This is a genomic window from Lentzea alba, assembly GCF_047445655.1.
GTDB lineage: Bacteria > Actinomycetota > Actinomycetes > Mycobacteriales > Pseudonocardiaceae > Lentzea > Lentzea alba_A.
In genome coordinates this window covers 111,400-167,778 of the sequence record NZ_JAJAEG010000014.1, presented here as the reverse complement: position 1 = coordinate 167,778, position 56,379 = coordinate 111,400, and the positions used below count along the sequence as shown (strand labels likewise).

Here is a 56,379-nt window from a genome sequence, read left to right as displayed (position 1 = left end):
GTGCCATGGGGATCGAGGCCGAGGAGGTGTTGCCGGATTCGACGATGTCTCGAGCGACCTTCAGGTCCTCGCGCGCACCATTGTTGCGCAGGCGCTTGGCGATCGCTTCGATGATGCGGAGATTGGCCTGGTGCGGGGCGAACACGTCCACTTCGGACAGTTCGACGCCCGCGAGCTCGGCGGCGCGGATCGCGATGGGTGCGATCTGGGTCGTCGCCCAGCGGAAGACCGTCTGGCCTTCCTGGTGGATGAACGAGTCGCGGTCGGTGATGGAGATGACCTCGGCCATGTCACCGGCCGAGCCCCACGCGACGGGGCCGATCTGGTTGGAGTCGCTGGCGCCGATCACGACGGCGCCCGCGCCGTCCGCGAAGATGATCGCGGTCGAGCGGTCGTCCTGGTCGGTCCAGTCGGTGAGCTTCTCCGCGCCGATGACGAGGATGTTCTTCACCGTGCCGCCGCGCACGATGTCCGAGGCGGTGGCCACGGCGTAGCAGAAGCCCGCGCAGGCGGCGTTGAGGTCGAACGCCGCGGCGGCCTTGATGCCGATCTTGTCGGCGACCTGGGCGGCGGCGTTCGGGATGGTCGACGGCATGGTGCACGTCGCCACGATCACGCCGCCGATGTCGGCAGGGGTGAGGCCCGCGTCCTCGATCGCCCTGGTGCCCGCCGTGACCGACATGTCCACGACGCCTTCGTCCTTGCTGGCGAAGCGCCGGTTCACGATGCCGACGCGATCGCGGATCCACTCGTCGGACGTGTCCATGCGAGCGGCGAAGTCGTGGTTGCTCACCACGGTCTCGGGCTGGTAGCTGCCGAGGCCGAGGATGCGGCTACCCGCAGCAGCCTGCGGGGCCTGGAAGGTCGTCACTTAGTAGCTCCAACGGTGTCGAAGAGCTCCGCGACCTTCTCGAGCTGGTCGGGCGTCTTCAGGGCGAGGGTTGCGGTGCCCTTCATCGCACGCTTGGCGAGACCCGTCAGCACGCCGGCGGGCGGCAGCTCGACCGAGCCCGCGATGCCCTTCTCGACGAGGGTGGCCTGGCAGAGGTCCCAGCGAACGGGGCTCGTGACCTGGGAGACCAGGCGCCGCAGCACCTCGGTGCCCTCGGTGACGACCTGACCGTCCTTGTTGGACACCAGCGGCAGCAACGGGTCGTGCGTGGTGACTTGAGCGGCACGCGCGCGCACTGCGTCTTCCGCAGGCGCCATGTACTTGGTGTGGAACGCGCCCGCGACGGCCAGCTTGCGGATCTTCGCCGGGCCGGGCGGGTTCTCCACGAGCGCGTCGAGCGCGGAGTGCGGACCGGCCGCGACGATCTGGCCGGCGCCGTTGCGGTTGGCGGGCACGAGACCGAGCTCCTCGAGGCGCGCGAGCACCTCCGGCTCGTCGCCACCGAGCACCGCGGCCATGCCGGTCGGCTCCAGGGCGCACGCCTCGGCCATCGCGGCACCGCGCACGGCGGCCAGCGCGACGGCGTCGTCGGCGCTGATGACGCCCGCGACCGCGGCGGCGGCGAGCTCGCCGACCGAGTGACCGCCGACGATCACGGCGGACGGCAGTTCGACGCGCTTGCGCAGCTCACCGAACGCGAGCACGGCGAGAGCCACGACCAGCGGCTGGGTGATCGCGGTGTCGACGATCTCCTCGGCCTCCGCGGTGGTGCCGAGACGCACCAGGTCGAGGCCCGTGATCTCCGACCACGTGCGGACCTGCTTCTCCGCCCCCTCCAGTTCGAGCCAGGGGGTGAGCATGCCGGGCGTCTGGGACCCTTGTCCGGGCGCGAGGAGTGCGATCACGTCGATTACTAAAGCTGGTGAACCCACCGGTACCCCATGCTGTAAAGAACGAAGTACTGCGATCGTATTTGTAGAGACCCTACAAAAGTGTCAGCCTGGTGAACGCTGCTCGACGTAAGCCCAGCTCAGGGTGTGGGCAGGTCGTTTGGCTCTCACCCTAACGGATGTGTGCGAAGTCGGTCACAGGCCGACGGCTACCACAGGCCCCGGGAGCGGGCAAGGCGTCCTACAGACAAAGCGACGCGAAGCACAAGCGCGTCTCGAGCGTCATGTGCATTTCTTCCCGTCATTTCCTGAACGCGCCGAAGGCGATATCTGACCGTGTTCGGGTGCACGAACAGTCTTTTCGCGCACGTCTCCAGCACGCCGCCGACCTCCAGGAACGCGTCCACGGTCTCCAGCAGCGCCCCTCCGGCGTCCTCCAACGGCCGCGCAACCCTGTCAACGAGCTGCCACTCCGCCTCCGGATCGCCCGCCAAAGCCCGTTCCGGCAGCAGGTCCAGCGAGCGCACCGGCCTCGGCGCGGCGGGCCAGCCCACGACCGCGCGCAGTCCGCTCAACGCGTCGCTGGCACTGCGATGTGCCTCGGAGAGCGACTGGACCGTGGGCCCCGCCACCACCGGCCCCTCGCCGAAGCCCTCGGAGATGCGCCCCAGCACGTCCTCGCCGGTCTCCGTCGGCCCGCCCAGCACGACGACCAACCGCGATCCCTGCACGGACAGCAGCACCGGCCGTCCCGCACGAGCCGCCTTGCTGCGCACCGAGTAGATGATCGTCGGCGGATCTTCGCCACCGGGGTTGCCGACCAGCACCGTCGCTTCGAGCGCCGGGTCCCAGCCGAGCGCCGCGGCCCTGCTGAGCAACGACTCCTCGGGGTCGCCACGCACGATGCCGTCCACGACCAGCGCTTCCAGCCGGGCGTCCCACGCTCCGCGCGCCTCGGCAGCCGCCGCATAGGAGGTGGCGGCGGAGAACGCGATCTCCCGCCCGTACCGGAGCACGCCCTCCATCAGCAGCGCGCGCTCGGCCTCGTTCGCCGCCATCGACGGCATCTGGTCCTCGAACAGCTCCAGAGCTATCCGGACCAGCTCGACGGTCTGGCGCAGGCTCACCCAGCGGGAGATGTCCTTGGGAGCGCTGCGGAACGCGTCCGCGGTGAGCCGGATCGCCTGCTGCCGGTCGTGCAGCCACTCGACGAACCCGGCCACGCCGTTCTGGATCAGCAGCAACACGCTCGCCCGCTGGTCCGCGGGCATGCGGGCGAACCACGGCAGCCGCTGTTCCATCTCCGACACGCTCGCCGTGGCGAGTGATCCGGACGCGCGTTCGATCTTGCGCATCGTGCGTGCGGAGAGGGTGGGCGGGTGCTCCTCCTTCGCCGGGGCTGCCTTGGTCATACCCGCAGCTTAAGGCCCTTGAGGTGACATCACCGGTACGGGTGACAGAACCCTCCCCGGCGTTTGAACGGCCATACCTTCGGGCAGCAGAGGTCAGTTCGTTCGGCGCGGAGGTTTTCGTCTTGCGTAGGTTCCCGGCCCTTGTCCTAGGTGTCGTCGCGCTCCTGACCACCAGCGTGACCGCCTCCGCCGACCCACCCGACCCGCTCGCCGAGTACCACGCCCAACCGGTCAAGTGGGCGCAGTGCAGCGGAAAGCTCGCCGAACTGGAATGCGCCACGCTCGTCGCGCCGCTCGACTACGCGAAACCGGCGGGCGACCGGATCAACCTGACGATCAGCCGCAAGAAGGCGGCCGCGCAAGACCGCCGGCGTGGAGTGCTGTTCACCAATCCGGGTGGACCTGGCGGTTCGGGGCTCGGGATGCCGATGTTCCTCGGCAAGTCCGAGCTCGCGCAGGTCTACGACCTGATCGGCTTCGACCCGCGTGGCGTCGGTGGTTCGACGGCGCTGAACTGCCGCGCGGCACCGGCGATCGCCGCACCGGACTCCCGGCCCGCGGACGGCGAGTTCGGCAAGTGGGCGGCCGAGGCGCGCGAGGCCGAGGAGGCGTGCCAGAAGTCGTCCGGCGGGATCCGGCAGTTCATCAGCACCGCGAACACCGCGCGGGACATGGACGTCGTGCGCGTCGTGCTGGCCGAGCAGAAGATCAACTACCTGGGTTACTCCTACGGCACGTACCTGGGCGCGGTGTACGGGACGTTGTTCCCGAACCGGCTCGACCGCAGCGTGCTCGACTCGGCGGTGCACCCGGAGTGGATCTGGCACGAGCAGTTCCGCCAGCAGGCCGTGGCGTACCGGCGCGGCGTCGAGGCGTGGGCGACGTGGGTGGGGGAGCGCAACGAGAAGTTCGGTCTCGGCAAGTCGCAGGGCGAGGTGATCGCCGAGGTCGAGAAGGTCGCCGCGAAGCTGCACGGCACGCCGATCGGTGAGCACAACCGGTCCTCCTTCGACGGCGCGGTCGGTGTCGGCTCCCGCTACCGTCCACTGTGGTCGGACCTGGCGTCGATCGTGATCAAGCTGCGGTCGGGGGAGAAGCCGGAGAACTCCGAGGGCGCCAAGGCCGGGCAGGTGCTCGCGAAGACCGGTCTGCAGGAGCTGCGGTCGGGCGTGTTCGACACGGTCACGTGCGAGTCGGACTGGCCGACCGACCTGCACGTCTACTACGAGGACATGCGGACGTTCCGCGAGCGCTACCCGTTCGGGTTCGGCATCGTCCGCGCCGCACCGATGACGTGCACGTTCCGCTCGTTCACGCCGCCGGAGGAGCCGATCAGGATCGCGCGCACCGACTACCCCGTCGGCGTGGTCGTGCAGTCCGAGGGCGACACGCAGACACAGTACGCGAGCGGTCCGGCGATGGCCTCCCGGTTGGGGCACAACCTGATCACCGTCGTCGACGAGGGCAAGCACGGCATCTACGGCGGTGGCAACAAGTGCGTCGACGACCGGGTCAACCGGTACCTGATCGACGGGGCGCTGCCGGGCAGCAGCTCCGAGTGCCACGGTGACCCGCGGCCGGACGTGCCGAAGGACGGCCAGGGCGGGGCCGCGCCGGCGTTGTCAGCGGAGCGCATTCAGGGCTACCTGGACGGGCGAGGGCTCTCCGCCCGACCGTAGAAAATGTGGAAGGGTCCGACACGGAGCGTGTCGGACCCTTCCCTCTCCCCGGTCCCCACCGGTAGCTCCACTCTGGACTGTATTGAGACAAAAATCCACGTCAGCCACCCTTTCGTGTCACAGTGTCGAAGTTGCTGAGCGGTGTGATCCGCGAAACGATCAACTGGTCGGATCTTCACTCACCGCAACTTTGTTCTTTGGAGGGCCCGTGGGCTCGCAAATCACCGAGGGCCTGGGCCAGGCGTGGGCGATGGTGGCCACGTTCGTGCCGAAGCTGCTCGGCTTCCTGCTCGTTCTGGTCATCGGCTGGTTCATCGCCAAGGCACTGGCCAAGGGTGTCCAGTTCCTGCTCAAGCGCGTCGGGTTCGACAAGCTCGTCGACCGCTCGGGCCTGAACAACGCGATGAAGCAGTCGCCGATGGACGCGACCGGCCTGATCGCCAAGATCGTCTACTACTTCGTGCTGCTGATCGCGCTGCAGCTGGCGTTCGGCGTGTTCGGCGCGTCGAACCCGGTCAGCACGCTGCTCAACGAGGTCATCGCGTACCTGCCGCGCATCGTCGTGGCGATGGTGCTCGTGATCGTCGCGTCGGCGATCGGCACGGCGCTCAAGGGCCTCGTGACCGGTGCGCTGGGCCAGCGCTCCTACACCCGGATCATGGGCAACATCACCTACGGCTTCGTGATGGCGCTCGGTGTCATCGCGGCGCTCAACCAGCTCGGCATCGCGATCTCGGTGACCATGCCGGTGCTGATCGCCGTGCTCGCCACGGTGGCCGGCGTGATCGTCATCGGTGTCGGTGGCGGCCTGGTCCGCCCGATGCAGCAGCGGTGGGAGGGCTGGCTGAACCGCATGCAGGAAGAGGCGAACGTCCAGTCGCCGATGCCGCGTGCGTCGCAGGAGATGCCGTCGACCGTGGGCGGCCGCGCGGGTGACGCCCCGACGCCGCCGTCGGGCACGCCGATGTCGTAGGAGTTAGACGTTCTAACTTCTAGGAGGGGCTCTCGCTTGCGAGAGCCCCTTCTTCGTTGTTTGGCGGTTCTCCAGGCTCGATCCAGTGCGGCGACGGAACCTCGTGTCCACCCGAACTGTCCGCTGTCGCGGTGGAGGACCTATGAAAGCCCTTGTGCTGTCCGCGGGCGTGCGCCCGGCCGGATACTCCTTGCCCAGACAGATCGTCCCCATCGCGAACAAGCCCGTGCTCGAGTACGTCGTGGAGAACCTGAGGGACGTCGGGATCACCGAGATCGGCATCGTCGTCGGTGAGGGTGGGCAGGAGATCACCGAGCTGTTCGGCGACGGGTCGTTCCTGGGTGTGTCGATCACCTACATCCAGCAGGACGTGCCGCTCGGGCTCGCGCATTGCGTGCGGATCGCCCGGCCGTTCCTCGGTGACGACGACTTCGTGCTCTACCTGGGCGACAACGTGCTGGCCGAGGGCATCGGGCAGATCGCCGACGAGTTCGCCCGGTTGCGGCCGTCCGCGCAGGTGCTCGTGGACAAGGTGGAGGACCCGCGGCTCTACGGCGTCGCGGAGGTGGACGAGAACTCGCGCGTGACGCGGCTGATCGAGCACCCGCAGGAACCGCGCAGCGACCTCGCGATGATCGGCGTCTACTTCTTCACGCCCGCGATCCACGCCGCCGTCGACGCGATCGAGCCGTCGTGGCGCGGCGAGTTCGAGATCACCGACGCGTTGCAGTGGCTGGTGACGCACTCGGGTGACGTGCGGGCGCGGATCTACTCCGGGTTCTGGAAGGACACCGGGAAGGTCGAGGACGTGCTGGAGTGCAACCGCGAGCTGCTGATGGGGCTGCGGACGGACATCCAGGGGATCGTCGACTCCGAGTCGCGGCTGATCGGCGAGGTCGTGGTGGAGGAGGGCGCGCGCGTCGTGCGGTCGTGCATCGTCGGGCCCGTGATCATCGGCGCCGGGACGCTGGTCGAGGAGTCGATCGTCGGGCCGTACACGTCGATCGGCGCGGACTGCCGGATCACCGAGTCCGGGGTGGCCGACTCGATCGTGCTGAACGAGGCGTCCGTGCACAACGTGTCCGGCATCGAGACGTCGTTGATCGGCCGCCGGGCGCGGGTCGGATCGGCGCGCCAGCACCGGCTGGTCGTCGGTGACGGCGCGCACGTCGAGGTCGCGGCCTAGCTCGGGTTCAACCAGTCCTGAAGGCGGTCGCACTCCTCGGCGACCGCCTTCTGCCTGCTCTTGTCCAGCTTGTCGATGTAGTCGACGGTGATGGTGCGTTCTTTGGTGATCGCCCAGGTGGCGACGACGTAGCCGTCGACGAGGACGGTGGGTTTGCCGCCGATGACCACGCCGAGCCGGTCGTCCGCGATGACCCTCCTGCGGTCGGCGTGGGCGAGCAGGATGTTGTCGAACTCGGGCAGAAGCCGTACCGGGACCGGGGTTTCCGGGTCGGGGCGCGGGGCGTCGGGGAGGTCGAACAGCTCCTTGCCGGCCTCGTTGCGGAAGGTGACCAGCTGCGGCCTGAGCGCTTCGAAGACCTCTCCGAGTCTGGTCAGGCCGGACCACTGCTGGGCGTCCATCACGGTCGACGGGCCGAATGCCTTGAGGTAGCGCAGAACCAGCCGTTCGCGGGGCATGGCGTGCTGCTCCTGGTCGAGCCAGGACTCCAGCGTGGTGCAGATCGCCCGTCCGCTCTTGTGCCACAGGCCGCGCGGCGGGAGCTGGACCAGTGCCAGCTTGTTGCGCAGGGCGTTGCCGAGGACGGTGTGTTCGCGGTCGGGCCAGCGTTCTTTGAGCTGCTTGCCGGCGTCCGCGGTGCCCTGCGGGAGGTCTTCGAGGATCTTGCGCCCGGCTTCGGCGACGGCGTCGAGGTCGAGTTCCTTGAGGCGTTTGGCGAACGGACCGCTCTGCAGCTCGCGGTCGAGCCGGAGCTGCATGTGGGGCCTGAGTCCGAGGGCGTCCTGCGCGCTGACCAGGTGGATCGTGCCGCGCATGAGCAGGATGCGGACGACGTACCTGCTGATCAGGAGGTCTTCGAGCTCCTGGGGCTGGAAGTCGTTCAGCCGCGTCCACAGGCCGATGTAGGGCGACTTCGGTTCCTGCGCCTGGATGCCGAAGAGACGTTCGATGGTGGCGAACGCGCCTGTGTCGGCGCGTTCGCGCAGCATCTGTCGTTCGATCAGTGCCCGGTTCAGGGCGTCCTGGCTGAGCTGGGTCCCCATCGGGACAGATTAGAACCTGATGAACGCGAAACCGGTGCCATTCGGGCGTTCGCCGTCGTGGACGACCAGCAGGTCGAGCTTGCCGAGGACGATGTCGGCGCCGTCGGAGTGCTCGACGTCGGCGACCTTGAAGTCCCTGAGCGGCTTCATGTCCGCCTTGCGGTAGGCGACGAACCGCGAGTCGCCCTGGCTGGACGCGAGCAGCACGTCGTCCGCGATGGTGAGGCCCTCGGCGTCGGCTTCGAGCCACTTGCCGCCGAAGCCGGGGTTCGGTCCGTCGGCCTCGCACTCCTCGGTGTCCGGGTTGTACTTCTGCGGGGCGCCGAACGTGCGGACCTTGTCGACGAGCTGCGGCTTGCCGAACCCGCTGGCGCGCAACGGGATGCGCCAGATGCCGACGTCCTCCTGCGCGGCGTAGAGCGTGTTCGTGCGCTCGTCGATCACCATGCCCTCGACCTGCGGGCCTTCGCCGGGTTCGCCGCAGACCGTCCACTTCTGGCCGTTCGGCAGGGTGAACGTGTCGGGGAGATCCACAGTGGACACCTTCTTGGTGTCGTACCTGTCTCCCTTGACGACGTGCAGCAGCGCGATGCTGGTCTCGCTGCGCCGGCTCGTGACCACGACGTCCTTGCCGTTGATGCTCCCGGCGGCCAGGCCGTAGACGGTGTGCTGTTCGTCGACCTCCGCCTCGGTCTTCGAGAACACCGGCTTGGTGGCCGGGTTCGTGACGTCCTTCGCGCCGCGTTCGTCCACTTGGAACACCCGGATGCGGTCACGGCCGCGGTCGCTGACGAACGCCAGGTTCCCGAGGACGTCGACGTTGTTGTAGCGGCCGGGCTTGGCGTCCGGCGTAGGAGGCTGCGGCGCCGGGTAGACGCCGATCGTGCGGCCGTTCAGGTCGAACGCCGCCAGGCCGCCTTCCTTGAGTGTGCCCAGGACCACACTGCGTTCGGTGTTGCGCGGATTCACCCAGATGGCCGGGTCGTCCGCGTCCGCGGGCTCCTCGAATGTCTGCGTGATCACCGTCGGTGTGATGACGGGCGTCGCAGCCGGTGTGAGGAACAAAGGCACGAGCGCCAGTGCTAAGGAAGATGACATGGTGGCAACGTAGGAAACACCGGTATACAGCGACTGAACCACGGGGGAACAAGCCGTGTGGTACGAGGTGGGATTGACGATCTTCGGCCAGAAGATCGCGTACACGGAGCTGGTCGGGCAGGTGCTCGCCCTCGCGGTGGTGTTCCTCGCGCAACGCCGTTCACTCTTGACCTGGCCGGTGCAGCTCGTCTCGGTCGCCCTGCTGTTCACCGTCTACATGTCCGCGCACCTGGGTGGACTCGCGACGCGGCAGGTCGTCGTCGGGCTGATCGCCGTCTACGGCTGGTACGCGTGGGTGCGTCGGCGTGACCCGGTGTTCGGCGTCGTGGTGCGATCCGGCTCCTGGCGCGAACGCCTTGCGGTGGTGGGTGTCTTCGTTCTCGGCACGGTGTCGTTCGCGCTGGTGCTCGACTGGCTGGACGCCTCGTGGGCGCCGTGGCCGGACGCCGCGATCTTCGTCGGCACGATCCTGGCGTTCTCGCTGCAGGGCCTCGGCCTGGTGGAGTTCTGGCTGGTGTGGCTCGTCGTCGACTTCATCGGCGTGCCGCTGCAGATCCAGTCCGGCCTGTACTTCAGCGCCTTCGTGTACGTGATCTTCGCGGGCCTGGTGATCCACGGTTACTTCGACTGGAACCGCACGGCCCGGCGGTTGACACAGGCGGCAAAGTCTCCTCTATGAGGGGACTCATCGCATTACTGGCTGCTGCTTCGTTGCTGGTTCCCGTACCGGCGCTGGCCGCTTCCGAGCCGCCGCGCACCGGTTTCGAGAAGACCGGCAACTGGACCACCGAGGCCGAGGAACAGGCCTACCTGCGCGCGCTCGGCCTGCCGCTGTCGCAGATCGGGACGACCGCCCAGGGCCGCCCCATCCAGCTCGTGCGCGTAGGCCCCGCGTCCGGCCGCACCGTCGTCGTGTTCATCTGCTCCCAGCACGGCGACGAGCCCGCCGGCCGCGAAGCCTGCCTGATCCGCATGCGCTCGCTGCCGCGCAACTCCGGCGTCACCTACCTGTTCGTGCCGAACGCCAACCCCGACGGCCGCGTCGCCGACACCCGCGGCAACTCGCGCGGCATCGACATCAACCGCGACCACCTGCTGTTGCGCACCGAAGAGGCCCGCGCGATGGCCGCCGTGTTCCGCGACTGGAAGCCCGACGTCATCCACGACCTGCACGAGTTCGGCCCCTCCGCGCCGTACTACGTGAAGGACGTCCTCTGGCTCTGGCCTCGCAACCTCAACGTGGCGGATGGCGTTCATGATCTCTCCGAGACGCTGTCCCGCTCGTACATCCGCCCGTCCGTCGAAGCCGCCGGCCGCACCTCCGGTGTCTACGGCATCTACGTCGACCCGGTGACCGGCGAGCCGATCCGCCAGGTCGCGGGCGACCACCAGGAACGCATCCTCCGCAACACCGGCGGCCTGAAGCACGGCATGGGGCTGTTGGTGGAGACGAACGTCGACAACACACCCGTGTTCCGCGTTCAGTCTCATTTGCTGGCTTTGGACGGCACCCAGTCGTTCGTGCGTGAGCGACGTACCGCCATCGAGGCCGCCAACGCTGCTTCGCGCGCGGTCCGCACCGGGCCGATCTACTTCGGCGGCGCCGACAACCAGCCGCCGGACCCGTCGGACGTGATCTCCAAGCCTCCTTGCGGCTACGTCCTGACCGGCGCTCAGTACAGCTCGTTCCAGGACGAGCTGGCTCTGCACGGCATCAAGTCCCAGTACCTGCGCGGCGGTGACCGGATCGTGCCGTTGAAGCAGGAGGCTCGCGCCCTCATCCCGCTGCTCCTGGACGCCCGAGCCGACGAGCCGCTGCTGCGCGCTCAGCCCGTGGCCCAGTGCTAGCTCGCTCTTAGCGCACCGCGGCCTTCGTGAGGAGGTCGCGGTGTTCGAGCGTCCACAGCGCGGCCCGTGACTGCCAGGCCGGCGTCGAACCGTGCAGGCGCGCGTACCAGCCGTTGTCCGTGATCACGAACCGCAGGATGCGGTCGACGAGGTCCTGGCGTGCTTGGTGCGCCAGGCCGTAGCCGTCGAGAAAGCTCCTGAACCACTCGGCACGTGCCGCGGCCGGCGGGAGCCCGATGCGTTCGGCGACGTCGTCGTCGAACAGCTGCGCGCAGTACCAGGCGGTGACCGCGACCTCGTCGATCGGGTCGACCGGTCCGGAGTACTCCCAGCCGATGATCCCGGCCGGGCGTCCGTTGTCGAACACGACGTGCCAGGGCGCGATGTTGCCGTGACTGATCACCGCCTCTTCGGAGCGGCTGCGCAACGACCAGGGCATCCACCGCGCGTCCGGTGGCGGCACGAACCCGCGGCTCACCTCGTGCAGTCGCCGAAGCATCGCCCCGACGTCGTGCAGCGACCGTTCGGGATCCGGCCACACCTCCTCGGCGAAGACCGCGCCCTCGATCCAGCTCAGGATCTCGCTTCCGTCGTCGTCGAACCCCGAGCCGACCACGCGCGGCGCGGCCTCGAACCCCTCGGCCTCCAGGTGCCGCAGAAACGCGTGCACGGCCGGCGTCCACGGCTGTGCCGGATGGGCGACCGTCGACCCGCGACGCTCCGCCGGATTGGTGCGGTCAAGATCCACAACGCGGTCGTACGGCTGTTCCCCCATGACCGCAACCTAGGCCTCCACCCGGCCCCGTCAACCGATATATCAGTTCCGTCCGCCCCTGACCTGCTGCTTAGCAATGATTCTTTGGACTTCGCCCGCAAAAGACTCATTGCAAGGGCTCTTCGGCGTGCCCTTGTGCGAGCGCGGCTATAGCTTCTAGCCTTGGGCTATAGGTTATAGCTAGGAGGGTTTGATGGCGGTGCGGACTGACGGACGCCGGAGGGTGGACACCCGGCGGGAGATCCTGGACGCCGCGGTCGAGGTGATGGCCGAGCGCGGGGTGGCCGGGCTGAGCCTGTCCGAGGTCGCCCGGCGGGTCGGTATCAAGCAGCCGTCGCTCTACAAGCACTTCGCCTCGCTGCACGCCGTCTACGACGAGGTGTTCCGCGAGGGCGCCGAACGTCAGCTGGAAGTGGTCGCGCAGGCGGTGCGGGGCAGCACGCCCGGCCTGCCCGCGATGGCAGCCGCGGTCGAGGCGATGGGCCGGCTCGCGATGGCGAACCCGGTCGTCGCGCAGTTGCTGTCGTGGCGGCCGGTTCCCGACTTCACGCCGTCGGAGGAGGCGTTCCGGCCCAGCGTCGAGATGGTCGGCGTCGTGCGGACGACCCTGCGCGACGCGGTCGCCGCCGGTGAGCTGGACCCGGCCGCCGACTCCGACGAGGGCGTCGCGCTCTTCTCGATCGTCGTGGCGGGGGCGTTGACCCAGCAGCTGGCCAACGAGCCCAACGCCACCTACGAGGACGGCCGCTTCAGCTCGCTGCTGCCGTCCGCCTACGCCATGTTCGTCCAGTACTTCGCTCCGAAAGCGGGGGAGTCATGCACCAGACCCGAGCGCGACAGGCTCTGACCATCGCGAGACCGCATCCGCGCGACGCAGCTGCCGAGGGCTTCGCCGAGATCGAGGCGTTCACCGCGTTGCTCGCGGATCTGACCGAGGAGGAGTGGGGACGCCCCACGACCAGCGCGGGGTGGACCGTGCACGACATGGTCGCCCACGTCGTCGGCCAGCACGTCGAGTCGGCCCGCCCGTGGACGATCCCGGGCAAGATCAAGCAGGCCCGCCGCCGGTTCGCCGGCCGCAGCACCCTCGATGCCCACAACGCTCTGCAGATCGCCGAACACGGCACTCGGACTCCTGACGAGCTCCGCGGGCTGTTGGAGCGGTTCGGACCCAAGGCCGTCCGTGTCCGGTTGCGCGCGCCGGGTTTCCTGCGCCGGCGGAGCGTCGCCCGGATGTTCCCCGAGGAGAGCTTGCCGGACAGTTCGTTCGCCTACCTCTTCGACGTGCTGTCCACTCGGGACACCTGGCTGCACCGCCTCGAAATCGCGCGGGCCACCGATCGGCCGTTCGTGACCGGGGACCACGATCGCGGCGTCGTCACCCAGGTTGTGCGCGACCTCGCCGAGGAGTGGTCGGGTCCGCCGATCACGTTGGAGTTCGGCGGCGGCCGGTGGGAGCTGGGGGAGGGCGAGCCGGTCGCAGTGGTCCGAGCCGACCCGCTCGACTACCTCTGGCACCTGTCCGGACGCGAGGGCAGCCCAGCCCTCGACATCGAAGGCGATCCTGCGGTCGCCGGGGCCGTACTGGACGCCCGCGTCGTGTTCTGAACTGATATATCGGTGCACTGATATATCGGTCGCGGGTGATCTTCGCGCGTGGTCCGATGGCGCGATGCGCGTTGAGCAGTACAGCTACTTCGCTCTCTGGAGCGAGACGGTCTCCGCAGCTGATATATCGGTTCGGCTCGGCCTGGAGCCGGACGAAGTGCTCGTGCGCGGCAGCAGGAGCGCCGAGCACGACGTGCCGCGCGCACATGCCTGGAAGGTCGTCCGGCGGAGCGACGAGCGCGTCGACGAACAGATCCAGCACCTGGTCGACGGCCTGAAGCCCGTCCGCGACGGCCTCGTCGAGATCACCGCGGAAACCGGCATCACCGCGAGCCTGGTGGTCGTGCGGCGCTTCCGCGACAGCGTTGACGACGCGGACGTCGGCTGGTCGATCTCGGCCGAGTCGATGGAGTTCCTCGCCGCTGTCCGCGCGTCGCTGGACGTCGATGAGTACGACCTGGTCGAGTCCGGCGACGAAAGCCTGCGCCAGGTGACCGCCGACCTGCTTGTGAGCATGGAGCAGAACCTCGCCGAGCACGCGTGCCACCTGCACCGGAGTCTTGAGCACGTGACCGTGACGGAGACGGGTGATCTCCTGATCGCCGACAGCGGCCTGGCCGACGACACGTTCAACATCGTCGCGTCGGCCAGGTTCAGCGCCGACACGGTCAACGAGCGTGTCGCGGACACGGTGAGCCTGGTCAAGGCGACCGGGCGGCCGTTCTCCTGGTGGGTCGGGCCCGCGTCCACCCCGGCCGATCTCGGCCCGGTGCTGATGCAGACCGGTGTCGTCGCGGCGGAGACCGAGGCCGCGATGTGGATGGACCTGGCCGACGCCGCCCTGCCCATCGCGGCCCTGTCCGAGCCGCAGGGTTTCGACGTCCGCCGGGCGACCACCGAGGCGGAACTCGCGGACTACGCGGCGGTCCTGGCCGCGAACTGGGACCCGCCTGCGGCCACGGTTCGCGAGTTCTACGCCGGTGTGGCAGCACGGGCGTTGGAGAGCCAAGCCCGGTACCTCGTCGGGTACGTGGACGGCCGTGCGGTGTGCACGGCGGAGGTGTTCCTGCACGCAGGTGTCGCCGGGATCTACAACATCGCGACGCTCGCCAACGCACGCCGTCGCGGTTACGGCGGCGCGATCACGTTGGCCGCGTTGCGCACCGCACGGGCCGAGGGGTACCGCACGGCCGTCCTACAGGCCTCTCAGGAGGGCGAGGCGGTCTACCGGCGTCTGGGGTTCACCATCGCCGGTCAGTTCACCGAGTACGCGCTCAGGACGTGAAAAGGGCCGCCCCGCGCGTGCGGGGCGGCCCTGCTTCAGCGAGTTGCTACGCGAGGCCCGCGTCGCCCGTCGACGGGCCGGCGGCCTGCACGTCGTCGATGCGGTACTTGCGCGCCGCCTCGACGACCTTCGACTGCTCGACCTCGCCTCGGCGGGCCAGGGCGGCCAGCGTGGCGACGACGACGGACTCCGCGTCCACCAGGAAGTGGCGGCGGGCGGCCGGGCGGGTGTCGGAGAAGCCGAAGCCGTCCGTGCCCAGGGTCGTCATGTCGGTCGGGACGTACGGGCGGATCAGGTCCGGGATCGCCGACGCCCAGTCGGACACGGCGACGACCGGGCCCTCGACGTTCGACAGCACCTGCGTGACGTACGGCACGCGCGGCTCGGCGTCCGTGTGCAGCAGGTTGTGGCGGTCGGTGTCGACGGCGTCGCGGCGCAGCTCCGAGTACGACGTGGCGGACCACACGTCGGCGGAGACGCCCCACTCGTCGGCCAGCATCTGCTGGGCCTTCAGCGCCCACGGGAGGCCCACACCGGAGCCGAGGATCTGGGCACGCGGGCCACCGGTCTGCGGGCCGTCCTGGTACTTGTAGAGGCCCCGCAGGAGGCCTTCCACGTCCAGGTTCTCCGGCTCGGCGGGCTGGACGTACGGCTCGTTGTAGACCGTCATGTAGTAGAAGATGTTCTCGGCGTTCTCGCCGTACATCCTCCGCAGACCGTCCTTGACGATGTGCGCCACCTCGAAGGACCACGCCGGGTCGTACGAGACCACGGCCGGGTTCGTGTGCGCGAGCAGCAGCGAGTGGCCGTCGGCGTGCTGCAGGCCCTCACCGGTCAGCGTGGTGCGGCCCGCGGTGGCACCCAGCACGAAGCCGCGCGCCATCTGGTCCGCCGCCGCCCACAGGCCGTCGCCCGTGCGCTGGAAGCCGAACATCGAGTAGAAGATGTAGATCGGGATCATCGGCTCGCCCTGCGTCGCGTAGGACGTGCCGACCGCCGTGAACGACGCCGTGGAACCCGCCTCGTTGATGCCCTCGTGCAGGATCTGGCCCTGCTCGGACTCCTTGTAGGCGAGCATCAGGTTGGCGTCCACCGAGGTGTACGCCTGGCCGTTCGGGTTGTAGATCTTCTGTGTCGGGAACATGGAGTCCATGCCGAACGTGCGCGCCTCGTCCGGGATGATCGGGACGATGCGCGGGCCGATCTCCGGGTCCTTCGCGAGGTCGCGGACGAGCCGGACGAACGCCATCGTCGTGGCGACCTCCTGCTTGCCGGAGCCGCGCTTGATGCCGTCGTAGACCTTGTCGCCCGGCAGCACGAGAGCCTTGGACTTCGTGCGGCGCTCCGGCACGAAACCACCCAGCTGACGGCGGCGCTCCAGCATGTACTGGATCTCCGGGTTGTCCTGCCCGGGGTGGTAGTACGGCGGCAGGTACGGGTCCTTCTCGAGCACCTCGTCGGAGATCGGGATGCGCAGGCTGTCCCGGAAGCCCTTGAGGTCGTCCAGGGTCATCTTCTTCATCTGGTGCGTCGCGTTGCGGGCCGCGAAGTGCGGGCCGAGCGAGTAGCCCTTGATGGTCTTGGCGAGGATCACGGTCGGCTGGCCGACGGTCTCGGTCGCCGCCTTGTACGCCGCGTAGACCTTGCGGTAGTCGTGGCCGCCGCGCTTGAGGTTCCACACCTCGTCGTCGGTCATCGGCTCGACGAGCGCCTTCGTCCGCGGGTCGCGGCCGAAGAAGTGCTCCTTGATGTACGCGCCGTCGTTCGCCTTGTAGGTCTGGTAGTCGCCGTCGGGCGTGTTGTTCATCAGGTTGACGAGCGCGCCGTCGCGGTCCGCGTGCAGCAGCGCGTCCCACTCGCGGCCCCAGACGACCTTGATGACGTTCCAGCCGGCGCCGCGGAAGAACGACTCCAGCTCCTGGATGATCTTGCCGTTGCCGCGCACCGGGCCGTCGAGGCGCTGCAGGTTGCAGTTGACGACGAACGTGAGGTTGTCGAGCTGCTCGTTCGCCGCGATCTGCAGCAGGCCGCGCGACTCGGGCTCGTCCATCTCGCCGTCGCCGAGGAACGCCCACACGCGCTGGTCGGACGTGTCCTTGATGCCGCGGTCGCGCAGGTAGCGGTTGAACCGCGCCTGGTAGATCGCGTTCATCGGGCCGATGCCCATGGAGACCGTCGGGAACTCCCAGAAGTCCGGCATGAGGCGCGGGTGCGGGTACGACGGCAGGCCGCCGCCCAGCCCGGCGTGCGAGTACTCCTGGCGGAAGCCGTCGAGCTGGTGCTCGCTCAGGCGCCCCTCGAGGAACGCGCGGGCGTACACACCGGGCGAGGCGTGACCCTGGATGAAGATCTGGTCGCCGCCGCCGGGGTGGTTCTTGCCACGGAAGAAGTGGTTGAAGCCGACCTCGTAAAGCGACGCGCTGGACGCGTACGTCGAAATGTGTCCACCGACACCCACGCCCGGCCGCTGCGCGCGGTGCACCGTCATCGCGGCGTTCCACCGGATCCACGCGCGGTAGCGGCGCTCGACCTCCTCGTCACCGGGGAACCACGGCTCCCGCTCGGTGGGGATGGTGTTGACGTAGTCGGTGCTGGTCAGCGAGGGCATGCCGACGTGGTTCTCACGCGCACGCTCCAGCAGACGCAACATCAGGTACCGGGCCCGCTGCTGGCCACCACCCTTGAGCACCTCGTCGAACGACTCGAGCCACTCGGACGTCTCTTCGGGGTCGATGTCCGGCAGGTGTGCGGCCAGACCGTCACGAATGACACGCACCCGCTCGGGGCCGGTGTTCTGCGGGCTCAAGGTGTCTCCTCGGCTTCGTTGGCGGTACCTCGCGATGGCCCGGAAACCGTGCCATGCGGTCCTATCGTTGTCCTTGCGCGACGACTTCGTCACCGCTACTGATCGGTAGTTCTGGATCGTGTCGCTCACGCGCGCGCGATAAGAGGTATGTAGAGCGTGCCTCATGCCAGTCTAGGGATCTCCACAGGGGTCCCTGTTACGGCGTGTCACGTGGTCAACAGTTGCGCCGGAGGTAGCTGACAGTGTTCGCTAGCGCGAGTAACGGACTCTGGCGGCAGTCTTAGGGCTGTCGCTCTTGCGTAGTTGGAGGAGTGAAAACCGTGGTCGCCGCGGAAGACGCCGGCAAGATCGGCGTCGCCGAGAAGCTCGGGATCGAATCGGGCATGGTCGTCCAGGAACTCGGCTGGGACGAGGACGTCGACGACAACCTCCGTGCCGCAGTCGAGGAGCAGATCGGGGGCGACCTCCTCGACGAGGATGCCGACGAAACTGTGAGCATCGTGCTGCTCTGGTGGCGGGAGGACGACGGCGACCTGGTCGACGCCTTGCTCGAAGCAACCGGCGTGCTCGCCGAGGACGGCGTGATCTGGGTTCTCACCCCGAAGACCGGCCGCCCCGGCCACGTGGAGCCTTCGGACATCGCCGAGGCGGTGCCCACCGCGGGTCTCTCGCAGACGTCGAACATCAGCGTCGCGGACGACTGGGCAGGCACCCGTCTGGTGTGGCCGAAATCCACCAAGGCCAAGCGCTGAGGTCCTCCGGGCTGACATAGGGTTGATCCACGGGCGTTTTCCTGTCGCCCGTGGGTTCGTCTTGGTCAACCTCCGAGGGGTCTTACATGGCGGTCGAGGTCGGTTCGGAAGCTCCGGACTTCACGCTCAACGACTACAACAAGCAGCCTGTGACGCTGTCGTCGTTCCGCGGCGCGAAGAACGTGCTCCTGGTCTTCTACCCGTTCGCGTTCAGCGGCATCTGCAACGGCGAGCTCTGCCAGCTGCGCGACGAGCTCGCCACGTACGAGGACGAGAACGTCCAGGTGCTGGGCGTGTCCGTGGACTCCCCGTTCGCGCTGAAGGCGTGGGCGAACCAGGAGGGCTACCAGTTCCCGCTGCTGTCCGACTTCTGGCCGCACGGCGCAGTCGCCCAGTCCTACGGCGTGTTCAACGAGGCCGTCGGCATGGCGGTCCGCGGCACGTTCCTGATCGACGTGTCCGGGGTCGTGCGCTTCGCCGAGGTCAACGGGCCGGGTGAGGCCCGGGATCAGGACGCCTGGAAGAAGGCCGTAGCCTCTCTCAAGGCATGATGTAGCTGTACCCCTGGGGCTTCGGGCGCCAGGGTCGGGGCGTGTAGCTCAGCGGAAGAGCACTCGGTTTACACCCGAGCGGTCGCAGGTTCGATCCCTGTCGCGCCCACCACACCGTTGCGAGTCCGGTCTGCGCCCTCGTGCGCCGAACGAGTGTTGTTGCAGCCTTCTGTGGCATTTGACCTATGCGCCGCTGCGCCCTTCATCGATCATGCCGTTTCCGATCGGAGGAAGGGGCATCGACACATGGCAGGGGACAACGACAGGCTGCGGCCCGCACGGCGACAGCCCTTCCGTCCCGACGGGAACGGCAGCCATCCCTTGTTGGCGACCGACATCGCCCGTTACGGCAGGTTCAACGACCGGAGCCGGCAACTACATGTGCGCAAGGCTCACTACGACATCATCTCCGAGGCGCTCGACGCGGCCAACGTGCCCCTGAGCCAGTGCTATCAGGAGGACCGCGGCGACGGAATGGTCCTGCTTCCCAAGGAATCGGTGACCGCGCGGCTCATCTGGCCCTTCGTGGATCTGGTCAACTTCCACCTGCGCAGGTACAACCAGACGGCGCACCCGGATGTTCGCCTGCAACTGCGCCTCGCGCTCCACGTGGGGCCGGCGGAGTGGGACGGCAACGGGCTGACCGGTCCGGACGTGTCGCACGTCTTCCGGCTGCTCGAGGATCAAGGGCTGAAGGATCTCCTGTCGTCCTCGGACGCCGCCCTCGCGTTCATCGCCTCCGAGGAGGTGCACAAGTCCGTCATCCGGCACGTGGTTCCGACGATCGACCCTGACGACTTCGCGCCGCTGGACGTCTCGGTGAAGGAGCTTCAGACCCGGGGTTGGGTGCGGTTGCGGGGAAGGGCGATGCCAGGTGCCGACGGCGAGCCTGATGCCGCGCGGAACGCCGCTTCGCAAAGTGATCTTCCGCAGAAGGCCGCTCAGGCCGGTGCGCGGTCCGGTTCGGGCGGCCGCAACTTTCAGGGCGTGCTCGACTCGGACTTCCTGCGCCTGTTGCGGAACCGGATCAACCAGTACGACTTCCTGGTCCGGCAGTGCGGTCACACGGTCGACGTTTTCCGCAGCCTCGTGCAGGCGTACGTGGACACGGGCGCACTGATCTCCGAGAGCAACGGGGATCAGGTGGCTCTCGCCTACCTGCTGGCGGAGTTGTCGGTCGTCCGCGAGGACGTGGGCTTGCGGCGGCGCGGTGACTCCAGCAAGGCGATCACCCAGATGCTGCTCGCGGACCTGGCGGCGGTGACGGCCGATCTGCGGTCGGTGTCGGACGACGACCGGCGTGTCCTGGAGCAGATCATCGAGGAATCCGCCTTGGGGGAAGGCAGGGTTCTGGCCGGCCTGCGGGGCGTGGCGGATCGGCCTACCGCGTCGTTGTACGTGCTCTTCTGGGGGATCGCGCAGTTGGCCTTGCTGGCTGACCGGCCGCAGATGTTCCGGCGGGATCTCCAGTACTACCTGAATCCGCACGTCCGATCCGACAGCGTGCTGGGAGTCGAGGTGGACGGGGAGACGCAGCGCGTCTTCCTGCAGGTCTCGGTGACCACGAGAACGGACTTCGAGCACCTGATGGAGGGCTGGCACGTCGTCGGTGACTACCTGACGCAGGTGGAAGACCTGTGGCGGCTGTCAGGACTGATCTCCCCTCCGGTCCGGATCTTCTTCCAGTACCCGTTGTGGACCGACAGGAGCCTCCGCAGCGCCTTGTTCACCGTCGACCCCCGATCGATCACGGGTCTGCTGATGGGCAAAGCGCTTTACGGGGCTCGAAAGCACGTGTGGCTTCGCGAACTCGCCCAGAACGCCATCGACGCGACGGAGATGCGTCGCTGTCTGTTGCACGAGACCGGGCACGAGCCGAGGGTCGTCATCGAACTTCTGGACTCGCGGCACCTGGTGGTGACCGACAACGGGATCGGCATGACGTACCAGCAGATCCTGTCCTACCTCACGACCCTCGGCCGGTCCGGATGGCGTGCTGCCGATGTCGGCGACCAGGTGTCCGAAGCGTCGTTCCTCGGCCGGTTCGGGATCGGCTTCGCGTCCGTCTTCAGCGCGGCCAAGTCGGTCGAGGTCATCACGCGCGGCTGGGGCACGTCGGAGTCGGAGGGATGGCGTGTTCGCTTCTCGGATCTCAACCGGCCCTTCTTCGTGGAGCCGACGACGTGCGACGTCGGGACCCAGATCGCGCTCGAACTGGTCGAGGACCTGAGCGCCGCGCAGTTTCGTGAGTACCTGCAGGAACTTTTCGTGTACCTGCCTGACTTCGTGGAGGTCCTGCCGAAGGCGGACATCGCTTCCTCGCTGCAGTCCTGCTCGGTGCTGGGTGATCGTCGGATTCCGGCATCCGTCGGAACCCAGGTGCAGCGGGAGGACCGGATCCGGATCGGCACCGCCGAAGCCGGCGTCAAGACGGAGCTGCTCGTCCGAAGGGAATCCGGCAACCCGACCGAGAAGGACCCGCTCAGCCGGATACCCCAAACCACGTTGCGCGTGGCGGTCGCCGGTGTCCTGATCTTTCGGCAGACCGGCTTGCTGATGCGTCCCGACGGCAAGGCGGACGAGACGGTGCCGCGGCCTTACGAGGACAAGAACCTCGGCCTCGCCGGGTGTCACGTGACGATCGACTTCGACCGGGAGACCGCACCGGTGCTCCCGTCCCGCGACGCCTTGGACCCGGACGCCTTCAAGGCTTCCGACGTTTCCAACGAGATCTACCGGCAGGTGTCGTTGCTCCTGCCCGAACTGGCCGCGGGAGCCATCGGCCGATCGTCGAACCACAAGAACTCCCGCGCCGTCCTGCTGGAGGCGCTGGAGTCGGTCGTGAAGCGGCCGCCGGTCTCCATCTGGGGAAACGACGACAGCAGGTATCACCTGTCCAGGGCGATCAGCGATCGTGCGGCACGGATCTACGAGGACAGCTGCCCGGTCAAGATCGTCCAGTCAGAGACCAAGCCCGCGGTCCGGTACGTGCTGCTGGCCGACCTGGCGTCGTCCGAGGACCTCGTGGCCGTTCTGCACAGCGTCGCGTCGAGGCCTGCCTTCTCGCTCTACGCCCGGATCCGCGGCCTCACGACCTGGGTCGAGGTGAAGAACAGCCGGGAGATGACCCTCCTCCAACAGGCGTGGCCGCACGCGTCAGACCTCGAAGTGATCGATTCGACCGAGAAGCTGCTGGAGGACTACCTGGCGGTGTTTCCCGAGGTCAGGCCTGACTCGCTGGCCGCCGTACTGCGGGGTGACTACGCGGTCTCGGACAGCTCGCTCTTCGCCGAGTCCCTGTTCTTCCGGGTGCCGTTGAAGGCACAACGGGTGAGCCGCCGGGAAGGTGTGGGCACCCGGCGCTATCAACTCGCGTCCTCTCAGACCCCGCGCGTGGTGCTCAACATGAAGCACGTCCTGATGGATTCCATGGTGAGCTTCCTGGAGCACTGCTCAGACGCCGAACGCAGAGAGCTGACCGTGCTGTTCGACTTCTTCTGCGACAGCGTTGTGGACGCGAAGACGAAGCAGGTTCCGGAAGCGCGGTGGAACGTGTTGCGCGAGGATCTGGGGCGGGTGCTCGGAGTGGACCTCACCGCAGTTGCGCACGGCTCGCTCGCGTTGTCGGTGTGAGGGGCTGGAACGCGTCAGGCCGGTGACGTACCTTGTACGGCGTTGTCGGGGACGTTTGGGCCCGCCTCCTGTCGAAGGACGACCACCTGTGAAGCGCAAGGGCAAGGCCGCCAAGCCCGTCAGCACCACCATCACCCAGGAGCAGATCAAGCTGCTCGCGCTGGTGGAACAAGGTGGGGTGCACCGCGGCGCCACGAGCTGGTACCTGGAGCACAGGCCGGCCAAGCAGTGGGACGCCGACGACCTGGAGGTCCTGCAGCTACGCCACTGGATCACGTGGGAGCGGCCGGACCGGGCGATGGCGCACGGGATGGCTGCGCCGGTCGACATCACGCCGGAGGGGCGGGCGGCGCTGCTGCACCACCTGCCGGGGTGGGTGCAGGGGCGCAAGGCCATTGCCGCGCCGCCGCCGCGGTTGCCTGCCGTTGAGACGATCAAGGTGCTCGACGCGCTCCAGTAGGTGGAACGACGGGTGGACATTCGCCTCCAAAACGGTAGAAAAGGTGACGAGGGGGCGAAGGCATGTCGGAACTGTTGAGCGGCGGCGACTTGCGCGCGCGTGAGCACCATCGGATTGAGGACGACGCACGAGCAGCAGGGCCGTTGCACCCAGCGACGCGGCCTGACGGGGTGCGCTTGCAAGTGGTCACGGTTGGGCTGGAGCTCACGCGGAAGTTGCTCGCGGATCGGCGGCTGTCCAAGGACAGCGACGCGCTGCAGAAGGAGTTCAAGCGGCAGCTCGCCGAGAACGGCAGTGCGCAGACGGAGCTTGCCGGGCTGTTCGGGCCGAGCATGCTCAACAGCGACAACCCCAAGCACGCACGGCTGCGCGGGCTTGCGGTCAAGGCGTTCAGCGGGCAGGCGGTGCAACGGCTCGCGCCTCGCGTCGAGGAGATCACCAACGAGCTGATCGACCGGCTGCCGGCGGGGGAGGAGATCGACCTCGTCGCTGCGCTGGCCGTGCCGATGCCGTTGCACATCATCGGCGAGGTTCTCGGTGTGCCGGAAGCCGATCGCGGGCGGGTTCGCACGTTGATCGAGACCATGATGTCGATGGATCCCGAGGTGTCGCAGCCCGCTAGCAACGCGTTGGGCGGCTACTTCCACGCGTTGCTCACGGGCGACTCGTTGGACCAGAGTTCGTTGTTCGGGGCGTTGGTTGCGGCCGACGACGATGGTGACCACCTCACACACGACGAGCTCATCGCGATGGCGTTCCTTCTGGTCGTGGCTGGGCATGAGACGACGGCCGGACTCATCGCGAACGTCGTGCACGACGCGTTGGACAACGGACTGTGGGAAAAGGCGGCCGCAGACCCCGATCTGGTGCCGGTGCTCGTCGAGGAGACGCTGCGGCACAACTCGCCGGTCCGCAACGCCACGCACCGCATCACGACCGAGCCGATGGAGATCGACGGCGTGGAGGTGCCGGAGGGCACGGTGCTGCTGATCAACCTGGGCGCCGCGGGACGGTGCCCGGTCGCGCACGAGGACGCCGCGCAGTACCGCGTCGACCGCGCCACGACGGGGCACGCGACGTTCGGCCACGGCTCGCACTACTGCCTGGGTGCCGGACTCGCGCGCCTGGAGACCGAAACGGTGCTGCGCGAGCTCACGGCTCGGTTCCCGCGCGCCACGTACTCCGGTGACGAGCAGCCGGAAGTGACGAACAACGACATCATGGCGAGCGTCAAGACGCTCCCGGTGGTGCTGAGGCGCTGACCTGCGCTGGGTCGCGTGGAGATCATTCAAGGGGGACCGGAGCACGCCGACACGGCCGCGCTCATCTGGGCGCACGCGGTCACGGCGCGCGACGGTTACGACCGGGTTCCGTCGCTTGAGGAGGCACGTCCCGGCATCGACAACGCGCTCGCGAACGAGCCGTCGGTGTTGCTGCTCGCGTTCGAAGGCGATGTGCCCGTTGGGTTTCTGGCCGGCGGTCCACAAGAGACCGGAACCGCGTACATCAACTACGTCGGCGTGCACCCCGAGGCGTGGGGCAAGGGCGTTGGCGAGGCGTTGCTGCGCGCACTGCCTGATGCGTTGACTGCGCGCGGGTACAGCGCCGCGGAGCTGTTGGTCTACGTCGACAACGAGCGCGGGGTGCGGCTCTACGAACGCCTCGGGTGGATCAAGATCGGCGACCCGGTGCCGTATCCGAAGAACGGCCGACTGGAGCAGCGCTACGCGTTCTCGGTCGCGCAGCCCGCGACTGGGGCGTGAGCAGGTTCAGCGGGGGATTAGGGGATCAACCCCAATGCGTCTGACCAGGGCTATCCCCAAGTCCATTTGAGACGTAACTTTTGTTCCATGTCAGTGCGCACGTTCGCCGTCGTCGTCGGTATCGCGTTCTTGCTCGGTGGAGGTGCGATCCTGCTCGTGATGCTGGCGGTGGAGGCGCCCAGCGGGTTGCTCATCCCGTGCGGCAACGGTCTGGGGCTCGGGTTCGACGAGCCGGCCGCCGCCGCGGTGAGTCCGGCCTATGTGGACATCTGCGCCGATTTGAGGCACCGCAGACTGCTCTGGGCGTTGCCCGTGATCGGGGTGGGCGCACTACTGCTGATCGGCTCTTTGGTCGCTTCCCGTAACGCTACTCGCCGGTAAGGTCGCGGCATGACGTGGATGGTCTACGGCGCCAACGGCTACACCGGACGTCTCATCGCCGAACTCGCGGTCAAGCGCGGGGAACGGCCGGTGCTCGCCGGGCGCTCGCAGGAGAAGGTCGAGCCCATCGCGGCAGCGCTGGGGCTGGAGCACCGGGCGTTCGACCTGAGCGAGGCGCGGGAGCACCTGGAGGACGTCGACGCCGTCGTGCATTGCGCGGGCCCGTTCGCACACACCTCTGCTGCGATGGTCGACGCTTGCCTGAAGACCCGCACGCACTACCTCGACATCACCGGTGAGATCGACGTCTTCGAGTCCATCGGCATGAGGGACATCGACGCGCGCAAGGCAGGCATCGTGCTGTTGCCCGGCGCAGGGTTCGACGTCGTTCCAACGGACTGTTTGGCCGCGATCCTGAAGAACGCCCTGCCGACCGCGACGCACCTCGATCTCGCGTTCGTCGTCGGAGGAGGAGCTAGCGCGGGCACGACGAAGACGTCCGTGGAGGCCGCTGCCGTCGGTGGACGGATCCGGGTGGACGGCGAGCTGCAGAGCGTCCGGATCGGACATCGCCGGCGCACCGCGTACTTCCGGTCCGGGCCGCGCGAGGTCGGCAGCATCCCGTGGGGCGACGTCAGCACCGCGTACCGGTCGACCGGCATTCCGAACATCACGACGTTCACGATCGTGCCCGGCGTGCTCGGCCAGCTGCAGCAGGTGTTCGCGCCGGTGCTGCAGACGCCGCTCGTGCAGAGCTTCGCGAAGTCCGTCGCCGGCAAGGTGAAGGGGCCGGACGAGCGCAAGCGCGCCAACACCAGGGCCGAGGTGTTCGGCGAGGCGTGGGACGCCAAGACCAAGGTCGAGTGCGCGATCACCACCCCGAACGCCTACAGCCTCACCGCCGACTCCGTGCTGCGGGCCATCGGCAAGATCAACGGTGTGGCGCCCGGCTCCCACACGCCGTCCAGCGCGTTCGGTGCCGACTTCGTGCGCGAGCTCGACGGCGTCGTCGCGAGCGAGATCCGGCTCAGCTGATCGTTCGGGACGCGGTCCGCGGTCTCAGCGCGCCGACGACCATGGCTTAGCAATGAGTCTTTTGCGGACGAAGTCCAAAGTCTCATTGCTAAGGCGCAGGTCAGCGAGCTGTGGAAACCCGATGTATTGGCGTGAGAGGCCGATATATCAATTCTGAGGTGCGGGATCAGGGCGAACAGCGGCAGCGAGTGAGCGATCATGCGGGCGTGATCGGGTGGTTTCGCTACTACTTCGCCGACGATGCCGTCTGGCTCCACTACGAGGTGGACGACGAGGGGTGGGTCAACCGGCAGGTCGATCTCGCCGGCGCTGACCTGCGGCCGGTGACGGCGGCGTCGCTGACCGAGGTGATGCGCGCACGGGACAACGGTGGCGCGGACGCGGTGATCGCGTACGAGTCCCGGTTCGGTGTGCTTGCCGAGGGGCAGGGCGAGTGGGATGACTGGCGCGGCCTGCCAGGCGTCGAGGAGATCACCGCCGAGGAGTTCGAGCGGATTTGGGCCGCTGCCCGCGACGAGCTGGAGAAGCGCAGGCCAGCGGGGTGCGGAAACTGATATATCGGCGCGGATGGCCGATATATCAGTTCTGCGAGTGGGTGGAGAGAGTCAGCGCGGGGCGAGCAGGCTGGTGATCTCCTGCGACGCCGACACGGTCAGCAGGTGCTGGAGGTTCTCCGGCAGCTCCTCGCCGCGTGCCTGCTTCGCCTGCGCGTAGAGGCGGCCGGCGCGGTAGGAGGAGCGGACCAGCGGGCCCGCCATGACGCCGAGGAAGCCGATCTTCTCGGCCGTCTCCTTGTGCTCGACGAACTCCTCGGGCTTCACCCAGCGCTCGACCGGGTGGTGCCGCGGCGACGGGCGCAGGTACTGGGTGATGGTGATGATGTCGCAGCCCGCGTCGTAGAGGTCGGCCAGCGCCTCGGTGACCTCTTCTGGGGTCTCGCCCATGCCGAGGATCAGGTTCGACTTGGTCACCAGGCCGAACTCGCGGGCCTTGGTGATCACCTCGAGGGAGCGCTCGTAGCGGAACGCCGGGCGGATGCGCTTGAAGATCCGCGGGACGGTCTCCAGGTTGTGCGCCAGCACCTCGGGGCGGGACTCGAAGACCTCGGCCAGCTGCTCCGGGACCGCGTTGAAGTCCGGGATCAGCAGCTCGACGCCCGTGCCGGGGTTCATCTCGTGGATCTGGCGGACGGTCTCGGCGTACAGCCACGCACCGCCGTCGGCCAGGTCGTCGCGTGCGACGCCGGTGACGGTGGAGTAGCGCAGGCCCATCGCCTGGACCGACTCGGCGACGCGGCGGGGTTCGTCGCGGTCGAGGTCGGCGGGCTTGCCCGTGTCGATCTGGCAGAAGTCACAGCGCCTGGTGCACTGCTCGCCGCCGATCAGGAACGTGGCCTCGCGGTCTTCCCAGCACTCGTAGATGTTGGGACAGCCGGCCTCTTCGCAGACCGTGTGCAGGCCTTCGCGCTTGACCAGACCCTTGAGCTCCCGGTATTCGGGGCCCATCTTCGCCCGCGTCTTGATCCACGAGGGCTTCTTCTCGATCGGCGTCTGGCTGTTGCGGACCTCGAGCCGCAGCAGCTTCCGACCCTCAGGTACCACAGTCACCACCTCACCCTACGCTGCGCTCCCGCGTGTCCGGCGTCACGCACAGCTACCCGAGGGTAAGTGCTGGAACCGGGCGTTCATTGTTCACGATCTGTTGTTTAAGCAGCTCGCGTCGAACATGAACAACAGCGGAGGACCGAAGATGTTCCCGGCCCGGAGGTGACGACCGGGCCTGCCGGTGCCTTCCCAACTCCCCCCAGGCGGAGGCGCCGGCACCCCCAACCACACTCAGGGCAGATCCGGCGTGATCCCGGTGAGCTTGATCGTGAGCTCCCACAGGCGGTTCGCGGCGAGGTCGTCCCGCGCGGCCGAGGTCATCCGAGCGACGGAGGGGTGGCCGCGCATGCCGTTGAAGCTGTCCGGGCCGTAGTACTGACCGCCGCGCGCCTCCGGTGAGGTGGCGGCGTGGAGCTGCGGCAGCGCGCCCATCTCGACGGACTGCGAGAACAGGTGGCTGATCTTGCCGCCTAGCCGCAGGACCAACGACTTGTGCGCGTCGGCCATGTTGTTGGTCAGCTCGGTGACCGTGATGCCGGGGTGTGCTGCGATGGACGTCACGTCCGATGAACGCCGCTCCAACTCGCGAGCGAACAGGATGTTCGCGAGCTTCGACTGACCGTACGAGCTGCGGATGCCGTACGGGCGGTGCTCGTAGTTCGGGTCGCTGAAGTCGATGTGGCCGTACTGGTGCGCCAACGACGACACGGTGACGACACGCGCGCCCGGTCGTTGCCTCAGGGCGGGCAGCAGCAGCCACGTCAGCGCGGCGTGGCCCAGGTGGTTGGTGCCGAACTGGCGCTCGAAGCCGTCGACGGTACGGCCGAGGGGGACGGCCATGATGCCCGCGTTGTTGATCAGCACGTCCAGCGCGGGGACCTTGTCGGCTGCGGCACGCACCGAGCTCAGATCGGCGAGGTCCAGTTCGAGGACCTCCGCCGACCCCTGGACCGAACGCCGTGCGGCCTCACCTCGTTCGGTGGAGCGACAGCCCATGATCACGTGGGCCCCCTTGACCGCGAGCACCTGGGTGGTGCGCAGACCGAGACCGGAGTTCGCGCCGGTCACGAGGACGGTGCGGCCGGTCTGATCGGGGATGTCGGCTTCGGTCCAACGACTCATGGAGTCATTCCTACCGCCCGGTAACTGCCGAGCGATAGGTGTGCGTCCAGTACCGCGCGCAACACCGGCTCGTCGACGGCGAGCTCCGCGGTGACGAGATGTTCGTCGACGGGGCCCTCCAGGGCGGCGGTCTCCATGCGCGCGGTCAGCTTGTTCTGCCAGCGGTGGTCGAGTGCCAGCAGCAGTTCGTTGACGGATGAGAAGACGTCCGGATCCACGATCAGCGGAGCGGACGGGTCGCGGCGGGCGTCGCGCAGGACGGCGTCGAGCGCGTCGCGGCGGCGGTAGTGATCGGCCCAGCCCATGTCTCGTACCCCCGGTTTCTCGCATACCTTCGGTATGACACGACCATACCACCGGTACGTACTGGCGGTATGTGAGATACGTTTCGCGCGTGCGAACACGACGCGCCGAGTACTCCGAGGCGACCAGACAGGCGCTGGTCGACAGCGCGGTCGACCTGTTCACCAAGCGCGGGTACGCCGGGACGTCGCTGGACGAGGTCGTGAAGCGCGCCCGAGTGACCAAAGGCGCGCTCTACCACCACTTCAGCGGCAAGCAGGCGTTGTTCGAGGCGGCTTTCGCGCAGGTCGAGACCCGGTCGATCGAGTCGCTGACCGCGGTCATCACCAGCGAGGGCGAGCCGTGGGACATCGCGGTCGCGGGCCTGCGCGCATATGTCCGCAAATGCCTCGATCCCGAGTACCAGCGGATCATCGTGCACGAGGCGCCTGTGGTGATGGGCTGGGAACGCTGGCGTGAGGCGGAAGAGCAATTCAGCTTCGGCTTGCTCCGCACGGCCGTGCAGTTGCTCGTGGACGCGGGAGAGATCGAGGACTCGCCGGTGGAGATCATGGCCCGGCTGCTGTTCGGAGCGTTGTCGGCGGGCGCCAGCACGATCGCGAGCTCGTCCGATCCGAAGCGCACCGGACGTGAGGTCGAACGCGCGATCCTGCGTGTTCTGGAGGGTTTGCGCAAGAAGTAGTCGAGTTCGGCCCTAGCGGTCCGGCGCAACGTCGATCACCACGCGGACAACGAGGTGGTCAGCATCATGATCGAACCGGTCAACACGCGCCTAGGACTCGACGGCAAGATCGCTGTGGTCACGTCGGGCACGCACGGGCTCGGGCTCGCCATCGCGAGCAAGCTCTGCGACAGCGGCGCACACGTCATCCTCACGACCTCCGGCGACGACGTCGACCTCGAGCGCGCGAAGACCGTGCTCGCAGGCAAACCCGGCTCGGTGAGCGTCACCGGGCTCGACATCCACGACGAGCACTCGGTGCGGCTCCTGCTCGACCAGGTCAAGCAGGAACGCGGGCAGCTGGACTTCTTCGTCCACCACGCCGTGTCGCCGGACCTGACGCCGTTGCTCAACATCGTGGAGCCGCTCGCCAAAGCGCTCGTCGACGGCGGACGTGTCGTCATCGCCGGCTACACCGTGACCCCGGTGCACGGCGTGATTCGCACGCTCGCGCTGGAAATGGCCTGGTACAAGGTCGCGGTCAACGCTGTTGTCACCACAGTTGTCGACAACGGCCCGATGAACATCGACCCGGATCTGGTGGACCGGCTCGCGATCAAGAGCCCGTCCGGTCGCGTCACCCTTCCTCAGGACATCGCGAACGCCGTTTCGTTGCTGTGCACGGACGAAGCCGCGTGGATTCAGGGACAGGTGATCACCGTCGACGGCGGTCTCGAACTGCTGGAGCGTTGGGGTGAGACCCGCTGAATCGCTTGTACACCGGTACGCTCGTGTTCTGCTGGAGCTGTGCCGGTCCCGATTCGGTCCCTGAGCGATCTGTGAGCAACTAGTAACTTTATGTTATCCGCCGATTACTGCCATTAATTGCTCATAGCGCATTCGGAGTAACGATCGGCGCAGTCGGCCTCAATGCTTGTCCTGCATGGTCACCGAGTGTAAAACTCGAAATGGTGACCTGGGGGCAAGCAAGGGGGTCGGATGATCAGAGTGCTACTCGCCGAGGACGTGCAAATGGTCCGAGGTGCTTTGGTCGCCTTGTTGAATCTCGAACCGGATATTGAGGTCGTCGCGTCCGTCGCGACAGGTGACGAAATCATCGCCGCTGTTGAGAAGAACAAACCGGACGTAGCGGTCCTGGACATCGATCTCCCCGGCATGGACGGCCTTTCCGCAGCGACCGTGATCCACGACACCGTCCCCGAGACCCGCACCCTCATTCTCACGAGCCTGGGCCGGCCAGGCACTCTGCGCCGCGCTCTCAACGCCCGCGTCAACGGTTTCATCCTCAAAGACGCCCCGGTCGGCGAGCTCGCGGACGCCATCCGCGGCGTTTCGGTCGGACGCCGGGTGATCGACTCCCAGCTCGCGCTCTCCGCGTGGGACACCGACGAGTGCCCGCTGACGCCGCGGGAGCTGGAGGTGCTGCGGCTCGCCTCCGACGGCGCCGACGCCATGGAGATCGCCACGACGCTGTTCCTGTCCGTCGGCACCGTCCGCAACTACCTGACCGCCGCCACCGCCAAGCTCGACGCCCGCAACCGGGTCGACGCCGTCCGCATCGCGCGCAAGTCCGGCTGGTTCTGACCGCCCGGCGTCAGCCTTTGCAACAGGTCTTTTGACGACGTCGTCCAAAGAGTCATTGCTAAGGGGCTGGTCGGGGTGGTGCGGAGTGATCGTTTTGGGCGTGAACGGTTGATATATCGGATATCAGGCTGATTTGGGTGGCGTGCCGGAAGGCCGGGCGGAGGAGGGCGCTGCCGGGATCGCGGCGTGGACGTGGAACGAACCGTCGCCCACGTGGCGGGCGGTGAAGGTGCCGCCGGCGGCGTGGACGCGTTCGGCCTGGTTGCGGACGCCGTTGCAGTCGGCGGAGGCGGGGCGGGTGGCGGCGCCGTCGTTGATCACGTCGAGCAGGACCGTGGTGCCGTGCTGGCGGACGCCGATGGTGCACGTTCGGGCGTCGCTGTGGCGCAGGACGTTCGTGACGGCTTCGCAGAGGACCGCGGCCAGGACCGTTTCGACCGGCTCGGGGAGCGGGTCGTGGTCGAGTTCGACGCGGACGTCGATGTTCGAGGCGGCCAGCATCGCCTTGGCCGAGTCGGACGTGTCGGCCAGTGAGAGCGGGCGGTAGGAGCGGGCCAGAGAGCGCACGTCAGCCAGTGCGTGATGGGTGATATCCAATATATCGCTGATGTGTTCTCGGGCGTGGTCCGGGCGGTCGACGACGATCCGGTGCGCCAGTTCGCTCTTCAGCTTGATCGCGCTGAGGCTGTAGCCGAGGAGATCGTGCAGGTCACGGGCGACGCGCACGCGTTCGGCGGTCACCGCGGTGTCGACGGCGGGCAGCGGGGCGACCGCGACGAGCGAGCGGTGGGTGGCGAAGCCGGTGGCCAGGCCCGCGAGGAGCAGAGCGGTGGCGGCGGTGGCCATCATCGCCTCGCCGTGGGACGCCTGGGCGAGGCCGGTGAAGACGACGGTCGCGACGAAGACCGTCCAGCCGAAGATCGGGCGGAGCACGAGCAGGGCGTTGCCGGCGACCAGGCCCGCGACGCCCGCCCAGGAATGGCCGAAAGTCAGGTACGGCACCACGAGCAGGGCTGCCTGGGCGGCGAGCACGAGGTGGCGGGCAAGTGGGCTCAGTTGGCGAAAATAGGTCACTTGCAGTAGTACAAGTAGTGCCAAATCAATGAACGACACCGCCAATTCGGTGACCTCGCCGGCGAGAAGTAGAGCGCGGGTGAGGTCGGTCAGGCAGACCGCGGCGAACACCGCGACGATGATCGCGCGGTATCTCGGTATCGCAGGCGTTGCATTCAACGTGCCCCCCAAGAGCAAACAGCTCCAGAGCAAACGCGGGTTGTGCTCAACGGCGCGCGCCAGGCCGAATACTAGACAGGCGAGGGCAGTTCGGGTCGGCAACTGGATCGGTTCAGACCATGCTGCCGCATTGATCGGCGACTCAATTTCATGCCAACGGAGGAGTATTTTTCGCTGTTGTCACCCAAGGTGTTCGGTTGATTACTGGGTGGATCGGTTTGGGTTCGTTTGAGTATATGAATATCTCACGTCCGGCGCAGTAGTTCGCCATCCGAGAGTCATGGCCGGATACGTGGCGTGCGATAGCCCGGCTCAGGTGAACTTGATGGCACGACCAAGTCGACCGCCGCTGATCAGGGGAGGCTCCAATGGAGATCAAGGTTCTCGGACCGCTGGAGGCACGGGAGAACGGCGTCTCGATCGCGCCGAGCGCGGTGAAGCCCCGCCAGGTGCTCTCGCTGCTGGGCCTGCAGGCCGGACACGTCGTCACGGTCCCGACGTTGATCGAAGAACTTTGGGGGATGACACCGCCACGCAGCGCGCTCACCACGCTGCAGACGTACGTGCTGCAGGTCCGCCGGCGCATCGAGGCGGCCATGCCGGGCGACGGTCCTGGTGTCGCGAAGAACGTTCTGGTGACCCGTTACGGCGGCTACATGCTGGACGTGCCGCCGGAGTCCGTGGACGTCCGCAGCTACGAGCGGCTCGCGAGTGCCGGTCAGCGCGCGTTCGAGGTCGGCGACCTGGAGTCCGCGAGCCGGCTGCTGCGCGGTGCCGCCGACGTGTGGCGCGGACCGGTCCTCGTCGACGTGCAGATCGGTGTGCGGCTGGGCATGGAGGTCACGCGGTTGCAGGAGAGCCGGCTCGGTGTCCTGGAGACCCGCATCGAGGCCGACCTCCAGCTGGGCAAGCACCAGTCGCTGCTGAGCGAGCTGTCCGTGCTGACCGCACAGCACCCCATGCACGAGAACCTGTGTGCGCAGTACATGCTCGCGCTCTACCGGGCGGGCCGGCAGTGGAAGGCCCTGGAGGCCTACCAGTCGCTGCGGGACACGTTGATCGAGGAGCTGGGGCTTGAGCCGTCCGAAAGGCTGCGTCAGTTGCAGCGGGCGATCCTGAGCTCCGAGCCGTCGCTCGACAAGCCGTTGTCGCCTCGCCAGCTGGAGCGCCAGCTCGCGGGCTGAGATCCGTCGGGAGCAACCGTGGACACCACCGGTGCAGGAGCGTTGGTCAAAGCGCTGGAGGACGTCGGCTGCGAGGTGATCTTCGGAATGCCCGGCGGGGCGATCCTCCCCGCGTACGACCCGCTGTTCGACTCGAAGATCCGGCACGTGCTGGTGCGGCACGAGCAGGGGGCCGGGCACGCCGCGCAGGGCTACGCGCAGGCGACCGGCCGGGTGGGCGTCTGCATGGCGACATCGGGACCTGGGGCCACGAACCTGGTGACGCCGCTCGCGGACGCGTACATGGACTCGGTGCCGATCGTCGCGATCACCGGCCAGGTGAACAGGGCGGCGATCGGCACGGACGCCTTCCAGGAGGCGGACATCCGCAGCATCACCCTGCCGATCACCAAGCACAGCTTCCAGGTGCACGACCCGGCCGACATCCCGCGGGTGATCGCGGAGGCGTTCGAGCTCGCGATCACCGGGCGGCCGGGGCCGGTGCTGGTGGACCTGCCCAAGGACGTGCTGGCGAGCAAGACGACTTACACACCAGCGAAACCGGCCACGCGGTCGCGTCCGGTGCTCTCGCCGGTGCAGATCCGCAACGCCGCCCAGCTGATCGGCAGCTCGAAGAAGCCGGTGTTCTACATCGGTGGCGGCGTGATCCGCAGCGGTGCGACGCAGGAACTCCTGAAGCTCGCCACCAAAACGCGCATCCCGGTCGTCACCACGCTGATGGCCCGCGGCGCTTTCCCCGACTCGAACGAGCTGCACCTGGGGATGCCGGGCATGCACGGCACGGTGCCCGCCGTCGCGGCGCTGCAGAAGGCCGACCTGCTGATCGCGCTGGGGACCCGGTTCGACGACCGGGTCACCGGGTCGCTGCCGGACTTCGCCCCGCACGCCGCGGTGATCCACGCCGACATCGACCCGGCCGAGATCTCCAAGAACCGCAAGGCGGACGTGGGCATCGTCGGCGACTGCCGCGACGTTCTGGCCGCGCTGTCGGCCGTCACCACGTACGTCCCCGACCTCACCGAGTGGTGGCAGTACCTCGACGGCCTGCGCACCACCTACCCGCTCGGCTACGACTGGCCCGAGGACGGCATGCTCGCGCCGCAGTACGTGATCGAACGGCTGAGCAGGCTCGCCGGCCCGGAAGCCATCTACACCGCGGGCGTCGGCCAGCACCAGATGTGGGCCGCGCAGTACGTGAAGTACGAACGCCCCGGCTCGTTCATCAACTCCGGTGGCGCGGGCACGATGGGCTTCGCGGTGCCCGCGGCGATGGGCGCGCAGGCCGGCGCACCGGACCGCACGGTGTGGGCGATCGACGGCGACGGCTGCTTCCAGATGACCAACCAGGAGCTCGCGACCTGTGCCGCCGAAGGCATCCCGATCAAGGTCGCGATCATCAACAACGGCAACCTCGGCATGGTCCGCCAGTGGCAGACCCTGTTCTACGACGGCCGCTACTCCAACACCCGGCTCGGCACGCACCAGCGTCACCCCGACTTCGTGAAGCTGGCCGAGGCACTGGGCTGCGTTGGCCTGCGGTGCGAGGACCAGTCCGAAGTGGACGGAACCATCCTGGAGGCGATGGCGGTCCGCGACCGGCCCGTCGTGATCGACTTCGTGGTGGGACAGGACGCCCAGGTCTGGCCGATGGTGGCGGCGGGCACGGGCAACGACGAAGTCATGGCCGCACGGGGCATCCGGCCCCTGTTCGACGAGGAAGAGTGATGACCAGACATTCGCTGTCCCTGCTCATCCGCAATGAACCCGGTGCGCTGGCACGGATCGTGGTGCTGTTCTCCAGCCGTGGCGTCGAGGTCGAGTCGCTCAGCCTCGGGCCGGCTGAGCGCGGTGACCTGAGCCGCCTCGACGTGGTCGTCGACCTGCAGCCGGGAAGAACGCCGGACCAGCTCATCAAGCAGCTCGGCCGGATCGTCGACGTCAAGAACGTCGTCGACCGCACGCACGACGAAGCACTCGAACGTCCCGCGTAAGTACAACGAGAACGGCCGCCCCGGAGGCTTGGGGCGGCCGTTTTGTGTGCCTGAGATTCCGGGGGTCTCAGGCCGCTTTGGGGACGTGCTTGTCGACGACGCTGGCGTACTTCTCCAGCGTCTCGCCGGGCGAAGGACCGTCGAGCGCCTTGTGGATGCCCTCGGCGATGTCACCGTGGCGGTGCAGGTCGGCGTGGGTCAACGTCACGCGAGTGGTGTGCGGGCCCACGGCGACGAAGTCCACCTTGATGAACGAGGCCTTCTCGTCGTCGAAGATCGGCTGCCAGTAGGGGCCGACCCGCCACGTCATCACGAGCCGGTTCGGCGGGTCCCACTCGGTGATGGTGCCCCAGGCGATCTCCTCGCCGTCCGCACCGCGCTCGAAGTAGCGCCCGCCGACGAACGGTTCGATCGTGATGGCCTGCCGGTCCTTGACGAACACGTGCGACTCCGGCCACCACTCGATCGGCTTCGACGCGAAGATCGCGAACGCCTGCTCGATCGTCGCCTCGACCGTCACCGACTTGGCGACGTCGGGAGTTGAGGCCATGTGGCCCTCCTCGCGAGTAAAGGGTGTGATGTCGCGGTCAACCGTGGCGAAACGCCCTCGACGCCAGGTGGAAGCGAGGTCGAACCAGGACGGCTCGACCGGAGGTCCAGCGCTGCCACCCATATTCGTCGCCAGAGAAGGTGGTCTTAGCGAAACCGGCAGACCGAGGAGTGTCGTGTCCCCAGTCAATGTTGCGGTCCACATCGAGGTACAGACGTTCTACGCCCGGCAGATGCGGCTGCTCGACGCGTTGGACGTGGAGGGCTACGCCCAGACGTTCACCGAGGACGGGGTCACCGACCACGCCCACCGCGGTGAGAAGGTCGAGGGTCGTGCCGCCCTGATCGCCGGCGCCAGCGCCGCGCTGCCCCGCTACAAGGGCGTCGCCGTGCGGCACTGGAACGACCATTACCTGATCGAAGAAGTCGACGAGAACACGTTGAACGTGAGCTACGCCTCGCTCGTCACGCGCACGACCGAGGCGGGTGAGGTCAGCTTCGAGCCGACCTTCTCCATCGAGGACGTGCTCGTGCGCATCGACGGCGAGCTCTACACCAAGTCCCGCACCATTCACCGCGACCTGCCCGTTCAGGCTGCGTGAGTCCCAGGAGGTGACGAGGTGCAGACCGAAAACACCGGCCTCGCGGCGGTAGCGGAGAAGGTCAAGCTGCTCGCCGCGGAACACGCGCAGCAGGCCGACGCGACCCGCAAGCTCGCTCCCGAAGTCGTGGAGGCACTGCGCGAAGCCGGGTTCGCGCGGCACTTCGTCGCAGCCGAACGCGGTGGCACGCAAGGAACCTTCGCCGAACTGACCCAGGCGGTCTTCAGCGTCGGGCAGGGCTGCTCGGCCGCGGCGTGGTGCGCGTCGCTGTCCGCCTACTCCTCCCGGTTCGCCGGGCACCTGCCGGAAGCAGGCCACCAGGAGCTCTGGGGGTCCACTCCGGACACGTTCGTCGTGACGGCACTGCCGCCGATGGGCAAGGCCGCGCAGACCGACGGCGGTCACCGGCTCAGCGGCCGGTGGACCTACGTCAGCGGCGTGGACTTCGCCGACTGGGCCCTGCTGTGCGGCATGGTCGGCGACGAGGGCCGGTTCTTCGCGCTGCCCCGCAAGGACTTCACCGTCCAGGAGACGTGGGACAGCATCGGCATGCGGGCCACCAGCAGCCACTCCGTGCTGGTCGACGACGTGTTCGTGCCGGAGCACCTGTCGTTCGCGCGCTCGGACATGCTGGCCGGCACCAGCTGGTCGCCGGTGCCGAGCCACAACGTCCCGTTCCAGGCGGTCGGCGGCCTCACGTTCGCCGCTCCGACCGTCGGCGCGGCGATGGGGGCGTTCGACGCGACTGTCGCGGTGCTCGCGGGGAAGAAGCAGTCCGTGACGTCCGCAGTGGACCTGGTGCGCGCAGGCGCCCAGATCGATTCGGCACGGATGTTGGTGGAGCAGAACGCGAAGGTCATCGACGACCGCGAGTTCACCCCGGCCGCGATGGCGCGCAACGAACGCAACGGCGCGTACTCGGCGGAGGTCCTCGTGGACGCGGTGGGCGGCCTGGTCCGCGCCTCCGGCACCAGCGGCCTCGCGGAAGGCAGTGCCGTGCAACGGTTCTGGCGCGACGTCGTGAGCAGTTCAAGCCACATCGCACTGCGGTACGAGACCGCGTCCGTGCGCACCTATCCGGCGTCGCTGTTCGGCTGAGCTGCGCCTTTCCAAGTGCCCTGGCCACAGAAGTGGTCAGGGCCTTCGGCGTGCCCGTGATCGCTCCGCCGCGACCTGACCGGGACTCAAGCGGAGGGGATCACCCTGGGGGCCATCGACCGGCAGTCGTTTTCCGGACAGGAGGTGGGACCTCGTTCAACTCGACCGGCTCTCCAGCCACGACGAGTAGTCCTGACCCATCGCCTGTCGTGCGCAGCGAAATATCAGTCACTTGAGGAGATATCGTGACCTCCACCAATACCAACCCCGACCTGGAGTCGCCACCGGCGACTGCCGCTGCGCAGGCGGCTGAGGTCGTCGACGCGCCGGCGGCCGACCCGCGCCGCTGGGCCGCGTTCATCATCATGACCGTCGCGACGTTCATGGACATGCTGGACGGCAGCATCGTCAACGTCGCCCTGCCCGCGATCCAGGCCAACCTGGGCGCGAGCTTCGTGCAGCTGCAGTGGATCACCGCGGGCTACGTCTTCGCGTTCGCCCTCACGCTGATCACGGGCGGCCGTCTCGGCGACATCTACGGACGCCGCCGCATGTTCCAGCTCGGCGTGCTCGGCTTCGTCGTCACGTCGTTCCTGTGCGGTGTCGCGATCAGCCCCGAGATGCTCGTGGCCTCCCGTCTGGCCCAGGGTCTCGCGGCCGGTCTGATGGTGCCGCAGGTCATGTCGATCATCCACGTCACCTTCCCCGACAAGGAGAAGGGCGTCGTCTTCGCCATCCAGGGCACCATCGGTGGTCTCGCCGCCACGATCGCACCGCTCGTCGGTGGCCTGATCATGGCCGCGAACATCTTCGACTGGGACTGGCGGCCGATCTTCCTGATCAACGTCCCGATCGGCATCGTCGGCTACATCCTCGGCTGGAAGTACATCAACGAGTCGAAGGCGCAGGAGCGCATCAAGCTCGACCTCATCGGTGTCGTCCTGGCCACGGTCAGCTTGACCGCACTGCTGTTCCCGCTCACCTTCGGCCGCGAGCTGCACTGGCCGGCGTGGGGCTTCGTGCTGATGGCCGCTTCCGTCGTGGGCTTCCTCGGCTTCATCGCCTACGAGCGGGCCAAGCAGCGCAAGGACGGCATGCCGCTCGTGCCGCTCAACCTGTTCAAGTCCCGCAGCTTCTCCGCGGCCCTCGCGCTGATGCTGGGCATGTTCACCTTCACCGGCATGTTCATGCTGGCCCTCTACCTGTTCCTGCAGGAGGGTCTGGGCTTCTCCCCGCTGCGCACCGGTGTCACGCTGCTGGCGTTCTGCATCGGCGCGTTCATCACCGCCTCGGCCTCGGTCGTCGCGCTGGTGCCGAAGTTCGGTCGCGCCGTCCTGCAGGTCGGTGCCGTCGTGATCGCCGTCGGCATCGCGGTGTTCCTGCTGATGCTCAGCCCCGACATCACCAGCTGGGGCCTCGTCCCCGGGCTGCTGCTGATCGGTCTCGGCTTCGGCATGACCGCCACCCCGATCGCGCTGTTCGCACTGCAGGAGGTGCCGCACCAGGACGCGGGTGCGGCGTCGGGCCTGATCAACACCAAGCAGCAGCTCGGTTTCGCCGTCGGTATCGCGATCGTGACCCTGGCGTTCTTCTCACCGCTGGCCACCAACGGTTCGTCGAACGCGGAGTCCGTCGCACCGCAGGTCCGTCAGGAACTGGTCGCGGCCGGTGTGGCCGAGGCCAAGGCCGACGAGCTGGCGAACGCCTTCAAGGCGTGCTCCTCGAACAGCCTCGCCGGCACGCCGGACGCCGCGGGTGCCGCCTGCGCGACGCTGCAGCAGGACCCGCAGGCCAAGGCGATCGCCGACAAGTACAGCCACGAGGTGGCGAACAAGTCGTTCACCTCGGCCTTCAACACCACGCTGTACGTCGGCTTCGGGTTCGCCGCGCTGGCGCTGATCCTGGCTTCGTTCCTGCCTCGCTGGCTGAAGCAGGAGGAGTGGGGCGCACCGGCTGAGGACGCCGCAGAGGGTTCTGAGGAGCCCGCCAAGGCGTGATCTTCCCGCTGAACGACAGAGGCCCCAGGCTGGAAGAGCCTGGGGCCTCTGGCTGTTTGAGGGCTTTCAGATGCGGAAAGCGGCGCCGTCGATGTCGACGGGACCCTGCCACGGGCTGCCGTCGTTCATGTCGATGTAGGTGTGCGCCTTGGTGGTGAACTTCTTCTTGTTCGCGCTGATCTTGCCGAGGTGGCTGGCGTTGATCGAGCCGACGGGGTTGCCGTTCGGGTCGCGGTGGGCGTGGTGGGTGATCCAGAAGCTGAACTGGCCGTCCTTGGCCATCGTCCAGATCCCCCTGCCCTCCAGCTGGTCGGGGTAGTCGGGCTTGGTCTTGCAGTGCAGCTGGTAGTCGGCGGTGAAGTCGCAGAACAGGGGTGTGAGGAGCGGCGGCTCCTCGATGTGGATGGTCACCGTGAGGTCCCAGCGGCCGACGAGCGCGTTCTCGTAGTTGGGTTTGGCGGTGGCACCAGCGGCGGCGACGACGGGGACTGCCAGCGCACAGGCGGCCACGGCGGCCAGTGCCTTCTTGCGGACGTTCATGGGGGATGCGCCTCCGGTCGAGGTGGGGCAGCGGACGCGCTGAGTGTTGTTCGGGCAGCTCAAACACCCCTGTAGCGCCAGTTGTGACCCGAGGAGCCCTTGAGCCGGGTTGCCCAGGATGGGGAGAAAGCGAGAGGAGCTGGGGCATGTCCACATCGGTGACCGATGCGTTTCGCTGTCGGGCGGCCAGAACCCCTGAAGCCGTTGCGCTGTCGGCGGAGCAGGGCTCGTTGACGTACGCCGAGCTGGACTCCTGGTCCGACGCGCTGGCCGGCGAGCTCGTCGAGGCCGGTGTGCTGCCGGGCGACCGGGTGGCGGTGTGCCTGGAACGGTCTGTGCAGCTCGTGGTGGCGTTGCTGGGCGTGCTCAAGGCCGGGGCGGCGTACGTGCCGATCGACCCGGAGGACCCCGAGTCGCGGGTGTCGATGATGCTGGCGGACGCCGACGTGTCGCTGGTGATCGGGCAGTTCTTCGCCGGCTTCACGACCTTGAAGGTGTCGCCTCCGTCCGGGCGGTCCACAGTGGACCTTCCTGAGGTTGCTCCCGAGGATCTCGCCTATCTGATGTACACGTCGGGCTCGACGGGCAAGCCGAAGTCGGTGATGGTCGAGCACCGCAACATCACGAACCTGGTCACCGCGCCGAACTACGTGGAGATCACTGCGAACGACCGGCTCCTGCAGCTCGCGCCGGTGGCGTTCGACGCGGCCACGTTCGAGATCTGGGGTGCGCTGCTCAACGGCGCACGGGTGGTGCTCGCCCCGCCCGGTGTGGTGCAGGCCGAGGAGCTCGGCGACCTGTTGCGCACCAACGAGATCAGCATCCTGTGGCTGACCGCGGCGTTGTTCCACCGGCAGATCGACGTCGACGTCGACGCGTTCAAGGGCCTGCACAGCGTGCTCTCCGGTGGGGACGTGCTCTCAGTGCCGCACGTGCGGGCGTTGCGCGAAGCCGTGCCGGAGCTGCAGATCATCAACTGCTACGGGCCGACCGAGACCACCACGTTCGCCACCTGCCACCGCATCGGCGCGGACGAGGACCTGGGTGGCTCGGTGCCGATCGGCGTGCAGCTGCAGAACGTCGAGGTCGTCGTGGTTTCCGACGGCGAACCGGTGGAGGACACACCGGGGGAGCTGTGGGTCGGTGGCGCCCAGGTGTCGCGCGGCTACTGGAAGCGCCCGGACCTCACCGACGAGAAGTTCGTCCGCGGCAGCTGGAACGGCGAGCGCTACTACCGCACCGGCGACCAGGCGCGGAAACGCCCGGACGGCGTGGTCGAGTTCCTCGGCCGGATCGACGACCAGTTCAAGCTGCGCGGGTTCCGGATCGAGCCGGGCGAGGTCGAGAACGCGCTGACCGAGCACCCGCAGGTGCGCAACGCGGCCGTCGGCGTCCGCACGCATCCCAGTGGTGACCGCCGGCTGGTCGCGTGGATCGTGAAGTCCGGTGAGGAGCTGGACAAGCGAGCACTGCGAACCCACATGCGGTCGACCACGCCCGAACACATGGTGCCGGCAGGGTTCGTCGTCGTGGACGAGCTGCCGATCACCAGCAACGGCAAGACAGACCGCAAAGCGTTGCCGGAACCGGACTGGGCTTCGAAGTCGCTCTACATCTAGACATGGAGAAGGGGGCTTCCCGACCGGGAAGCCCCCTTTCGTGTGTCAGACCCAGGAAGGACGTTCGAGGATCTCGACCACGGCGGCGGTCCACACGTAACCGGCGCCGGAGGACTGCATCACGACGAAGTCGCCGGGCTGCGGGTCGCGCTCGGCCAGCACGTGGTCCAGGCCCAGCGCGAGGTCCGCGGTGCCGACCATGCTGAACTGCTTGGCCCAGTCGTACGTCGTCGACTCGCGCTTCACCCCGAGCAGACCGCAGATGCCGTGCGTGACGATGGTTTCCGCGAGCTGCTGGTGCAGGAAGAACCGCGCGTCCGACAGTTCGATCTCGGCCTCGTGCAGGACCTGCTTGAGCGAGTGCTGCACACCGCCCGCGATCTTGCCGACCATCTCGTCGAGGTCGACGTCGGAGTTCTGCAGGTAGTCCTCCATGCTGCGGTTGAGCTGCAGCGTCTCTCCGCCCTCGAACGGCGACACGGTCCACTCCTGGTAGCCGCGCGACATCTGCTCCAGCGACGAGTCGGCGTAGGAGTAGATCGCCCGCACGCGAGCGAAGCCGGACTTGTTCGACAGCACCAACGCGCCCGCGCCGTCGCCGTTGACGTTCTGGTCCTCGGAGCTCCACCGGTCGATGTACGGCAGGTGGAACGCGTCGCCGGCCGTGACGAGAGCCGCCGAGAAGTCCTTGTGCGAGCCGACGTACGACGCGGCGAGGTCGACACCGGCCAGGAAACCGTTGCAGCCCTGCCGCACCTCGAACGCGGGTCCGGTACCGCCGACGGTGTTGGCCTGCACGTAGCTCGCCGGGGTCCACAGGTCGAGTCCCTGGTGCGACAGGGAAGCGTGCACGGTCAGGCCGAACTCGTCGTGGCTCAGCCCGGAGCGCTCCACCGCCTGACGGCCCGCGTTCGCCGCCATCACCGGGCCGGTCTCACCGGGCGCGGCGATCCGCAGCTCCCGGTAGCCGTTCATGGCCTTCTTCTCCTCGGTGTACCGGCCGGCCGCGATGGCCTCGTCCACCGTCTCGACCTGCTCGGGCAGATACGTGCCCACACCGGCGATGTACAGGTCATTCCACCGCATGTCAGTACTCCTAGGCTGCCTGGTCCAGCTGCTTGGCGACGGCGCGTGCCGTCGGGTCCTCGTAGAAGCTGCGCAACGTGACGCGGACGCCGTACCGCTCGTGGACCTGCTTGACCAGTTTGGAAGCCAGCAGCGAGTGGCCGCCCAGGTCGAAGAAGTGGTCGTCCGGCTCGATCCCCGGCACGCCGAGCACCTCCCCGAACAGCTCGCAGAGTTCGGTCTCGCGTTCGCTCATAGCTGCAACTCTGCTGCAGCCGGGTCGAAGAGGGCTTGTGCCGCAACGGAAAGTCGCGCGCTTGAGCTGTTCTGCAGTCAATCCTGAGGACCGTGGTCCACGGTTCCCGCGTCCGTCGCACGAAAACCGGGAACTGGAGCCACACGCATGCGCACAGGAGTCATCACAGCCGTGGTCCTGCTTGCTTTGTCGGGCCTCACCGCAACAGCCAACGCGACGAGCTGCACGCCGGTCGGCACGTGGACGGGCTACGTGACCCGCACGGACGGCGACCACCCGACCAAGCTGCAGTTCAAGGCCAACGGCGACGCCTTCGTCACCAACGAGCAGAACACCACCACGAAGGGCAAGTGGTGGTCGACCGGCACGAACAAGTTCCACTACAAGTTCCGCGGCGAGAAGGTCTACGACGAGAACGGTGCCTACTTCGCCTACGTCGACTTCGACCAGGACGCGGTCCAAAGTGGACAGAACAGCTTCACCAGCTCCGGCCCGTCCACGTTCTTCCTGGCGGACGGCACGAACCTGGGCACCTCGACGATCACCTTCACGATGACCCGATGACCTGCTTCGGGGGACGAGCCCGCCGCGCTCGTCCCCCGAAAGCGGTTCAGGCCAGGTAGGAGCCGTGCTCCTCGACCCACTGGCGGAACGTGCGGCCGGGCTTGCCGGTGATGCGCTCGGCGGTGGCGCTGGTGTCCGCGACGACACCGACCGCGGCTTCCCACTGCGCGAGCAGCGAGGCCAGGATGGGCGGCGGCACGAAGTTGGACATCTGCGCCTCGCCCTGTTCGCGCGTCAGCTCGTTGATGACGAGCTTGCGGCCGAGCACCTCGCCGATGATCTCCAGTTCCTGCCGGAACGTCAGCGACTCCGGGCCCGTGAGCAGCACGGTCTGGTCTTCGAGCTTCTTCTCGGTCAACGCGACCACGGCTACGTCAGCGATGTCATCTTCGTGCACCGGGGCCACCTGCGCCTCGGGGAAGACCTGGTCGATGGTGTCGCCGGCCTGCAGCGAGTAGCTCCAGCCGAACGCGTTGCTCATGAAAGCGCCGGGGCGCAGGATCGTGTAGGTGAGACCGGACGCGGCGACCGCGTCCTCGACGATCTTGTGGTGGTGCGCCAGCGGGTCGTTCTCGGAGCCGGGGCCCTCGACCGTGTTGGACGACAGCAGGACGATCTTCTCGACGCCCGCCGTCTCGGCCTCGTCGAGGAACTTCACGATGCCGTCGGGCTCGGCGTACAGCAGCACCTTGGAGACGCCGGCGAGGGCCGCGACGAAGGTCTCCGGGTCGTTGAGGTCCAGGGCGACGGTTTCCACGCCCTCAGGGACGTCGAGTTCCGCGGGGTTGCGGCCGGACGCGCGGAGGCTGTGACCCGCCGCGTAGAGCCGCTGGAGCACACGGCGGCCGACGTTGCCGCGGGCTCCGGTGACGAGGATGGTCATGGTGGATCTCCCGAAGTGGGGTGTTCGCCTGGATGGCTGATCACGCTCAGCGTCCCGTCGGTCACTCGAACGGCACTAGACCGGGCTTCAGGTCAAGCCACCTAACGTGCGGAAACATGGCTTCCTTTCCTGTTCCCGGATCCAGCTACCGCGGTCCGGCGCCGGAGTACGCCGGGTTCCGCGCGTCGCAACCTCTTGTGCGCCTGCCCGCGGCCGGCGGTGGCCGCTGCTGGGTTGCCACGACTCACGAATCGGTGCGAGTCGTACTGGATGACGTGCGGTTTTCCCGTGCGGCGTCTTATGAACCGACCGCGCCCACGTTCCCCGGACTGTTCCAGGCGCCACCCGGGATGATCATCTCGTTGGACCCGCCTGACCACACCCGGCTGCGGAACCTCGTCACGCAAGCGTTCTCGGTCGAGCGGATCGAGGCCATGCGACCGCGAATCCGGCAGCTCGTGGGGGAGCTGCTGGACCGTGCGGCCGAGGAAGCCCTTGAGGGGCCGGTGGATCTGCTCGGGAAGTTCACGTTCCCGTTGGCCATCATCGCGATCAGCGACCTGCTGGGTGTTCCGGCTGAGGAACGCGACACGTTCGCACGGCTGATCCGCGAGTTCGCCGCGGTGGACGCGCCGGAGATCGCGGCCGCGGCGGGGGAGAAGCTCGGCGAGTACATGGCCGCGCTGGTGTTCGGCAAGATGAACGCACCCGGCGACGACGTGCTGTCCGCGCTGACCCAGGTGCGGATCGGTGACGACAGGCTGGAGGTCGGAGAGCTCATCGGCCTCGGCTACACGCTGCTCGGGGCCGGCGGCGACTCCACCGCGTGCCACCTCGCGAGCTCGATCCTGACGACGCTCGGCCAGGACATCTGGGTGCGGCTGGGCGAGCACCCTGAAGAGGTGCCCGCGGCCGTGGAGGAACTGCTGCGCTGGATCACGTTGTCCACCAACGACACCACCGGGTTGCCGCGGATCGCGCTGGAGGACGTGACGCTGTTCGGGGTCACGGTTCCCAAGGGGGACGCGGTGTTCGTGTCGACGAACTCGGCGAACCGCGACTCAGCGGTGTTCGCCGACCCGGACACGCTCGACTTTGCACGGGTCGGTGAACACCTCGCGTTCGGGCACGGGATTCACCGCTGTCTCGGTGCGCCGCTCGCCCGCATCGAACTGGTCACCGCGTTCGAGGAGCTGACCCGGCGCTTCCCGGCCGCCCGCCTCGCGGTGGCCGAGGAAGCACTGGAGTGGCAGCAGGCCGACATGAACCACCGGCTGGTCGCGCTGCCGGTCGACCTGCACGGCAAGTGGTCATGACTTGCGCGGCACGGCGAGCGCGGCCAGTGCACCGCAGAAGGTGAAGACGCCGGCGCCGAACAACGCGAGCCCGTAACCGGATCCGAGGGCGTGCTGGAGTGGCGCGCCCTCGGCCAGCAGGGAATCCGCGCGGGCCGACGACATCGTGGCGAGCACGACGAGCCCGATCGCACTGCCCATCTGGCGGATTGTGTTGAGCAGACCGGACGCGAGACCTGCCTGCTCACGTGGAACACCGGCCGTGGCGGCGTTCGTGGTGGCGTTGAGGACGGCCCCCATGCCGAGACCGAGCAACGCGGCAGGGACCAGGATCGAGCCCATGAACGTCGAGTTCTCGTCCGCTGTGGACACCCAGAACAACCCGGCACTCCCCGCGAGCAGGCCGCCGAGCAGCACCGGCCGTGGACCGACGCGCGGCACGATCCGCGCCACGCCGTAGCCACCCAATGCGATGCCGATCGACAACGGCAGGTAGCTGAGACCGGTGGCGAGCGGGCTGAAGCCCATCACCTGCTGCAGCACCAACGTCATGAAGTAGAAGGTGCTGAACAGGGCCGCGATCGCGAAGAACGCCACGATGTTCGCGGCGGTCACCGAGCGGTTGCGGAAGATGCCGAGCGGCATCAGCGGGTGGTCGGAGATCGTCTGCTGCCGCAGGAAGAACGCGAACAGCACCAACGAGAGCGCCAGCGAACCGCTGACCTGCCAGGAACCCCAGCCCAGCTCGTGCGACTGCGCGATGCCGTAGACCAGCGCCATCAGGCCGATCGTCACGGTGACCGCGCCAGGGATGTCGAGTCGGCCGCCGTTGCGCGAGGTCTCCGGCACGGCGCCGCGGATCATGGCCACCAGCGCGATGCCGAGCGGCACGTTGATCAGCAGCACCCAGCGCCAGCCGAGCGACTCGGTGACGACACCGCCGAGCAGCACGCCGACCGCGCCCGCCGACCCGGACACCGCGCTCCACCAGCCGAACGCCTTGGCGCGGGCGGTCGGATCGGTGAACGTCGTGCCGAGGACCGTCAGCGACGCCGGTGCCATCACCGCGGCGCCCAGGCCCTGGAACCCGCGGGCCGCGATCAACGTGCCGGGCGAGGTCGCCATGCCACCGACCGCGCTCGCGACCGTGAACAGGGTGGCACCGAAGAGGAACACCCGGCGCTGCCCGAACAGATCGGCGAGCCGGCCGCCCAGCAGCAGGAAGCCGCAGACCGCGATCGTGTACGCGCTGTTGACCCACTGCAGGTCGTGCCGCTCGAACTTCAGTTCGTCGAAGATGGAGGGGAGGGCGACGTTCATGACCGACGCGTCCAGCACGTTCATGAACTGCGCCAAACAGCACACGGCCAGCACCAGGCCGAGTTTGGTACCCGGCCTGCCGATGGTGGCCGTCATGAGCGCACCAGGCGGAAGAACGTCCGCAGCTCCTCGACCAGCACGACCGGGTTCTCCAGCGCGGGGAAGTGGCCGCCCGACGGCATTTCCTTCCAGTAGCGCAGATCGGTGAACCGGTGCTCGGCCCACGGCTTGGGCATCCGCGCGTCGGCGGGGAACACCGAGAACCCGGTCGGCACGTCGACCTGCGTCAGCGGCGACTTGTTGTAGCTCTCCCAGTACAACCGGCCCGACGACGCGGCCGTCGCGGTGAACCAGCAGACGGACACCATGTCCAGGATCCGGTCGCGCGGGATGATCTTCTCCGCGTCACCGTCGTGGTCGCTCCACGACCAGTACTTCTCGCCCGCCCAGCCCAGCTGGCCGACGGGGGAGTCGGTGAGCCCGTACGCCAACGACTGCGGCTTGGTCGACTGAACCGCCGCGTACGCGGACTCCTTGGCAGCGAACTCCTTCAGCGCGCCAAGACCCCGATAGTCCTCTTGGGACAGTTGAACGTCACCCTCGGGAGCTGATGCGAACGGCATGACGAGGTGGATCGCCTCGACGTGGTCCGGCGCGATGTGGCCGAGGATGCCGGTGATGAACGAGCCCCAGTCGTTGCCGTGCGCCAGGAAGCGGTCGTACCCGAGGCGGTCCATCAGCGTCACGAACGCCGCCGCGATCCGTTCCAGCGTCCAGCCCGCACCGGGCTTGTCGCTGAACCCGTAGCCGGGCAACGAAGGCGCGACGACGTGGAACGCGTCGGCCGGGTCGGGTGGGTTCGTCAGCGGCTCGATGATGTCGAGGAACTCCGCGACCGAACCCGGCCAGCCGTGCGTGAGCAGCAACGGGCGTGCTTGCGGGTGCGGCGAACGGGCGTGCAGGAAGTGGATTCCGACGTCGTCGATGGACGTCTTGAACTGCGGGACGGCGTTGAGGCGCGCTTCGGTCGCGCGCCAGTCGTAGATGTTCGCCCAGTACTCGGCCAGTTCCTTCGCGTAGGCCAGGGGCATGCCCTGGGACCAGTCGTCGACGGTCTCCGCGTCCGGCCACCTGGTGGCCGCCAGCCGCCGCTTGAGGTCAGCCAGTTCGGAGTCGGGAACATCGACCCGGAACGGCACGAGTGCAGTGTCCATGGCCGAAAAGCTAGGTAGAGCAGCTTGAGCCGCCTTCGAGGAACGCCGTGCAGTGTTCGGGCCAGAGCCGATCCCCTTACGGAGGTGTCCCGTGCTGCCCCTTGAACTGGACGAGGAGTTCCCGTTCACCGGCTCCTCCTATCGCGGCCCGGACCCCAAGTACGCCACGCTGCGCGCCGAGTGCCCGGTGGCCAAGGTGCCGACGAACTCCGGCACGCCGACCTGGGTGATCACCAAGTACGCCGACGTCCGTGACGGGCTCGCCGATCCGAGGCTGAGCCGCGCGTTGACGTGCGTCGAGGGTGCTCCCCAGGTCGGCGGCGCCATGGCCACCACGCCGGAGATGATCATCTCGCTGGACGGCTCCGAGCACTCCCGGCTGCGCAAACTCGTGATGGGCGCGTTCACCGTCCGCAAGGTCGAGGCGATGCGCGCGGGCGTGCAGAAGGTGTGCGACGAGCTGCTCGACGCCATCGAGGCCAAGGGCGGGCCGGTCAACCTCGTTGAGGCGCTTTGTGTTCCGCTGCCGCTGACGATCATCGGCGACCTGCTGGGCGTGCCGACCGACGACCTGAAGATCTTCGAGACGGACGCGCGGGCGTTCGCCACGTTCGACGAGAACGACCCCGAGGCGCCGATGCGGGCGTTCGGGCGGCTCGCCGGCTACGTCATGAGGCTCATCGCGCAGAAGCGGGAGAACCCCGGCCAGGACATGCTGTCCGACCTGATCTCCGCGCGGGACAACGACGACAAGCTCAGCGAGCAGGAGCTGGTGACGTTCGCGTTCACGCTCATCGGCGCCGGCTTCGACACCGCCGCGAACCAGATCTCCAACTCGGTGCTGGCGTTGCTCGCCGACCACCCGGACACGTGGAAGCGGCTGGTCGCCGACCCGTCGCTGATTCCCACGGCCGTCGAGGAACTCCTGCGGCACGTCAACCTCTTCGCCACCGACACCACGGGTTTCCACCGGATCGCGGCGGAGGACCTGGAGCTCGGCGGGCAGAAGATCGCGAAGGGCGACGCGGTGTTCTTCGTGCTGTCGTCGGCGAACCGGGACGCCGAGGTGTTCGAGAACCCGGACGTGCTCGACATAGACCGCGCTTCGAACCCGCACATCGCGTTCGGGCACGGCGTGCACTACTGCCTCGGCAAGCAGCTGGGGCGCATGGAGATGGCGATCGCCATCGAAGGCCTGACCCGCAGGTTCCCCGACCTGCGGCTCGCGGTGCCGTACGAGGACCTGAAGTGGCACCAGGGCGAGATCAACCACTCACTCGTCACCTTCCCCGTCACCTGGGGCTAGAGATAGAAGGAGAGCCATGAGCATCCCCGAGAAGCAGTGGGAGGTCAGGCTCGCCAAGCACGTGGAGGACGACCTGACCCTCGACCACTTCGACGTCGTCGAGGTGGCCGTCCCCGAACCCGGTGACGGTGAGGTGCTGGTGCGCGTCGACTACGTGTCGGTGGCGGCCGCCTTCAAGGAGTTCATGCGGTCCGACTGCCAGATCCCCGGTGTGCCGCCGTGGAAGGTCGGCGACCCGGCGGGTGGCGGCGGTGTCGGCACCGTCGTGAAGTCGAACAGCCCGGACCTGGAGGTCGGCGACCTCGTGCAGTGGTTCGGCGGCTGGCAGGAGTACTGGGTCGGCCCGGCGCAGCAGTTCATCAAGCAGAACCCGCAGTACGTGCCTTCGCCGGTCTACTTCCTGTCGCAGGGGCCGACGGCGTACTACGGCATGGCGACGATCGCGCAGGCCGGTGAGGGCGACGTCGTGTTCGTCACCGGTGCCGCCGGCGGTGTCGGATCGCTCGCGGGGCAGATCGCGAAAGCCCGTGGCGCCGAGGTGATCGGGTCGGCCGGCAGCCAGGAGAAGGTCGACTGGCTGGTGAACGAGCTCGGGTTCGACGCCGCGTTCAACTACAAGGACGGCCCGGTGATCGACCGGCTGCGCGAGCTGGCGCCGGACGGCATCACGGTGTTCTTCGACAACGTGGGTGGCGAGCAGTTCGAGGCCGCGCTCCAAGCGGCCCGCCCGCACGCGCGGTTCGCGTTGTGCGGCGCGCTGGCCAACCAGGTCGACGGCAAGGCGGAACACCCGCGGATCGACCTGATGACGGCCATCACCAAGCACCTGGAGATCCGGCCGTTCGCCTGCTACCACACGCCGGAGCAGATCCAGGACTGGGTCGTCCACTTCGGACAGTGGCTGATGGAGGGGAAGTTCGTCTTCCCGCACACCATCGTCGAGGGCGGGGTCAAGGCCGCGCCGCAGGCGTTGCTGTCGCTGCTGGCCGGCGAGTACACCGGCAACGTGACGGTCAAGTTCTCCTGACCGCGGTGATCCTGATGTGCGCCTCGCGGACGGTGCTGCCGTCCGCGAGGCGCACTGTCGTCGTACCGCTGCTGATGAACCCGTCGCCGCGCAGCACGGCGTCCTGCGCGATCTCGATGGTGCCTTGAGCGTCGGCCTCTTCGAGGATCCGGTAGGAGAACGTGTCGGGGCCGGTCGCCGTCCAGGTGCCGGATCCCTTGCCGCCCACCACGAGCGTCGCGGTGCCGTCCTCCGCGAACTCGAACTCGCTGACGGTCTCGCCACCCGGCCGTCCGACCCGCGCTCGCCAGTTCCCCGCGATTCCCATGTCCCCCATGGTTTCCGTCCCAGCTAGACCTGGACTCAAGGACCACCGAGCAGGGTTGGCGGTGACTGCCCTACCGAGTGGAAAGAAGCTGGAGGCGTCATGTCGGACGCACCATTTGCCGGACAGCAGGTCGTCGTGACGGGTGGGGGAACCGGCATCGGCCGCGCGGCGGCGCTGGCGTTCGCCGACCTCGGCGCCGCGAACGTGATCATCACCGGCCGTCGTGAGAACCGGCTCGCCGAGGTCGTCGCCCTGCACCCCGCGATCAGCGCGGTCGTCGCGGACGTGACGACGGCCGAAGGCACAGCAAAGGTTGCCGCAGCGGTGAAGGAAGGCACAGGCCGGGTCGACGTGCTCGTGCACAACGCCGGGATCTTCCGCTTCACCCCGGTGGCCGGTTTCGACCTCGGCACCGCCCGCGACGTGCTGGAGACCAACCTGGTCGGCCCGCTGGTGCTGACCGCCGCGTTGCTGCCGTTGCTGACCTCGCCCGGCGCCAGCATCGTGTTCGTCTCCAGCAACGCGGGCCACATCGCGGTGCCCGGTGGTGGCGTGTACGGCGCCAGCAAGGCCGCCGTCGACTCGCTGGTCCGCAGCTGGGCCCTCGAACTGGCCCCGCAGGGCATCCGCGTCAACGCCGTCGCGCCCGCCGCGGTGCGCACGGAGGTCTACGCGGCCAACGGGTTGAGCCCCGAGGAGATCGAGGGCTACTTCGGGTTCCAGGCCTCGCAGACGCCGCTGGGGCGTACCGGCGAGGTCGACGACGTCGTTCCGTGGATCACCCGTTTCGCCGAGCCCGCGAGCTCGTGGGTGACCGGTCAGATCATCACGCTCGATGGCGGCGCTGACCTGGCGTGAGCCAATCCGAACCAGGAGGAATGCACAGATGACCAGCAGCGCCACCGAGCCCGGTGTGGACACGTTCCCGTACAAGCGTCAGTGCCCGTTCACCCCGCCGGCGCAGTACGAGGCCATGCGCGAGGAGGACGTCGTCGAGGTCACGCTGACCGGTTCCGGGCTGCGGATCTGGACGATCAGCGGCTACCACACGATCAAGAAGATCCTGACGGACCCGCGGATCAGCGCGTCGCGCAAGCACGCCAACTTCCCGTTCTACTTCATCGCGCCGCCGGAGTACCGCACCGAGACGTCGTTCATCGGCTACGACAACCCGGAGCACACCCAGACCCGGCGCAAGGCGGCTGTCACGTTCACCAACCGCCAGGTGAAGCGGCTCCGCCCGCGCATCGAGGAGATCGTCGACGAGTACATCGACAAGATCCTCACGATGACGCCGCCCATCGACTTCCACCGCGAGTTCTCGCTGGCGGTCCCGATGACGGTGATCTGCGAGCTGCTCGGCATCCCGCAGGACGAGCACGACTTCTTCATCCACCACGGCACGTGCCTGCTCGGCGGCCACTCGACGACCGAGCAGCGCCAGGCGGCCATCGTCGAGGTGAACGCCTACCTCGACGACCTGATCACGTTGAAGGAGAAGGAACCCGGCGAGGACCTGCTCAGCCGCGCCATGGCCGAGTACGCCGCGTCCGGCGAGGAGTACACGCGCCGCGACCTGTTCAACATGATCCGCCTGCTGATGAACGGCGGCCACGAGACCACGGCCTCGATGCTGTCGCTGGGCACGGCCTGCCTGCTGGAGAACCCGGACCAGCTCAAGCTCCTGCTCGACGACCCGGAGGGCATGATCGAGCCCGCCGTCGAGGAGCTCGTCCGGATCGCCGCCATCGGTGACACCGCCATCCCGCGCGTGGCGCTGGAGGACATCGAGATCGCCGGCAAGACCATCAAGGCCGGCGACGGCATCCTGTGCCTGGCTCTGAACGGCAACTACGACCCGGAGATCTTCCCCGAGCCGGAGAAGGTGATCCTGGAGCGCGGTACCCGCAAGCACCTCGGGTTCGGGCACGGCCTGCACCACTGCATCGGCGCCGACCTCGCTCGCCTGGAGATGCAGCTGGTGTGGACGCGGCTGTTCCAGCGCATCCCGTCGCTGCGGCTGGCCAAGCCGTTCCTGGAGATCCCGCGCAAGGAGGGTGCCGTGATCTACGGCCTCTGGGAGCTGCCGGTCACCTGGGACATGTGATCCCAACGAGAAAGGGCCCCGCTCGCGAGCGGGGCCCTTTGGCGCTTGCAAGTACCACCAACTCCGAGTTGGTGGTACTTGCAAACGTCGTCAGTCCTGAGGGATGTCGGGCCGCTTCACGTGGCCGGGGATCGTGACCCGGGCTTCGGCCGGCAGCGTGCCGTCGACCAGGTAGTCGTCGACGAGGGCGTCGAGAACCTCGTTGCCCGCCAAGGCGTACACCTCGTGGTCGCCGGAGTCCTCGATGACGACCAACGGGTGGTCCAGCAGCTCGGCCAGCACCACGCCGCCCTCGTAGCGGTCCATCGGGTCGCCGTCCGCCTGCACCACGAGCCCCTTGGGGTAACCGGGCTGCGCGAGTTTCGTCGGCGGCTCAAGGCTTTCGAACGTGCGGAACGCGCCGACCCACGGCTGGGCCCGGAGAACGCCATAACCGTACGGGTGTTCCGCGCGGTGCTTGCGCACGTCGTTGTAGTAGACCTCCAGGTCCTGCGGCCAGTACGTCTCCAGCGTGATGGCCTCCAGGACACCGACCCGCAGGTCGCCCTCCTGGTCGTGCGGCCGCCACGTGCCCTGGCCGACGATCAGCGTGCGGGCCTTGTCGATGTTGCCGTCCTGCAGGGCGGTCCTGAGGTCGCCGATGAGGTAGCCCAGCGAGTCCCACTGCGCCCGGTCGGTGGCCCGTGTTCCCACCGCTCCGTCGAGGAGCGTCCTGAGGTGGATCTGGTCCGCCGCTTCGAGCTGTGCGACGACCTTCTCGATCTCGGCGATGACCTGCTGGGCGTCACGGCCGAGGTGGAAGTGCCCGTCACGGTCCGCGGTCCAGTTGGCCCAGTGCATGACGTTGCGGTAGACGGCTTCCGCCTGCGTGACGAACTGCTCACGCCAAGTCCACTGTGGATTGATGCACGAGTCGAGCACCGTGCGGTCGAGGTGCTCGGGGAACATCGTGCCGTAGACCGCGCCGACGTACGTCCCGTAGGCGTACCCGACGAACGAGATCTTCTCCTCGCCCAGCACGACCCGGATCAGGTCCATGTCCCGCGCGGTGTTGCGGGTCGTGATGTGCGGCCGCAGTTCGCCGCCGGCCTTCTCGCACGCGAGCTCGCGCACCCGCATGTCCTCGGCCAGCTGCTCGAACAACGAGTCGGGCGGCCGGGAGTCGAACGGCGCCTTGGGAATCGTCACCTCGCTGTACAGCTTGGTCGACTCGCCGAACCCGCGCGGGTCGAACCCGATGAGGTCGTAGGCGGTCCTGACGCGTGCGCCGAGGTGCTTGATCAACGCGAGACCGTCGCCACCGTCGCCACCGGGACCGCCGTTGACGGCCAGCAGCACACCGCGGCGTTTCGCCGGATCGGTGGCCTTCAGGCGGGCCAGCGCGATCGTGAGCTTCGGACCGTCCGGGTTGGAATAGTCGCGTGGCACGACGACCGTCGCGCGTTCAAGGCCGTCCTCGAACGGCGGTGACCAGTTCACCTGCTGGTCGTAGAACTCCTTGAGGGGCACGGTGGAACCTCCGCGTGTGGATGTGCGCCGACACTGAAATGTCCCAAGACCCCCTCGAATGCCACCGGAACCGTGCCGTGGCCCAGCGCTCAAGGTGGTCTCCACCACACGCAAAGCGCTGCTGGGCAAGGTGAACCACGTCCGGCGAGCCGCAGATCCGTGGGAGAACTGCCATGCCAAAGATCACTTACGTAACGCACGACGGCATCGAGACCGTCGTCGACGTTGCCCAGGACGACACCGTGATGCGCGGCGCGGTTCTCAACGGCATCAAGGGAATCGTCGCGCAGTGCGGTGGCGGGGCGTCCTGCGGCACGTGCCACGTGTACGTCGACCCGGAGAACACCAAGCCGTTGTCGCAGATGCACCAGGTCGAGGACGAGCTGCTGTACTTCACGGCCTGCGAGCGCAAGGAGAACAGCCGGCTGAGCTGCCAGCTGCCCGTGACCGAGGAGCAGGACGGTCTCGTCGTGCACATGCCCGAGAAGCAACTCTGAGGGAGAAGACGCATGAGCAAGCGACGGGTCGCCCTGGTCACGGGCGCCACCAGCGGAATCGGACTCGAGGTCGCGCGCAGCCTCGGGCGGGAGGGCCACGCGGTCTTCGTCGTGGCCCGCAACGCCGAGAACGTCCAGACCACGGTGAAGCAGCTCAAGGAAGAAGGCATCGAGGCCGACGGCGCGGCCACCGACGTCACGTCCACTGAGGACATCCGCAACGCGGTCCAGAAGGCCGTCGACGTCTTCGGCCCGATCGAGATCCTCGTGAACAACGCCGGACGTGGTGGCGGCGGCATCACCGCCGAGCTGGACGAGAACCTCTGGCTGGACGTCATCGACACCAACCTCAACGGTGTTTTCCGCTTCACCAAAGAGGTTCTGAGCACCGGCAAGATGGTCGAGCAGACCTGGGGCCGGATCATCAACATCGCCTCCACCGGTGGCAAGCAGGGCGTCGTGTTCGCCGCGCCCTACTCGGCGTCCAAGCACGGCGTCGTCGGCTTCACCAAGGCCGTCGGCATCGAGCTCGCGAAGTCCGGCATCACCGTCAACGCGGTGTGCCCCGGCTACGTCGAGACCCCCATGGCCGGCCGCGTCCGCCAGGGTTACGCGAACCACTGGGGTGTCACCGAGGAAGAGGTCCTCGAGAAGTTCAACGCCAAGATCCCGCTGGGTCGGTACAGCACGCCGGAAGAGGTCGCCGGTCTCGTGACTTACCTGACCACGGACACCGCGTCCTCGATCACCGCGCAGGCGCTCAACGTCTGCGGCGGGCTGGGCAACTACTGACATGCGTGGCGAGTCGGTAGTGGTCGTCGGGGCCGGGCAGGCGGGTTGCCAAGTCGCGG

The 56,379-nt window shown here is 67.8% G+C and carries 55 protein-coding genes, 1 tRNA gene and 1 pseudogene (1 of these 57 only partly in view); 37 read left to right on the top strand and 20 right to left on the bottom strand.

The genetic code is table 11. The features are described from left to right. A protein-coding gene (locus LFM09_RS24090; RefSeq protein ID WP_414098793.1) for a beta-ketoacyl-ACP synthase III crosses the window boundary here: on the bottom strand, positions 1–871 show its 5' portion. Its footprint begins 107 nt before the window's first position; 871 of the gene's 978 nt are visible here — the first part of the coding sequence; its start codon is at positions 869–871; its stop codon lies off the left edge, out of view. Then, the gene (locus LFM09_RS24085; RefSeq protein ID WP_414098792.1) at positions 868–1,797 is read right to left on the bottom strand and encodes an ACP S-malonyltransferase; all 930 of its coding nucleotides are present in this window, start codon (positions 1,795–1,797) and stop codon (positions 868–870) included. Before LFM09_RS24085 ends, LFM09_RS24090 begins: the two co-directional genes overlap by 4 nt. Positions 1,798–1,927: 130 nt before the next feature. Here LFM09_RS24085 and LFM09_RS24080 point away from each other — a divergent pair, with 130 nt between their 5' ends. Continuing rightward, the gene (locus LFM09_RS24080) at positions 1,928–2,116 is read left to right on the top strand and encodes a TraY domain-containing protein (RefSeq protein ID WP_414098791.1); all 189 of its coding nucleotides are present in this window, start codon (positions 1,928–1,930) and stop codon (positions 2,114–2,116) included. Here the strand turns inward: LFM09_RS24080 and LFM09_RS24075 are convergent. Beyond that, positions 2,040–2,807, bottom strand: a pseudogene (locus LFM09_RS24075) (PucR family transcriptional regulator); the annotation flags it as partial. The gene LFM09_RS24080 and the pseudogene LFM09_RS24075 sit on opposite strands and share 77 nt — an antisense overlap. Before the next feature lie 509 nt (positions 2,808–3,316). Here LFM09_RS24075 and LFM09_RS24070 point away from each other — a divergent pair. The 3 genes from LFM09_RS24070 (at position 3,317) to LFM09_RS24060 (ending at position 7,032) form a co-directional block, all read left to right on the top strand. Further along, positions 3,317–4,873: an alpha/beta fold hydrolase gene (locus tag LFM09_RS24070; RefSeq protein ID WP_414098790.1), complete on the top strand. Its 1,557-nt coding sequence runs from the start codon at positions 3,317–3,319 to the stop codon at positions 4,871–4,873. Positions 4,874–5,081: 208 nt separating this feature from the next. Further along, on the top strand, positions 5,082–5,846 hold the full coding sequence (locus tag LFM09_RS24065) for a mechanosensitive ion channel family protein (RefSeq protein ID WP_414098789.1): 765 nt from the start codon (positions 5,082–5,084) through the stop codon (positions 5,844–5,846). 142 nt (positions 5,847–5,988) lie between these two features. Continuing rightward, positions 5,989–7,032 carry a glucose-1-phosphate thymidylyltransferase gene (locus LFM09_RS24060; protein ID WP_414098788.1) on the top strand — a complete coding sequence of 348 codons (1,044 nt, stop codon included), beginning with the start codon at positions 5,989–5,991 and terminating at the stop codon, positions 7,030–7,032. On the opposite strand, the gene LFM09_RS24055 is transcribed toward LFM09_RS24060, so the two are convergent. Together LFM09_RS24055 and LFM09_RS24050 are read right to left on the bottom strand one after the other, a co-directional pair. Then, the gene (locus LFM09_RS24055) at positions 7,029–8,075 is read right to left on the bottom strand and encodes a winged helix DNA-binding domain-containing protein (protein ID WP_414098787.1); all 1,047 of its coding nucleotides are present in this window, start codon (positions 8,073–8,075) and stop codon (positions 7,029–7,031) included. The two genes, LFM09_RS24060 and LFM09_RS24055, sit on opposite strands and share 4 nt — an antisense overlap. A 9-nt stretch (positions 8,076–8,084) precedes the next feature. Then, positions 8,085–9,173 carry a phytase gene (locus LFM09_RS24050; protein WP_414098786.1) on the bottom strand — a complete coding sequence of 363 codons (1,089 nt, stop codon included), beginning with the start codon at positions 9,171–9,173 and terminating at the stop codon, positions 8,085–8,087. A 55-nt stretch (positions 9,174–9,228) separates the two neighbouring features. On the opposite strand from LFM09_RS24050, the gene pnuC reads away from it, so the two are divergent. Both pnuC and LFM09_RS24040 read left to right on the top strand, forming a co-directional pair. Further along, positions 9,229–9,852: a nicotinamide riboside transporter PnuC gene (gene pnuC / locus LFM09_RS24045; RefSeq protein WP_414098785.1), complete on the top strand. Its 624-nt coding sequence runs from the start codon at positions 9,229–9,231 to the stop codon at positions 9,850–9,852. Beyond that, on the top strand, positions 9,849–11,021 hold the full coding sequence (locus LFM09_RS24040) for a M14 family zinc carboxypeptidase (RefSeq protein ID WP_414098784.1): 1,173 nt from the start codon (positions 9,849–9,851) through the stop codon (positions 11,019–11,021). The genes pnuC and LFM09_RS24040 overlap by 4 nt, the downstream gene beginning before the upstream one ends. Before the next feature lie 7 nt (positions 11,022–11,028). Here the strand turns inward: LFM09_RS24040 and LFM09_RS24035 are convergent, their stop codons facing one another. Then, positions 11,029–11,796, bottom strand: coding sequence for a phosphotransferase (locus tag LFM09_RS24035; RefSeq protein ID WP_414098783.1), 768 nt, complete (start codon positions 11,794–11,796; stop codon positions 11,029–11,031). Between the two features lie 193 nt (positions 11,797–11,989). On the opposite strand from LFM09_RS24035, the gene LFM09_RS24030 reads away from it, so the two are divergent. The 3 genes from LFM09_RS24030 to LFM09_RS24020 all read left to right on the top strand — a co-directional run bounded on the left by LFM09_RS24030 (position 11,990) and on the right by LFM09_RS24020 (position 14,689). Next, positions 11,990–12,643, top strand: a complete 654-nt coding sequence (locus LFM09_RS24030) for a TetR/AcrR family transcriptional regulator (RefSeq protein ID WP_414098782.1) — start codon at positions 11,990–11,992, stop codon at positions 12,641–12,643. Beyond that, positions 12,613–13,404 (top strand): maleylpyruvate isomerase family mycothiol-dependent enzyme, encoded by a 792-nt coding sequence (locus LFM09_RS24025; protein ID WP_414098781.1) that lies wholly within the window; start codon positions 12,613–12,615, stop codon positions 13,402–13,404. Before LFM09_RS24030 ends, LFM09_RS24025 begins: the two co-directional genes overlap by 31 nt. A 64-nt stretch (positions 13,405–13,468) precedes the next feature. Beyond that, positions 13,469–14,689: a GNAT family N-acetyltransferase gene (locus LFM09_RS24020; protein WP_414098780.1), complete on the top strand. Its 1,221-nt coding sequence runs from the start codon at positions 13,469–13,471 to the stop codon at positions 14,687–14,689. 46 nt (positions 14,690–14,735) lie between these two features. Here the strand turns inward: LFM09_RS24020 and aceE are convergent, their stop codons facing one another. Continuing rightward, entirely contained in the window at positions 14,736–17,495 is a 2,760-nt protein-coding gene (gene aceE, locus LFM09_RS24015) for a pyruvate dehydrogenase (acetyl-transferring), homodimeric type (protein ID WP_414098779.1), read from the bottom strand. A 320-nt stretch (positions 17,496–17,815) separates the two neighbouring features. On the opposite strand from aceE, the gene LFM09_RS24010 reads away from it, so the two are divergent. From LFM09_RS24010 to LFM09_RS23965, 10 genes are all read left to right on the top strand, one after another. Then, the gene (locus LFM09_RS24010) at positions 17,816–18,247 is read left to right on the top strand and encodes a DUF3052 domain-containing protein (RefSeq protein WP_112263631.1); all 432 of its coding nucleotides are present in this window, start codon (positions 17,816–17,818) and stop codon (positions 18,245–18,247) included. A gap of 86 nt (positions 18,248–18,333) precedes the next feature. Further along, positions 18,334–18,798 carry a peroxiredoxin gene (locus LFM09_RS24005; RefSeq protein ID WP_414098778.1) on the top strand — a complete coding sequence of 155 codons (465 nt, stop codon included), beginning with the start codon at positions 18,334–18,336 and terminating at the stop codon, positions 18,796–18,798. 37 nt (positions 18,799–18,835) lie between these two features. Then, positions 18,836–18,910, top strand: a tRNA-Val gene (locus LFM09_RS24000). A gap of 212 nt (positions 18,911–19,122) precedes the next feature. Next, entirely contained in the window at positions 19,123–22,431 is a 3,309-nt protein-coding gene (locus LFM09_RS23995; protein WP_414098777.1) for an ATP-binding protein, read from the top strand. Positions 22,432–22,519: 88 nt separating this feature from the next. Then, positions 22,520–22,891, top strand: coding sequence for a hypothetical protein (locus tag LFM09_RS23990; protein WP_414098776.1), 372 nt, complete (start codon positions 22,520–22,522; stop codon positions 22,889–22,891). Between the two features lie 62 nt (positions 22,892–22,953). Then, positions 22,954–24,153 (top strand): cytochrome P450, encoded by a 1,200-nt coding sequence (locus LFM09_RS23985; RefSeq protein WP_414098775.1) that lies wholly within the window; start codon positions 22,954–22,956, stop codon positions 24,151–24,153. Between the two features lie 15 nt (positions 24,154–24,168). Beyond that, complete coding sequence (locus tag LFM09_RS23980; RefSeq protein WP_414098774.1) at positions 24,169–24,654, top strand: N-acetyltransferase family protein; 486 nt, start codon at positions 24,169–24,171, stop codon at positions 24,652–24,654. Positions 24,655–24,741: 87 nt separating this feature from the next. Next, positions 24,742–25,035, top strand: coding sequence for a hypothetical protein (locus LFM09_RS23975; RefSeq protein WP_414098773.1), 294 nt, complete (start codon positions 24,742–24,744; stop codon positions 25,033–25,035). A 9-nt stretch (positions 25,036–25,044) separates the two neighbouring features. Beyond that, the gene (locus LFM09_RS23970; protein ID WP_414098772.1) at positions 25,045–26,070 is read left to right on the top strand and encodes a saccharopine dehydrogenase family protein; all 1,026 of its coding nucleotides are present in this window, start codon (positions 25,045–25,047) and stop codon (positions 26,068–26,070) included. A 206-nt stretch (positions 26,071–26,276) separates the two neighbouring features. Further along, positions 26,277–26,624, top strand: coding sequence for a hypothetical protein (locus LFM09_RS23965; RefSeq protein ID WP_414098771.1), 348 nt, complete (start codon positions 26,277–26,279; stop codon positions 26,622–26,624). A gap of 51 nt (positions 26,625–26,675) precedes the next feature. On the opposite strand, the gene lipA is transcribed toward LFM09_RS23965, so the two are convergent. From lipA to LFM09_RS23950, 3 genes are all read right to left on the bottom strand, one after another. Next, on the bottom strand, positions 26,676–27,677 hold the full coding sequence (gene lipA, locus LFM09_RS23960; protein WP_414098770.1) for a lipoyl synthase: 1,002 nt from the start codon (positions 27,675–27,677) through the stop codon (positions 26,676–26,678). A gap of 228 nt (positions 27,678–27,905) precedes the next feature. Then, on the bottom strand, positions 27,906–28,796 hold the full coding sequence (locus tag LFM09_RS23955; RefSeq protein ID WP_414098769.1) for an oxidoreductase: 891 nt from the start codon (positions 28,794–28,796) through the stop codon (positions 27,906–27,908). Continuing rightward, positions 28,793–29,101 (bottom strand): hypothetical protein, encoded by a 309-nt coding sequence (locus LFM09_RS23950; RefSeq protein ID WP_414098768.1) that lies wholly within the window; start codon positions 29,099–29,101, stop codon positions 28,793–28,795. Before LFM09_RS23950 ends, LFM09_RS23955 begins: the two co-directional genes overlap by 4 nt. An 89-nt stretch (positions 29,102–29,190) precedes the next feature. Here LFM09_RS23950 and LFM09_RS23945 point away from each other — a divergent pair, with 89 nt between their 5' ends. From LFM09_RS23945 to LFM09_RS23935, 3 genes are all read left to right on the top strand, one after another. Beyond that, the gene (locus LFM09_RS23945; protein WP_414098767.1) at positions 29,191–29,781 is read left to right on the top strand and encodes a TetR/AcrR family transcriptional regulator; all 591 of its coding nucleotides are present in this window, start codon (positions 29,191–29,193) and stop codon (positions 29,779–29,781) included. A 66-nt stretch (positions 29,782–29,847) separates the two neighbouring features. Then, a complete protein-coding gene (locus LFM09_RS23940) occupies positions 29,848–30,528 on the top strand; it encodes an SDR family NAD(P)-dependent oxidoreductase (protein ID WP_414098766.1) in 681 nt (226 codons plus the stop codon). A 231-nt stretch (positions 30,529–30,759) separates the two neighbouring features. Beyond that, a complete protein-coding gene (locus LFM09_RS23935) occupies positions 30,760–31,365 on the top strand; it encodes a DNA-binding response regulator (RefSeq protein ID WP_396422552.1) in 606 nt (201 codons plus the stop codon). 123 nt (positions 31,366–31,488) lie between these two features. Here the strand turns inward: LFM09_RS23935 and LFM09_RS23930 are convergent, their stop codons facing one another. Beyond that, entirely contained in the window at positions 31,489–32,550 is a 1,062-nt protein-coding gene (locus LFM09_RS23930) for a sensor histidine kinase (RefSeq protein ID WP_414098765.1), read from the bottom strand. A 416-nt stretch (positions 32,551–32,966) separates the two neighbouring features. Here LFM09_RS23930 and LFM09_RS23925 point away from each other — a divergent pair, with 416 nt between their 5' ends. From LFM09_RS23925 to ilvN, 3 genes are read left to right on the top strand one after another with little or no spacing between them, the layout of a single operon-like run. Then, on the top strand, positions 32,967–33,782 hold the full coding sequence (locus LFM09_RS23925) for an AfsR/SARP family transcriptional regulator (RefSeq protein WP_414098764.1): 816 nt from the start codon (positions 32,967–32,969) through the stop codon (positions 33,780–33,782). Between the two features lie 18 nt (positions 33,783–33,800). Beyond that, positions 33,801–35,507: an acetolactate synthase large subunit gene (locus LFM09_RS23920; RefSeq protein WP_414098763.1), complete on the top strand. Its 1,707-nt coding sequence runs from the start codon at positions 33,801–33,803 to the stop codon at positions 35,505–35,507. Beyond that, positions 35,507–35,773 carry an acetolactate synthase small subunit gene (ilvN, locus tag LFM09_RS23915; RefSeq protein ID WP_414098762.1) on the top strand — a complete coding sequence of 89 codons (267 nt, stop codon included), beginning with the start codon at positions 35,507–35,509 and terminating at the stop codon, positions 35,771–35,773. Before LFM09_RS23920 ends, ilvN begins: the two co-directional genes overlap by 1 nt. 67 nt (positions 35,774–35,840) lie before the next feature. On the opposite strand, the gene LFM09_RS23910 is transcribed toward ilvN, so the two are convergent. Continuing rightward, positions 35,841–36,323, bottom strand: coding sequence for an SRPBCC domain-containing protein (locus tag LFM09_RS23910; protein ID WP_414098761.1), 483 nt, complete (start codon positions 36,321–36,323; stop codon positions 35,841–35,843). 175 nt (positions 36,324–36,498) lie between these two features. Here LFM09_RS23910 and LFM09_RS23905 point away from each other — a divergent pair, with 175 nt between their 5' ends. From LFM09_RS23905 to LFM09_RS23895, 3 genes are all read left to right on the top strand, one after another. Further along, positions 36,499–36,924 (top strand): nuclear transport factor 2 family protein, encoded by a 426-nt coding sequence (locus tag LFM09_RS23905; protein ID WP_414098760.1) that lies wholly within the window; start codon positions 36,499–36,501, stop codon positions 36,922–36,924. Positions 36,925–36,942: 18 nt separating this feature from the next. Then, on the top strand, positions 36,943–38,022 hold the full coding sequence (locus LFM09_RS23900) for a hydrolase (RefSeq protein ID WP_414098759.1): 1,080 nt from the start codon (positions 36,943–36,945) through the stop codon (positions 38,020–38,022). A 245-nt stretch (positions 38,023–38,267) separates the two neighbouring features. Continuing rightward, positions 38,268–40,019, top strand: coding sequence for a DHA2 family efflux MFS transporter permease subunit (locus LFM09_RS23895; protein WP_414098758.1), 1,752 nt, complete (start codon positions 38,268–38,270; stop codon positions 40,017–40,019). 66 nt (positions 40,020–40,085) lie between these two features. On the opposite strand, the gene LFM09_RS23890 is transcribed toward LFM09_RS23895, so the two are convergent. Beyond that, positions 40,086–40,559 carry a hypothetical protein gene (locus LFM09_RS23890; RefSeq protein ID WP_414098757.1) on the bottom strand — a complete coding sequence of 158 codons (474 nt, stop codon included), beginning with the start codon at positions 40,557–40,559 and terminating at the stop codon, positions 40,086–40,088. 146 nt (positions 40,560–40,705) lie between these two features. On the opposite strand from LFM09_RS23890, the gene LFM09_RS23885 reads away from it, so the two are divergent. Further along, positions 40,706–42,178, top strand: coding sequence for an amino acid adenylation domain-containing protein (locus LFM09_RS23885; protein ID WP_414098756.1), 1,473 nt, complete (start codon positions 40,706–40,708; stop codon positions 42,176–42,178). A 45-nt stretch (positions 42,179–42,223) separates the two neighbouring features. Here the strand turns inward: LFM09_RS23885 and LFM09_RS23880 are convergent, their stop codons facing one another. Both LFM09_RS23880 and LFM09_RS23875 read right to left on the bottom strand, forming a co-directional pair. Continuing rightward, positions 42,224–43,264: a ketoacyl-ACP synthase III family protein gene (locus LFM09_RS23880; protein ID WP_414098755.1), complete on the bottom strand. Its 1,041-nt coding sequence runs from the start codon at positions 43,262–43,264 to the stop codon at positions 42,224–42,226. Positions 43,265–43,274: 10 nt separating this feature from the next. After that, a complete protein-coding gene (locus LFM09_RS23875) occupies positions 43,275–43,499 on the bottom strand; it encodes an acyl carrier protein (protein WP_414098754.1) in 225 nt (74 codons plus the stop codon). 147 nt (positions 43,500–43,646) lie between these two features. Between LFM09_RS23875 and LFM09_RS23870 the strand changes: the two genes are divergently transcribed. Continuing rightward, the gene (locus tag LFM09_RS23870) at positions 43,647–44,063 is read left to right on the top strand and encodes a hypothetical protein (RefSeq protein ID WP_414098753.1); all 417 of its coding nucleotides are present in this window, start codon (positions 43,647–43,649) and stop codon (positions 44,061–44,063) included. Positions 44,064–44,109: 46 nt separating this feature from the next. Here the strand turns inward: LFM09_RS23870 and LFM09_RS23865 are convergent, their stop codons facing one another. Next, a complete protein-coding gene (locus tag LFM09_RS23865) occupies positions 44,110–44,946 on the bottom strand; it encodes an NAD(P)H-binding protein (protein WP_414098752.1) in 837 nt (278 codons plus the stop codon). A 116-nt stretch (positions 44,947–45,062) separates the two neighbouring features. Between LFM09_RS23865 and LFM09_RS23860 the strand changes: the two genes are divergently transcribed. Then, a complete protein-coding gene (locus tag LFM09_RS23860) occupies positions 45,063–46,262 on the top strand; it encodes a cytochrome P450 (protein ID WP_414098751.1) in 1,200 nt (399 codons plus the stop codon). Here LFM09_RS23860 and LFM09_RS23855 read toward each other — a convergent pair. Both LFM09_RS23855 and LFM09_RS23850 read right to left on the bottom strand, forming a co-directional pair. After that, a complete protein-coding gene (locus tag LFM09_RS23855; protein ID WP_414098750.1) occupies positions 46,257–47,657 on the bottom strand; it encodes an MFS transporter in 1,401 nt (466 codons plus the stop codon). The genes LFM09_RS23860 and LFM09_RS23855 overlap by 6 nt on opposite strands. Next, positions 47,654–48,775 carry an epoxide hydrolase family protein gene (locus LFM09_RS23850; protein WP_414098749.1) on the bottom strand — a complete coding sequence of 374 codons (1,122 nt, stop codon included), beginning with the start codon at positions 48,773–48,775 and terminating at the stop codon, positions 47,654–47,656. The genes LFM09_RS23855 and LFM09_RS23850 overlap by 4 nt, the downstream gene beginning before the upstream one ends. Before the next feature lie 91 nt (positions 48,776–48,866). Between LFM09_RS23850 and LFM09_RS23845 the strand changes: the two genes are divergently transcribed. Further along, entirely contained in the window at positions 48,867–50,081 is a 1,215-nt protein-coding gene (locus LFM09_RS23845) for a cytochrome P450 (protein ID WP_414098748.1), read from the top strand. A 16-nt stretch (positions 50,082–50,097) separates the two neighbouring features. Next, entirely contained in the window at positions 50,098–51,108 is a 1,011-nt protein-coding gene (locus LFM09_RS23840) for a zinc-binding dehydrogenase (protein ID WP_414098747.1), read from the top strand. Here the strand turns inward: LFM09_RS23840 and LFM09_RS23835 are convergent. Next, a complete protein-coding gene (locus LFM09_RS23835; RefSeq protein WP_414098746.1) occupies positions 51,095–51,415 on the bottom strand; it encodes a hypothetical protein in 321 nt (106 codons plus the stop codon). The genes LFM09_RS23840 and LFM09_RS23835 overlap by 14 nt on opposite strands. A 99-nt stretch (positions 51,416–51,514) precedes the next feature. Here LFM09_RS23835 and LFM09_RS23830 point away from each other — a divergent pair, with 99 nt between their 5' ends. Further along, positions 51,515–52,273, top strand: coding sequence for an SDR family NAD(P)-dependent oxidoreductase (locus tag LFM09_RS23830; protein ID WP_414098745.1), 759 nt, complete (start codon positions 51,515–51,517; stop codon positions 52,271–52,273). Positions 52,274–52,301: 28 nt separating this feature from the next. Then, on the top strand, positions 52,302–53,522 hold the full coding sequence (locus tag LFM09_RS23825; protein WP_414098744.1) for a cytochrome P450: 1,221 nt from the start codon (positions 52,302–52,304) through the stop codon (positions 53,520–53,522). Between the two features lie 90 nt (positions 53,523–53,612). Here the strand turns inward: LFM09_RS23825 and LFM09_RS23820 are convergent, their stop codons facing one another. Continuing rightward, complete coding sequence (locus LFM09_RS23820) at positions 53,613–55,031, bottom strand: alpha/beta fold hydrolase (RefSeq protein ID WP_414098743.1); 1,419 nt, start codon at positions 55,029–55,031, stop codon at positions 53,613–53,615. 173 nt (positions 55,032–55,204) lie between these two features. On the opposite strand from LFM09_RS23820, the gene LFM09_RS23815 reads away from it, so the two are divergent. Beyond that, on the top strand, positions 55,205–55,528 hold the full coding sequence (locus tag LFM09_RS23815; RefSeq protein ID WP_414098742.1) for a 2Fe-2S iron-sulfur cluster-binding protein: 324 nt from the start codon (positions 55,205–55,207) through the stop codon (positions 55,526–55,528). Positions 55,529–55,540: 12 nt separating this feature from the next. After that, positions 55,541–56,320, top strand: coding sequence for an SDR family NAD(P)-dependent oxidoreductase (locus LFM09_RS23810; RefSeq protein ID WP_414098741.1), 780 nt, complete (start codon positions 55,541–55,543; stop codon positions 56,318–56,320). Positions 56,321–56,379: the final 59 nt, after the last annotated feature.

Coding starts and splice junctions, on each gene's coding strand:
- LFM09_RS24060 (WP_414098788.1), top strand. CDS start 5,989: ATGAAAGCCCTTGTGCTGTCCGCGGGCGTGCGCCCGGCCGGATACTCC.
- LFM09_RS24055 (WP_414098787.1), bottom strand. CDS start 8,075: ATGGGGACCCAGCTCAGCCAGGACGCCCTGAACCGGGCACTGATCGAA.
- LFM09_RS24050 (WP_414098786.1), bottom strand. CDS start 9,173: ATGTCATCTTCCTTAGCACTGGCGCTCGTGCCTTTGTTCCTCACACCG.
- LFM09_RS24040 (WP_414098784.1), top strand. CDS start 9,849: ATGAGGGGACTCATCGCATTACTGGCTGCTGCTTCGTTGCTGGTTCCC.
- LFM09_RS24035 (WP_414098783.1), bottom strand. CDS start 11,796: ATGGGGGAACAGCCGTACGACCGCGTTGTGGATCTTGACCGCACCAAT.
- LFM09_RS24030 (WP_414098782.1), top strand. CDS start 11,990: ATGGCGGTGCGGACTGACGGACGCCGGAGGGTGGACACCCGGCGGGAG.
- LFM09_RS24025 (WP_414098781.1), top strand. CDS start 12,613: ATGCACCAGACCCGAGCGCGACAGGCTCTGACCATCGCGAGACCGCAT.
- LFM09_RS24020 (WP_414098780.1), top strand. CDS start 13,469: ATGCGCGTTGAGCAGTACAGCTACTTCGCTCTCTGGAGCGAGACGGTC.
- LFM09_RS24005 (WP_414098778.1), top strand. CDS start 18,334: ATGGCGGTCGAGGTCGGTTCGGAAGCTCCGGACTTCACGCTCAACGAC.
- LFM09_RS23985 (WP_414098775.1), top strand. CDS start 22,954: ATGTCGGAACTGTTGAGCGGCGGCGACTTGCGCGCGCGTGAGCACCAT.
- LFM09_RS23975 (WP_414098773.1), top strand. CDS start 24,742: ATGTCAGTGCGCACGTTCGCCGTCGTCGTCGGTATCGCGTTCTTGCTC.
- LFM09_RS23970 (WP_414098772.1), top strand. CDS start 25,045: ATGACGTGGATGGTCTACGGCGCCAACGGCTACACCGGACGTCTCATC.
- LFM09_RS23955 (WP_414098769.1), bottom strand. CDS start 28,796: ATGAGTCGTTGGACCGAAGCCGACATCCCCGATCAGACCGGCCGCACC.
- LFM09_RS23950 (WP_414098768.1), bottom strand. CDS start 29,101: ATGGGCTGGGCCGATCACTACCGCCGCCGCGACGCGCTCGACGCCGTC.
- LFM09_RS23940 (WP_414098766.1), top strand. CDS start 29,848: ATGATCGAACCGGTCAACACGCGCCTAGGACTCGACGGCAAGATCGCT.
- LFM09_RS23935 (WP_396422552.1), top strand. CDS start 30,760: ATGATCAGAGTGCTACTCGCCGAGGACGTGCAAATGGTCCGAGGTGCT.
- LFM09_RS23925 (WP_414098764.1), top strand. CDS start 32,967: ATGGAGATCAAGGTTCTCGGACCGCTGGAGGCACGGGAGAACGGCGTC.
- ilvN (WP_414098762.1), top strand. CDS start 35,507: ATGACCAGACATTCGCTGTCCCTGCTCATCCGCAATGAACCCGGTGCG.
- LFM09_RS23910 (WP_414098761.1), bottom strand. CDS start 36,323: ATGGCCTCAACTCCCGACGTCGCCAAGTCGGTGACGGTCGAGGCGACG.
- LFM09_RS23890 (WP_414098757.1), bottom strand. CDS start 40,559: ATGAACGTCCGCAAGAAGGCACTGGCCGCCGTGGCCGCCTGTGCGCTG.
- LFM09_RS23885 (WP_414098756.1), top strand. CDS start 40,706: ATGTCCACATCGGTGACCGATGCGTTTCGCTGTCGGGCGGCCAGAACC.
- LFM09_RS23880 (WP_414098755.1), bottom strand. CDS start 43,264: ATGCGGTGGAATGACCTGTACATCGCCGGTGTGGGCACGTATCTGCCC.
- LFM09_RS23875 (WP_414098754.1), bottom strand. CDS start 43,499: ATGAGCGAACGCGAGACCGAACTCTGCGAGCTGTTCGGGGAGGTGCTC.
- LFM09_RS23870 (WP_414098753.1), top strand. CDS start 43,647: ATGCGCACAGGAGTCATCACAGCCGTGGTCCTGCTTGCTTTGTCGGGC.
- LFM09_RS23865 (WP_414098752.1), bottom strand. CDS start 44,946: ATGACCATCCTCGTCACCGGAGCCCGCGGCAACGTCGGCCGCCGTGTG.
- LFM09_RS23860 (WP_414098751.1), top strand. CDS start 45,063: ATGGCTTCCTTTCCTGTTCCCGGATCCAGCTACCGCGGTCCGGCGCCG.
- LFM09_RS23855 (WP_414098750.1), bottom strand. CDS start 47,657: ATGACGGCCACCATCGGCAGGCCGGGTACCAAACTCGGCCTGGTGCTG.
- LFM09_RS23850 (WP_414098749.1), bottom strand. CDS start 48,775: ATGGACACTGCACTCGTGCCGTTCCGGGTCGATGTTCCCGACTCCGAA.
- LFM09_RS23840 (WP_414098747.1), top strand. CDS start 50,098: ATGAGCATCCCCGAGAAGCAGTGGGAGGTCAGGCTCGCCAAGCACGTG.
- LFM09_RS23835 (WP_414098746.1), bottom strand. CDS start 51,415: ATGGGAATCGCGGGGAACTGGCGAGCGCGGGTCGGACGGCCGGGTGGC.
- LFM09_RS23830 (WP_414098745.1), top strand. CDS start 51,515: ATGTCGGACGCACCATTTGCCGGACAGCAGGTCGTCGTGACGGGTGGG.
- LFM09_RS23825 (WP_414098744.1), top strand. CDS start 52,302: ATGACCAGCAGCGCCACCGAGCCCGGTGTGGACACGTTCCCGTACAAG.
- LFM09_RS23815 (WP_414098742.1), top strand. CDS start 55,205: ATGCCAAAGATCACTTACGTAACGCACGACGGCATCGAGACCGTCGTC.
- LFM09_RS23810 (WP_414098741.1), top strand. CDS start 55,541: ATGAGCAAGCGACGGGTCGCCCTGGTCACGGGCGCCACCAGCGGAATC.